The sequence below is a fragment of the Sphingobacterium composti genome (assembly GCF_009829075.1).
GTDB lineage: Bacteria > Bacteroidota > Bacteroidia > Sphingobacteriales > Sphingobacteriaceae > Sphingobacterium > Sphingobacterium composti.
In genome coordinates, this window is sequence record NZ_WUQZ01000020.1 from 1 (window position 1) to 57,671 (window position 57,671).

Sequence of the window (57,671 nt, forward strand, 5' to 3'; positions counted from 1 at the left end):
TTCGCGTTGACCCATTGTCTTTAGGAATTTCGACACGTCTTACTGCACAAGGAGAATAATTCCCCTGCTTGATGGATGTTAAAAGTTTCTCCTTATGCTCTCTAAGATAATCCCCTAAGGATTCGACGCACATCTTATCGATACCGCAAGCACCACGATTACCAACCACTTGTAAATAGGCAGTATTCAAGTTCTGGCGGTCAAGGAGTTGTTCTAAAAGTCCATCTACTTTTGTGTTTGTATCGGTGAGGTTCTTTTCAATCATCCCAATAAAAGTCTGCCCTCCCACATAGCCTTCGGGTTCCGCCCTATTCTTTTGTGACCAGGTTGATAAACCTTATCAATTTTCTGCATTCTTACTCTCATTAGGTAATTTTAATGTATTGCCCACTAACTTAAGGTTCATTCCTTCCTTGCTTTGCCGTAAGCAAGTACTACGAAATCGGCTGACTTCTCACAGCTAGCTTTACTCCTTGCTTCTGAAAAAAAAACTTCCACAAGTCTGTGAGATCTCCCCGGGTAAAAACGATAACTTTCCTCTCATGTGTCTGCTACATTTACCTTGATGCTTCTGTACAGTATAGGACTTTAGTTTGTGTTGCAACCTCATCCAGCATCGTAGGCCTTATATGTAGTTTCTGTCCGTCAGACCGAGAATTTGCCTGAGGCTTCCTTCAGATTCCACCTCACGGTGTGGACACCCTTGCCTTCGGCTAACACTTCCAACTGTAATGGCGTGTTCGGGACTTGCACCCTAGAGTTATCGCCCATGCCGGGCGCACAACAAATAGTCCTTTAGTATTACACTAAAGGACTATCTTATTATGTCCACTTTGACTTTTTGATTACTTTATTCAAAATGTAAAGGACTAGTTTTGCAACTCCCCATCATTGGGTATATCTATGAAGTTGCATTTATACATTTTACTCTGTTTCATAATTCTATTTACCTCGTGTAAAAGAAATTTCCAATATTCTGTTCTCGAAGTTAAACCTATTGCCAAAGACTTAAATGCAAGAGCTATTGCCGAAATTCAACAAAGACAACTAAGTGACTCACTTCATTTCTTGATTATTTCCGATACGCAAGTTTCATATGATGAACTGCAAGATTTTGTAAGTTATTCCAACTCGAAGTACGCATCCAATGAAATAGACTTCATTTTGCATGCAGGTGATATTACGGATTATGGTGCAAATTTCGAGTATAATCTCTATTATGATGAAGTAAAAAAATCTAAGTTTCCAATAATCGCCACAATAGGGAATCACGATATGTTGGGGAATGGACGAACTATATACCAAAAAATGTTCGGCGAAGAAAATTTCGACTTTGAGGTTGGAAATTACAGATTTATAGGGCTTAATACGAATGGTAGGGAAGTAAATTTTAATCAAGAATTACCAAACATTGACTGGCTTCATAATCAATTGATTTTAAATTCTGACAAAAACATAATCTACCTTTCACATGTTTCACCTTTCTCATCTGACTTCGACCCACACTTGTCAGAAATTTTCCAACATATGATTGAAAGTACACCTTACGCATTACTTTCCATTCATGGTCATTCTCACAGTTTTAGCCTTGAAAAATCTGAAAATAATAACTTTCAATATCTTGTTGCTCCTACAATCAACAAAAGACAATATGTAGAGGTTAAAATAGCTGGAGATAAAACAGAAATAAAACAAAAATTCTTCTAATGCGGTACATTTTATTCATTACTTTGATTTTTAATTGCCATATCTTATCTGCGAACAATTCAGATAGCACCTCCATATGGAAAAGAATAATGCCCAATAGTGTCAATATTCAGTTTGCGGGAAATACCGGAATGTTTTCGGCAGGAGTTAATTATATATCACCAAATAAACATTGGGAAGGGAATTTTTCCTATGGGGTTGTGCCGCAAAAATACAGTGACCGAACAATACATTCGACAACAATCAAAGCGCGCTATATTCCGCTAATGAGAACCTATAATCGTTCTGCAGAGGTCAAATGGGTAAATGTAGGAATGTGGTTCAACTACGCATATGGGGAAAAATATTTCTACAAACTTCCCGTATATTATGATGCTGGGTATTATTATTTTCCAACCGCAGCCAATTTGGGACTTACAATAGGAAGCGAATTGAAACGGGGTAAATGGGGAATATATTACGACTTTGGTACTACAGACAAACGTGTAATTAATTTTGTAAAAAGCTCACGTGCAGTAGATTTTCACGAGATCTGGAATATCAGCTTTGGCTTGAGCTATTATATAAAATAAAAGAGTTAAGTAAAGTCTAAAAAAAGACTTTACTTAACTCTTTTTGAATTTGTTTATCGTCCATCCAATCGTACACCGAGCTTTTCAATTTTTGAATAATAGCCTCTTTCGATTCCGGTACAACCTTTTTCTTGTTGGTCAATGTAGAGGATATTACATCATTATTCAGCTCAACCTTCGTCGCAAACATATTCATATTCAATGAAGGAATGGAGACACCAAGGATTGTACCTGGCAAACCTTGGATTAACTCAGGTCCTCCGGGAACTTCCAATTGATTGGTAAAAAAAGCTACCACATAAATAGAGTCTTGAATTAATCCATTAGCACGTCGACAATCATAGCCTGCGATATTTCGGTATTCGTCTGTATATTTCCATTTTACCTTCGGAATAGTATCCGTCAAAATTAATTCTTCATCTCCAAAAACTAATAGTTTGTTAAACGTTCCTTTTTTATAATCCACATATGTTTTTGAATCACTCATTAACGGAATATACCACATCGCATTTCTGTAATTACTTGGATAATCTTCTTTTACAGTCTCAAACAAAGTTTCCATCCCATTAAATTTTAATGTATGATGCGTCACTAATTCTGCAGGACCATTCTTTTGTAAGAATTCCAAAGAGCTCTTGTCCCAAATATCAAGATCAACTTTAGCACCCATGGTTCGTTTCAAAAAGTTTTGTAAATGAAATTTACGTTCATAGGTTACTGTTCCACTATTCGGGAAATAGGTATACTGTGCAAAAGTTATATTTCCGCAAAAAACAAATAGTAATATATAAAATAGTTGCTTCATATTAATTATCTCCTTTCATAGTAGTAAAATTATAAATCAACTTAAACATGCCATATCTTCGCAACACATCGTTTGTAGATTGGGAGAATGTATATCCATATTGATTTCTTCGCACACCAGTATTTTTATTCAATAAATCATTTACAAAAAATTGTGCCTCTAATGATTTATCCTTCAAGAATTTTTTAGAAACATAACCTGTCACATTCACGACATTGAATGCAGGTAGCGTCACAGTAGCTGCTTCATGTGATTGTTCCATACCTATCACAATTTGATAATCTTTAGGGAAAGTGTAGCTGACATTCGTATTAGAGTTAAAAATAAAATTATTGGTATTCAAATCAGGTTGCAATGTAGATTTATTAATTCTATATCCAGGACTCATCCTCAAATGGAAAGACCATTTATTGGCTTTGTATGAGCTAAATCCCAATGAAGGTGAAAGTGAATAGTTTTCGTTATTATTTAACTGAGATTCTAGATTTGTCAATGACAGGTAGTTATAATTATTATTGTAGCTGACATTACCTCCTATATTCATACTTAATGCGATTTTCTTAAACAATGGCCTTCTATAGCCCCCATATGCACTCGCTGAAATATTTGATTTATCAATATTTACAAATTGAATATCTCGTCGTCCACTTGCGGGATCAAAGGTAACCGTACTACCTACTGAATTAATATACTGATTTAAATTCGCTCCAAGGTATACACTTACATCTTTAAGCTGTTTATATGAATTAAAATACAAGTACATGTTATTTGCAAAACCCGACTCTAAATCTTTATTATCCATGTAATTAATCAAAGGATTATCATTCTGCTTAAGTGGCTCTAACTGATTTAAATCTGGCTGTGTAGTACGTCCAGAATAACTTAGATACATACTTTTACTTTTTGTAATTTGGTAATTAACTGACAAAGATGGCGCTATTGATACTTGATCACGTGTAAGCTTATGATTTAGATTATTGTATTTTCGCTCTAAAGATTCAAATGAGAATGAATTACTCACATTAACCGTAATTGCATTCTTTTTATAATTAAACCCAGTATTCACCGAATTTCTTAAGGTCAAATTATTAAAGTCATTTAATAAGCCTTGATCTAGTTGATCATAATTTCCTGTAATCTCATTTTTATTAAAAGACTGATTTAACGTATATGCAGATTCTGTACCCAAAGTATACCCCACAGTTCCGGTCAAGTATTTTGTAAGTGGCTCGGTATAATTTAATGTACTGTTGAAATTGGTATTATCCCAAACATTATTTTTAAACTGATCAATCAGTAGTGAATCAGTAAGCTGACGGAAGTTGGTATTCGAATAATAATTGGAAGTACCGTCAGTTGTGTTGTTCGTCACAGAAGTATTTAATGTTAAGGATCTACGTAACTTTTGGAATCTTTTGGTTAGCATAACACTCGCATTTAAAGTTTCATTAAGATTTTGACCTGTATTGCTGGTTCTTGTGTCATTCAACAATTCTTCTTCCAAACTCTTCTCTGTGGTGGTGCTAAAACTAGAATTATCTCTATTTGTATTATTATAACCTATCCGCACGGTCATATCCGAAGTGGAATCTATTTTCAAATCATAACGTATATTTGCATTATGAGATTTATTTTCATTCAAACTAAAACCTGAAGATTGCTGAATACTCGCTAACTCTGGTAAATTATTCTGAATAAAATTAGTGCTGTTATTTTCCACTTCCATCTGCCCGCGTCGGTAATTCACATTCAACTTGTGTTTATCTCCTTTAAATTTATCTGAAAAGCTAGCGCCCATATTTAATGCTTTTGGCACACCATTCCCCCTATAATTTCCCGACCAAGAATCCATACCATCTCCACTTCCAGAAGAAGTTATCATAATTCCTCCCCCCTCCATCATCTGAATATTCCCATCCGAAGCACCATACTTTTCACCATCTTCAAAGCCAAGACTTACCATACCATCGTTTGCTGCGATTGCGAAAGCAGCAATTTTTTGAGCACCTTTGAATTTATTTACCATCCCCTTCACTCCATAATAGTTGTCAGTTCCATATCCACTTTGAACTTGACCAAAAGTTCCTTTCTTTTTATCCTCTTTTAGTGTAATATTTACAGTCTGTGTTCGTTCTCCATCATCAACGCCTGTTCTATCGTTCAAATCTGATTTTTTCTCGTAGACTTGCACCTTATCCACCATGTCTGCACGTATATTTTTTGTAATCAGCGTAGGATCATTCCCGAAAAACTCCTCACCGTCTAATAAAACTTTCTTTACTTCTTTACCTTGAGCGGTAATTTTCCCATCTGCATCAACCGTTATCCCTGGAAGAACTTTAAGCAAATCATCCACCTTCGCATCTTTATCCACCTTGAAGCTGCCTGCATTATACTCCACAGTATCGCCTTTAATAACAACAGGAATTTTGCCTGTTACAGCCACTTCGTCCAACAAAAGAAAAGCTTTAGATAATTTTACTGTGCTAATATTGTGATCTTCCATGACCTTCAAATCTTGCACATAATCGGCATATTGTGGATAAGATACGATGAGTTTATAGAATCCTGTATCCAATTTTAATATCACAAAATTTCCGCTTTCACCACTTCTAGCGAAATTTACGAGGATGGAATCTTTAGGGTTTAATAAGGCTATTGTTGCTTTATGTAGTTTAACGTTGTCTGACCCATCAGTAATTGTACCCATAAGTTTTACTTGGGAAAATGAATATGAAACATTAAAAAACAGAATAAATGTCAATAACACATAAAATTGATTAGACTTCATTCAAATTGGTTATTAAGTTTAATGATTAAAACTAATTATTTAGTTATTAATTTTTATTAAAAAAAGTTAATTTTTTTATTTTTAACTTCTTTTAACATAAGATAATAATAGATAAGATGAATAATCTTTCAATTTTCCATAAAAAAAGTGTTGCCAAACGACAACACTTCTAGTATTTCTAATTTTTACCCCGGCAATGGCACATAACCATCATCACCTGGCACTTTCGGGAATTCATGATTTCGCCAACGTACTTTTGCTTCTTCTATAGTTTGCTTATCTGTTGCCACAAAATTCCAATAAATAAATCTTTCTTCAGGAAATGGTTCTCCACCGAAAATATATACGGTAGTATTCGCTTTCATTGTGAATGAACACAAATGCGCATCTTTAGTAATCAAGATTTGTTTTGAACCATAATCATGTCCATTGCTCTCGATTTCACCTTCCAAAATATACAAGCCACTTTCCCCGTATAATTCTCCACGAATATCAATCAATGCCTCTACTGAGCTTTTAATTTCTATCATGTATAATTTGCTATATACTGGAACAGGAGATTTCTTTCCAAAAGCCTCACCAGCAATCAACTTATACGCTACGCCATTCTCTTCCCAAGCTGGAATATCTTTAGCTTCGGTATGATGAAATTCGGGCTCCATAAATTCCAAATCCTTTGGCAAAGCCACCCAAATTTGTAGACCATGCAAAAATTTATCACGTTGACGCAAATGTTCGGGAGTACGTTCGGAATGTACAACACCCTTACCTGCTGTCATCCAATTCACGGCACCTGGCATAATTTCCATAGCCGTCCCCAAACTATCTCTGTGAAATATTGAGCCTTCAAACAAATAAGTCAACGTAGAAAGTCCAATATGTGGATGTGGACCGACGTCCAAATTTTCATGGTCCGCCAAACATGCTGGCCCCATATGGTCAATAAAAACAAATGGACCTATTGAACGCTTTTGTCTAAAAGGCAACAATCGCCCAACCAAAAAATTCCCAATATTAGCTGCAGTTTCTTCTCTTATGAAATCAATGTTTGACATAGCACTCGTAATTTTTACCTAAAATTACTAAAATTTCTGTAGGTATTGAAAGATTAAATTGGCAGCTAAACGAGCGGTACGTTCGTCCAAATCATATCTAGGATTTAGCTCTGCTATATCTATACTTTGAAGTTTTGGATGTGCATAAAGGAAAGATAGCAATGCATAAAAACTGTGGTCAGGTACAATACCTTGATAAGAAACTGCACTTACTCCAGGAGCAAATGCTCCTGCAAATACATCCATGTCTATTGTAAGGTAGAGTTCATCCACTTGCTCTGCAAACTCCGCTATTTTGTCTTGAACCACTGAAATATTCGAAGATGATAATTCTGAATTGTAAATTATCTCTACACCTTGGCTTTTTGCATAATCCAACAAACCCGTCGTATTAGATATTTCTTGTATACCAATAGCTAAATATTTCAGTTTTTCACCGTTGTCAAATAATTCTTGGTTTAATTGATAAAAACTCGTTCCCGAATTCCCTTTTTCATCGGACAGAGGTCTCATATCTAAATGCGCATCAAGGTTTATCACACCAATTTTTCGACCAGAACTATACAATCCTTTGTAATGTGCGTAAGTAATTTCGTGTCCCCCGCCAATTAAAAGTGGATAGCCTCCACTACTTCGGATTTTCTGAACAACAATTGCCAATGCCTCTTGTGCAGATTCTAAATCATAACCGTTTGATTCCACATTTCCAGCATCCACTAATTGGAGTTTTTCATTGAAATGCACGGGTAAATTGGCTAGTATCTTGCGCAAATAATCAGGCGCAGATTTTGCACCTTCGCGACCTTGATTTCGACGAACACCTTCATCACAACAAAAACCTAAAAACACAACTGCATTATCTAAATGCAACTGTTCTTCTTGTAAGTCAACACAAGTTACAACCTGATGCCAACGTAGATATTCTCGTTCTTCACCATCTATTCTGCCTTGCCACAATGAAGAATCTGATTTCGTATATAATTTCTTAAATGTGTCCATTATTCGAAAATTTTATCCAACACAGATGATTCAACCAATTGGGCTTTTGTGATTTTCAAGGTATCGCTTCGGTTTAGCTCTGTCTGAATCGCTTCCATCGCTTCCTTATTCCTCGCCCAAGCACGACGTGCTATACCATTATTAACATCGAAGAACAGCATTTGTTTCAATTTTCCATCTGCTTCAGCCGTTCCATCCAAGACCATTCCGAATCCACCATTAATCACTTCTCCCCAACCTACTCCACCGCCATTGTGAATAGAAACCCATGTAGCACCTCTGAAACTATCGCCAATGACATTATGAATTGCCATATCTGCCGTAAAGCGACTTCCATCATATATATTACTAGTTTCGCGATATGGCGAGTCAGTTCCACTTACATCGTGATGGTCACGACCCAAAACTATTGGAGCTTTTAACTTTCCATCCCGCACAGCCTTATTGAATGCTGCCGCAATACGCATACGCCCTAAAGCATCAGCGTACAAAATCCGAGCTTGAGAACCTACAACTAATTTATTTTGCTCTGCTTCACGAATCCATTTGATATTATCATCCATTTGCTGCGCAATATTCACAGAAGCATTGGCTTTCAATTCCAACAAAACTTCTAATGCTAGTTCATCTGTCAAACGCAAATCTTCTGCATCTCCTGAAGTACACACCCAACGGAAAGGTCCAAATCCATAATCAAAACACATCGGTCCCAAAATATCTTGCACATAGGAAGGATATTTGAAATTAATGCCATCATCGGCCATAACATCAGCACCCGCACGACTAGCTTCTAATAAAAAGGCATTCCCATAATCAAAAAAGTAAGTTCCACTAGATGCATGTTTATTAATGATCTCCGCATGTTTTACAAGAGTTTTCTGAACTTCAGCTTTAAACTTTTCGGGTTGATTTGCAATTAAATCGTTGGATTCTGCATAAGAAAATCCCACAGGATAATAGCCTCCAGACCAAGGATTGTGCAAAGAAGTTTGATCAGAACCTACTGCGATTTGAATATTTTGGGTATAAAATTCTTCCCAAACGTCTACTACATTGCCCACATAAGCTAAAGAGACTACTTCTTTATTATTTATGGCTTGTTGAACGCGTGCTGTTAAATCATCCAAGGAATAAAATAACTCATCCACCCAACCTTGCTCATGTCTTTTAACCGCAGCGGATGGGTTTACCTCAGCACACACCGTAATACATCCAGCAATATTTCCTGCTTTCGGTTGCGCTCCACTCATACCTCCTAAACCCGACGTCACAAAAACTTTTCCTTTAATGTCTTCGCCAACTTTTAGGACTTTGCGAAAAGCATTCATCACTGTAATCGTCGTCCCGTGTACAATGCCTTGCGGCCCGATATACATATACGAACCCGCTGTCATTTGACCATATTGCGTCACCCCTAAAGCATTGAAGCGTTCCCAATCATCAGGTTTGGAATAATTTGGAATCATCATGCCATTTGTCACGACTACACGTGGTGCATTTTTGCAAGAAGGAAATAATCCCATCGGATGGCCAGAATACATATGCAATGTTTGTTCTTCTGTCATCTCGGCTAGATATTTCATCGTTAAGAGATATTGTGCCCAATTCTGAAAAACTGCACCATTCCCTCCATACGTAATCAATTCGTGCGGATGTTGTGCCACGGCTGGATCCAAATTATTCTGAATCATCAACATAATTGCCGCTGCTTGTTGGCATTTGGCAGGATATTCTGAAATAGGTCGCGCGTACATTTCGTAGTCTGGACGAAAGCGATACATATAAATTCGTCCATAAGTTCTTAATTCAGCTAAAAACTCAGCGCCTAGCTCATCGTGCCATTCAGCTTTAAAATAGCGTAAAGCATTTTGAATAGCTAATTTTTCCTCTTCCAAAGAAAGAATAGCTTTTCGCTTTGGTGCATGACTTACACTTTCATCACGTTCTTTTTTCGCAGGCAGTATATTTGGAATTCCTTGTAATATCTGTTGTTGAAATGTTGTCATAAGATTTAATTAAGCTTTAATTGAATACACTTCTTGACCATTTTTCCAAACTGAAGTTGGTTGTAAAGCACCTTGCTGATAAGTGATATTTTGATAATTATCTGTCGAGTAAATGGTAAAATCCGCTAATTGACCTGTGACTAAACGTCCTCTATCATCCAAGCGTAAAGCATGAGCAGCTCGATAAGTCAAAGCCGATAAAACTTCAGCATTATTTAACTTTTGCATCGTAGCCAAAATACTCGCCGATGCAACTAAGTGTCCCATCGGAGCAGAACCTGGATTCCAGTCTGTCGCTATAGCCAAAGAAGCACCGGCATCTAATAATCGACGAGCGGGCGTAAAAGCACAACCCAAACCCAACGAAGCAGCAGGTAAAGCCACCGCAACCACATCCGAATCAGCTAATAATTGAATTTCCTTTGCTGTCGATGCTTCCAAATGGTCTGCCGAAACAGCTCCCATTTCTACCGCTAAAGCGGATCCCGAAGTGGTAAACTGATCTGCATGCAGAATAATATCGAAACCTAATTCTTTCGCATTATCTAAATAATTTCGAATTTCATCCTCCGAAAAAGCAGATTGCTCTATAAAAGCATCGATGCGAGTTGTTAAATTCTCGCTTTTTAGAATTGGGAATAATTCCTTTTGGATATATTTTAAATATTCAACTGAAGATCCTTCAAAATCACGTGGCTTCATATGGGCAGCCAAACAAGTCGGGATTAAATCTACAGCCGTGTGTTTATTCGCTTCTTTAATCGCGCGTAGCGTTTTTAACTCTTGCTCAACATTTAATCCATACCCGCTCTTGACTTCAACTGTTGTAACACCTTGCTTTAATAATTCATTTGCCCGTCCAACAATTAAATCAACTAATTCGTCTTCCGAACAAGCTCGAGTATGCTGTACCGTACTCCAAATACCACCACCTGCATTCGCAATTTCTAAATAAGAACTTCCTGCATTCCGCAAAGCGAAATCATTCGCACGATTACCCGCATATGCAATATGTGTATGACAATCTACATAAGAAGGAAGACACACATGTTCGCCTGATAGCACTATCTGTTCAGCATTTGGATACTTTTCTTTCAATTGCTGATAATCGCCAACTTCTACAATATATTCATCCTCAAAATAAAGCCCTGCCTGCGTAATTATTTCCAATTGCGTATCAGACAAAGCACCTTTTAGTGGCAAATCCCGCATTGTCAAAAGTTTTGTAAAAGGACCTATAAGTTTTCTTTTCATACTAATAATTATCAAAATAATCCGTGTAAGTTTCTTTATAACGTACTCTTTCTTGGGTTTCTACTTGATTAGCTATCGCCAACAATTCACCAGATTTCACCATCGCTAAAGCCGAACCTAAAATTTCTTCCATCGGTTGGTCTTCTTCCAAATGTGGAATTTGCGTACGAATATGTTGATGAATTTGCTCAATAATTGGTGTTGAAGTCAATGGATAATGGAAATCTTTTGCCTGAGCAGCACAAAGCAATTCAATACTCAATATTTTATCCACATTGTCGATAACCTGTAATAACTTTCTACCGGAAATCGAACCCATACTCACATGGTCTTCTTGTCCCAATGATGTAGGAATACTGTCAGCGCTTGATGGAAAGCACAAACCCTTATTTTCACTAGCTATAGCGGCAGTTGTATATTGCAAAATCATAAAGCCCGAATTCAAACCCGTCACTTTCATCAACAATTTCGGCACCCCATTGGTTTCTCCTTCCAATGAAAGATACACCCGTCTGTCCGAGATATTTCCAATTTCGGAAATAGCCAATGTCGCATAATCCATTGGCAACGCTATGGGCTGTCCATGAAACGAGCCACCACTAATTGTCAATTCATCATTGATAATAATAGGATTATCCGTCACCGCATTAATTTCAGTTTCGATAATTTCTTTCAGATGCAACCAAGCGTTGCGGGAAGCTCCATGCACTTGTGGAATGCAACGCAAGGAATAAGGGTCTTGAACACGTGAACAGTTTTTATGGGATTCTAAAATAGCTGACCCCGATAAAAGATTAAAAATCTTTGAAGCGACATACGAGTTCCCTTTGTAATCACGCAATTGGTGTAACTCTTTATAAAATGGTTTAATCGAGCCATTCAACCCCTCAATCATCAATGTAACCACTAAATCAGCTGTATCCAATACACGACTCATTTCAACTACCGCTTTGACAGCATGAGCAGCCATAAATTGTGTACCGTTTATTAAAGCTAAGCCTTCTTTTGCACCTAATTCAACTGCTTTTAGATTAAACTCTGCTAATACTTCTGCGGTATTTCGAATTTCATTTTGATAATTTACTTTTCCTAATCCAATCAATGGCAAAAAAAGATGCGACAAGGGAGCTAAATCTCCAGATGCGCCAACCGAACCTTGTTTGGGTACAACAGGAATTACATCATGCTCAATATGCCAAATAATACGATCTACCGTACTTAGTTGAACTCCCGAAAATCCTTTTGCCAGCGCATGGACTTTCAGAATTAGCATCAATTTTGCCAATTCCTTTTCAATCGGTTCTCCCATACCCACGGCATGACTTTTTAGAATATTCTCTTGCAATTTTCTCGTGTCATCCGCATCTATCAATGTAGTACAAAGCGGACCAAAGCCCGTATTGATACCATATACCACATCGCCCTTATCTACAATCTTTTGTACATATGCCGCACTTCGATTGATATTTTCTATAGTTTCTTGTGACAAAATACCTTGAATTTCGCCCCTTGCAATAGAAATTGCAGTTGAGCTTTTCAAGTAATCTTCACCGTATTTAAAAGTTTTCATAGTCTGTTCGCTTACTATATCAAATTTACTCGCTACTTTTGATAACTAATAATACCAATTACATCAATAATTGATAACCATGAATTATGAAATAGAATTACGTCATCTTCATTATTTTCGCGTATTAGCAGAAGAATTGCACTTTAGAAAAGCTGCTGAAAGACTATTTATATCCCAACCTGGTTTGACTCGACAAATCAAACAAATGGAAGAAATCTACAATACCCTGCTGTTTGAGAGAGGAAAACGCTCTGTAAAATTGACTGAGGCAGGCGAATTCCTTAAGCAGGAAGTAGGTTTAATATTCAACCAACTCAACAATATCCAAACTCACATAGAAAAAATCAGCGAAGGCAAAATCACAAACTTGAAGCTTGGATTTATCGGGTCTGCTGTTCAAACCATTCTTCCTGAATTGTTAGCGAAATTAAAAGCAAAACAGCCTTTGATTGATGTTACACTAAATGAACTTAGCAATGAAATTCAAGTGGAAATGTTATTAAAAAATGAGCTTGATTTTGGTTTTGTACGCATAGAGAATTTTCCAACAGCCATTAATACACATCCTATACTGACGGAAAATTTTGCATTGGTTGTTCCCAAAAATCATACACTCAGTACGAAAAAGAAAATCAACTTGCTGGATTTTAAAGACGAATCATTCATCCTATTTTCAAAACAGTACAGCGCTTCCTATTACGATTTGGTCATGAGTATTTTCAGAGACCACCAATTCGAACCTAAAGTAGCCCTTCGAACAGTCAATGCACTATCTATTTTCAATTTAGTATCCCAAGGATTGGGTATTGCGATTGTTCCTTCTTCTCTCAAAAAAGGATATAATGCAGATGTAAATTTTATTGAATTGACACAAATTCCGCAACGAACAACACTTTATCTAGCATGGAATCAACAAAATAGAAACCCTGGAATACAGACTTTTATTGATACACTAAAAGAAATTAAAAAATAATTAATAATTTGTTATGAAATTCTGATGTTTTGTGCATCCCTCGCATATTAGATATTATTTAATAGAGTTTTTATGAAAAAACTATACTGGTTACTAATTTTCCTATTGCCGTTGAGATTATTTGGTCAAGCGCTCGATTCAAATTTTATTGCACAAAAATGGAAAGAAGTTGAAAGCCTTTTGGCTATGAAAAATTATGAGCAAACACTACCGTATCTCGCTGTCATAAAATCTCATGCAAAAAAGCAGAATAATTCGGCAGAATGGATTAGAGCAGTTTTAGCTGAATCACAAGCAAAGACTTTAAATAAAACGGGAGAACAGTCCTTCATCAGCATACGCAAGCATTTTGAAGAAAGTATAGCACAAGGCAATCCGATAGAGAAATCCATTTTAAATAATTATTACGCCATGTATTTGTGGTCAAATTCCAATACTTTTAAAACTAAAAGTACGGATGATTTTCTACAAGCTACAGGTCCTTCAAAACTTCAGATTATTGATTCTATCTTCAGAGAATCTATCAAAAATGAGTCACTACTTATTCAACAAAAATCAGACAACTTCATTGATTTATTTAGCCAAGTTCAGAACCTTACTCTTACCCCAACTATCTATCATTTCTTGTCTTATCAATATTTAGATTTTCTGAAACAAGTATCTAAAACGAAAGAACACGATTCTATTCGTAATTCGTTACTGATTTTAAACAATAAAAATAAGTATGATGATGCTACAGTATATTTACTAACACGTGACTTAGAAATTGGTTACTATTGGAATAAAGATTGGATTTCCAAAGTTGAAGACATCATAAATTCACACACCGCGGATTATAATGCCTTTTTACTTTACCAAATAGCCAACATCTATTTCCAAGAGGATAAAGCAAAAGCTTATCAATACATCCAAACTGCCAAATCAAAATATCCCAAATCCCCTTGGATTGATAATTGTTTGCAATTAGAAAAGAAGCTTAAAAAAGTAGAGTTAAAAATTGAACATAATGTCTTCGAACCCTCAAATACCTACATTCCTGTTAAACTATCTATACGCAATGCTGATAAAGTATTTATTAGGGTCTACAAAACCACAAATACGCCAAAAGATTACAGAGAGTGGAATGCAAAATACGATTCGCTGACTTTTGTGACAAGTATTGACGCGCCATTGATTTATGAGGAGCAAAAGAATTTAAAGTCATTCGAAGATTTCAAAAGTCATAATACGATTTACAAGTTGAACCCTCTAATTTATGGTAATTACACAATTTTTGTCTCAAATAATCCAGAATTCAAAAATGATGGAGAAGAGAAAACGACGAGCATTTCCAAATTAACCGTGTCGGATGTCTTTATATCTGCTTCATTAGACGTAGAAACCGATGATTACTACATATATAAAATCTTGTTAATTAATCGCAAAACAGGCTCGCCATATGCAAAAAAGTCGGTTCATCAATATAAAACATTAAATAAAAACATTGAGCTACTAAAGAAACTAAAAACGGACAATAAAGGTGAATTTATCTATAAATCTTATTCCTCTACAAGATATAATAAATTAGATGATTTAGAATTATACCTTCCCGAAGAAAATCAATTTATTGACTTAATGGATTTGGACGATGTCCCAGAACATTTGGTAGAAGATCATGATAATGAAGGCAACATCAGCTTTCAAACCATGTCTGACAGAGCAATCTATAGACCTGGACAAGATATTTATTTCAAATCAATATTGTACAACAATCACAAAATTAAGGGCAAGGTATTGACCAACCAAGCTGTGAGTGTGTATCTAATCGACGCTAATTATCAAAAGATTGATTCATTAAGCTTAACTACCAATGAATTTGGATCCATAAACGGAAAGTTTAAAATTCCTACCCAGACATTGGCGGGTACTTTTCGTATTGATGTGAGCACAAAAAACCGTGCATCTGCCAATCATTATTTTCGGGTTGAAGAATACAAAAGGCCGACTTTCAAAGTAGAATTTGAGCAAAATAAAGAAACCTATACACACGCAGATACCGCGATATTTGTAGGAAAAGTTGAATCTTTAGCTGGCGCCAAATTAGCTGATGCTTCCGTAAGATATAAGATTGATTTTTATTCTACTAAAAATTACAGAACTATTAATTATGTGGATTCGCTGATTCAAACGGATCAAGAAGGTAAGTTCTTCATTAAAGTTCCTTTATCAGATAGTACATTTAACAAGTTGGATGATTTTACATTGAACTATTCGGTAGAAGTAACCAATCAAACGGGCGAAATGCAACAAGCTGCTGGCTATTATAGATTCACGACGAAGCCTTGGAATATAGGCATCTATACCACGACAAATGTAGAAGAAGGGAAATGGTCACAACTACAAGTGTTTACCAAAAACCAACATGGTCATCCTTTAAAATTCGCTGGGAAAGTAAATATTTATAAACTCGATGTACTTAAAAAGCCGATTTCGAGAAAATATTACAACTATTTTAAAAATGCTAACTACCATTTACTCGATAATCAAGATTATGAAAAGTATTTTCCTCATTATTTCGATGAACAAACAATAAAAAATGAGACAAAAAAATTAGTGACCTCTTATAATTTTGACACAAGAGATACTTCTTTAGTTAAAATTGATTCCACGCTATTTACAAAAGGTAGTTACTTGATTGAAGCAGTGAGTATTCAAAAAAATGACACTATAAGTAGTGCTGCAACTGTAAATATTTATGACGCTATTACACGTAAAGTGTCCAATAACAATTTCCTATCTTATTACTATGACAAGGGTAATTATACTGTTGGAGACCTTGTAAAAATTACTTTCCAGACTGATGTAAAAAATCCAGCAAATCTATTTTTATTTGAAAGCGTAGGAAGTAAGAAACAACCGACAAAGGTCTTAAAATGGAAGAATAATGAAACGACCTATTCATTTATTCTGACAGACAAAATGATTTCCCCAGTTATTAGTTTCACAGCGTTATTTGTTAATAACAATCAAGCGCAAACTTTAGATATTCGTATTCCGATTACGGAGAACAATAAAAATATAGAGATTACAACGCATACATTCAGAGACAAAATAACACCCGGACAAAAAGAGAAATGGCGCTTTACGTTGAAAGCTAAGGAGAGCAACCTTTCAGCCGAATTATTAGCGACTATGTATGATAGCTCATTGGATGCTTTTGCTAGTAATACTTTTCCATCGCAGTTGTCATTATATCAAGATTATTCTAGAATTTCGTATTACCACCTTTTAAGAGAATTCAATCACGTAGATGTAAGCCACACATTATTTAATAAACCTTTTAATTACGCAGAAATAACCAACGCTTTATCCATTCCGCGAAGATATAATTTATGGACTCCGCAAGAATACAATTATTTAAGACGGAATTTCGGTGATGATAGTGGTACCCTTGATGAAGTTGTGGTTACAGCTTTTAGCCCTACTGAAAAAGAATCAATGGTTGCTTCAGTAGCAAAAGTTTCAGGTTCAGCATATGGCTCAACCAATGGAGTAGAAGAAATAACAATTAGAGGAGCTTCAACTACTCAATCTACAGAACCATTATATATCATAGATGGTGAAATTGTAGATAAACAAACTTTTGACACGATAAATAAAAGTAATATAGACAATATAAATGTTTTAAAAAATGAAGCAGAAACTGCTCTCTATGGTTCTCGTGGAGCAAATGGTGTTATAGTTATTACCACAAAAGAAGGCAAACTAAAAGAAGAACAACTTAACAACGTACAAGCTCGAACCAACCTACAAGAAACAGCTTTCTTCTACCCGACGCTTTATACCGATGCGGAGGGCAATGTATCTTTTGAATTTGATTCGCCAAAAGCGTTGACAAAGTGGAAATTGCTTCTATTTGCACATAGCAAGAATTTGCAATCAGGTTCAGCTACCTTCTTCACAAAAACTCAAAAGCAGTTGATGGTTAGACCAAATCTTCCGCGTTACCTTCGTGAAGGTGATAAAATAACGCTGAAAGCTCAAATTCAAAACTTAAGCAAAGAATTGCAAAAAGGTAATGCACGTATTGAAATCATTAATCCCGAAACAAACGAAAATATCACTTCGCAATTTATAAAAGAAAATAGCACCAATTCTTTTGAAGCTGACGCTTCGAAAAACACTATTGTAGAATGGGAAGTAATTGTACCAAAAGATTTCCCTACGATACAAATCAGAATAGTAGCCGCTAGTGATGAGTTTTCGGATGGCGAACAACAAGAATTAGCAATTCTTCCTAATCGAATTTTAGTTTCGGAAACCGAAAAAATCGTATTAAAGTCGAATCAGACGCAAGAATATAAAATTGATGCTTCCAAAAAAGACAATTTGCAAGCACGTATTCAAGTTCAAAGTAACCCGATTTTAGAGATTATTTCGGCTTTGGATTATTTGAAAAACTATCCTTACGAATGCAATGAGCAAATAGTAAGTAAATGGTTTGGATTAAAAATGGTAGAATATATGGGTAAAAATTATCCAGCTATTGCAACCTATTTCAAATCCTTAAATACAGAGGAAGCTAGTGGAAAATTAGAAGAAAATGCGACTTTGTCTCAACTGAAGTTGGAAGAAATACCTTGGCTTCGGGATATTCAGCATGATGAAGCCAAACTAAAATCCATAGCGCAGTTATTTAATTCCAGCATTCGACAAGAATTAAAAAGCATAGAACAAAAAATCAGCAAAAATCAAATGCCTTCGGGTGGCTATGCATGGTTTGATGGTGGTAAAGAAAATACATACATTTCTACTCGTATCTTGGAAATCATGGGTAAAGTTTTATTGCTTGACCATACATTAGTCAATACTAATATCAAAGCCGTTGCACAAAAATTGGTTACGTATTTGGATAATGACACCACGATTTTTAACCCAAAATACACTTACCATAATGCTTTAGATTATTTGTATGCGCGTCATTATTGGAATGGCTTTCATTCTTTGGATAAACAAAAAGTAGAAAAACTTCAAACTATCATACAAAAATCTTCTTTGACTACAGCCAACCAACCAGCTGGCTTAGCCGCAAAAGCTTGGGTATCGAGTCAGTTGTTTGGAACGAGTAAAACGTCCAATGAACTGAAAAACCGCATCACGCAAGAAGCGATTTCGGACGAAGACAGAGGGATGTATTGGGAATCAAACAGCCGCTATTACAACAGTAACAGTTTACAATCCTACATGGTGGAAGCGTACAAATTGCATAATCCTACTAAATTGCATGAAATCACGCAATGGTTATTTTACAGCAAACAAGCTAACCATTGGCAAACCACTTGGATGACTGTAGATGCGGTGTATGCGCTATTATTAGCGAATAATCCTCAAGATTTTTCGGTTGAAAATACAGTCAAGATTTGGATTGATGGCAAAGAATCTGAGCAAAATAAATCCGTTCTTGGTCAATTTACAAAATCTTTAAATAAATCAGAGTTAACGACAGACAAACAAGTCAAGATTCAAAATTATAACGATAGAACAATTTTTGGAAATATTGTGCACCAATATTTTAGTCCATTAGAAGTTATTCAAAAAACATTAAAAGAGATTTCAGTCAACAAGCAGTACTTTGTTGAAAGAAATGGCAAATGGGTAGAAACTTCGGAAGCAAAATTAGGCGAACGCATCAAAGTCAAAATCACAGTGGTGAATGACAATCCGTTGCAATATGTCCATATCAAAGATGCGCGTCCTTCGGGAGTAGAACCAATCTACCAACCGTCAGGTTATAAGTGGTGGCAAGGCTATTATTTCACGATCAAAGATGCTTCAACAAATTATTTCTACGACAATTTGAAGAAAGGCTTGACCGAATTGGAATATGAAGTCAAAGCAAATAATGTCGGTATATTTAATTCAGGAATTACAACTGTGGAATGTATGTACGAACCTTCGGTATATGCTCGTTCGGAAAACAAAGTATTAACGATAGTGCCATGATTTATGATGTTATTTTGACTATAGGAGAAATCTAAACTTACGAGATTTCTCCTATAGTCATAATGACTTGATCACTTTTAAAAAAAGGCACCCTTTTTGCGACATACCTACCGAAGGGAAGTATCCTTTTGAAAGGAAAACTATCAATTGATAATTTAATAACTTTTCAAGAATTCTGCCAATTTCCCAACTGCAATAGCACGATGACTAATAGCGTTTTTCTCCTCAGCTGACATTTCCGCAAAAGTTTTATCATAGCCATTTGGGATAAAAATCGGGTCATATCCAAAACCTTTCTCTCCAAGTCTTTCTTTAATAATTTGACCTTCGATAGCTCCCTCAAAGAAATGTTGTTGTTCGTTGAAATATAAAGAAATTACTGTTTTAAATCTTGCAGTACGGTTTGAATTATCACCCAATTTCTCCAATACCAAGTCAATATTCTTTTCCATATCACGTGAACCGGAATATCGTGCCGAATATACGCCTGGTTCACCATTCAAAGCATCTATTTCCAATCCTGAATCATCTCCAAAACAATACAAACCATATTTATTCACTAAATAGTCCGTTTTTTGTTGGGCATTTTCTTGAAAAGTTACTCCAGTCTCTGGAATATCATCCTGACAATCAATATCATTCAAGGATTTAATCACAAACTTATCTCCTACTATAGCTTGGACTTCTTCAAGCTTATGCGCATTATTTGTTGCAAATACTAGTTCTAACATGATGTAAAAGTAAAAAGTAAAAAAGGAGAAGTCAAAATGAAATAAGAAGATATTAAGAATTATTATTCAGGCTTCAAAAAACAAAACATGCTCAATTAAATTAACAATTGACAATTATCAATTCGAAATAAACGTCTTAAATTCTCCCCAGAAAAGTTTCTTTTTGTTGACATCCGCGAACATTTCTTCGAATGAAAAAGTATTGAACACGGTTGCTATACGACCTTTCATATAGGAGTTATGTGCGATTTCGGGAAGTTTTAAAGAAGCTGGCTCTATACCTAGCAAGGTAATTTTCTTTGGCTCAAAGAAAGCCATAATACGCTTAAAGTCATTTGGATTTTGAGGGTTAGCCAAGTTGACTACAGCTACATTTTCAGGAGTAAGCTGCAAAGCTCCGATAGTTTTGATAAAAGCTTCTTCCGCCGCTGGCGAGAAGTATGGATATGACGGATAACGCAGAATAAATAATACGCCCGTGCTTTTATCTCCTTTGTATACAAAATCTTCAGCAGAGGAATCCCAATTAACAGCAGAATCCACGTCTAGAGATTGTGACTGAACTTCCTCCATAGCAAATCCTGTCGAAAACAAAGTTTCATTCATCAAAGTCTGAAGTGCTATAGGATTATATGTAAGAAGGTTGCTCATATTATTTATGATTAAAAGATAATAGACAATAGATTTTAGATTAGTATATAAAAGTTTAAAAAGATATGAGATACAAGAAAAATCTCATATCTCATATCTAAATACTAATGTCTATAAAACTATTGACCCAAAATATAAGCGAATACCAATGGCGCTACGATAGTAGCATCTGATTCGATCATAAATTTAGGTGTATCAATATCTAATTTGCCCCAAGTAATTTTCTCATTTGGAACAGCACCTGAATACGAACCGTATGAAGTCGTAGAGTCAGAAATCTGACAGAAGTAAGACCAGAAAGGAACATCCGTCCATTCTAAATCTTGATACATCATAGGCACTACACAGATAGGGAAGTCACCAGAAATACCACCGGCGATTTGGAAGAAACCAACACCTTTACCACCTGAGTTAGCACGGTACCATTCCGTTAGGTAAATCATGTATTCGATACCTGATTTTACTGTTGACGCTTTCAAGTTACCTTTGATCACATTTGAAGCGAAGATATTACCAGTAGTAGAATCTTCCCATCCTGGACACACAATTGGTAAGTTTTTCTCTGCTGCAGCAACAATCCATGAATCCTTAGGATCGATTTCGTAGTATTGCTCCAATACACCAGAATTTACAACTTGGTACAAAAATTCGTGTGGTAAGTAACGCTCACCTTTTGCCTCAGCAGCATGCCAAACATCTTCTAAATGTGCTTGAAGACGACGGAAAGCTTCTTCTTCTGGAATACATGTATCCGTTACACGGTTGAAGTGCGTATCTAATAATTCGCGTTCTTGCTCTGGTGTCAAATCTCTCCAGTTTGGAATGCGTTTGTAGTGCGAATGCGCTACCAAATTCATCACATCCTCTTCTAAGTTTGCACCAGTACAAGAGATAATATGTACTTTATCTTGACGGATCATTTCCGCTAAAGAAACACCTAATTCAGCTGTTGACATTGCACCACCTAATGAAATCAACATTTTACCACCTTCTAGTAAATGTTGCTCATATCCTTTTGCTGCATCGACTAACGCAGCAGCATTGAAGTGACGGTAATTGTGCTCAATAAATTGACTAATTGGACCTTTTTGTGTACTCATCTTTTTCTATTTTTAATAAGTAGCACAAAGGTACTGAATTATATTTATTTAAAAATTTCGTAGTGTTTATTCTAGAATCCTAATTCATTTTTTAACAAATGTTAAAAGAATAAATTGTACCCCCTTAAGTAGATATGATAAAACTAAGATGTAGAATCAAAAAATAAATTTAATTTTGCAAGATACATTACTAACCAGATCAATAATGACAGGAAAACAATTAATTGACACTATCCAAATAGGAGATGTAAAGTTTGAAGCTTACATAATAATAGACGAAAATAATTTAGAAGCTTTTGCCATCTATTTTCAACAAAATGAAGATCCGTTGGTATTGTTCCAACAAATTTCAAACGATCATAAAGTGGAAATAAAAATAAATCAACAATTAGTTGAGGAGCTACAATTGCTTAAATCAAAAGATATTGAACAGCGAAAAGAGCATTATAAAATTTTCCAAGAATTTGTGCTTAATGCAGAACAAAAAGCCAAAGAAATTGCTTTCCAAGATGCTAAATTGAAATATTTTACTGACATTCTACTTGTAAAAGGAATCGAACAAGCTTACTTTGTAGACTAATTATTTTCTTTTTAATAGTTTTGAAAAAAAAATATAGAAGAAAACTAAAAATAAGATTAGTACGAGAATAATAATTGTTTCTTGCGTTCCCACGCCCCAAGACATTGTATTCATAGGACTAAGGTATAAAAAATGGGTGATTAATTTTAAAATCACCCATTTTCATTTACAAGCTATTTTTATTTTTTCTCAATTATGGCTTTATAAGCACCTGGAGTAAGATCTAATGTTAAATCATACAAACCAGCTGAGGTAATCTCTATATCGGCTCCACCTTGCGTAATTTCATTTGGAGTACCTCCGAAATTTATTGCCCAATCATCGTTGGCTCTAAATTTTATCTTTCCCACTTTTAAGTTCAGAGACACTTTCCATACATAAGTTCCTTTTCCACCTTCGAAAGTCATATCCGTATCGCTGTCCCATCCACCTGGCGTAGCATCACCGATCACTCCCATATCAAGTTTTAATGCAGAATAAGTTAATGCATCTGAGTCCATGCGAAGACGATAGAATCCGTCTTCAGTTACAGTTATATTCTCGGCATCTTCATCTTGTAGTAAAACACCAGCTGCTGATCCGAGACCATATGCGCCTTCCCAATCTACATTAGTTGGCAAAAACTTGAAACCTCCATCAGCAGTCAAGTATTCAAATGTTTCAAATGTAGTTTTACTATCTTCACCATACAAAGTCATGGCTACAGCATTCGTTGGCTCCCAACCCGCTCCGGTTGACCCACCGACTACAAACATTTGGGGATTGCTTTCCTCAAATGTTATGGGTTGAGTTTTAGTTACCGTCTGTCCACCTGCCTGATACGTAATTTTTAAAGTTGCCTCACCGATATAGCTTTCGTCTAAGGGAATACTGAATTCCCTTTCAATAATATTCTGATTAGATTCTTTTGAAATTTGTTCATTCAGTAATACTGTTCCGTCCTTTTCAATACTAAAATCGAAAGTATTGATATTTAATGCGATGAAACCTACCTTTAGTTTTTTTCCTATCTGTATCGTTGAAACTGTATTTTCATTTATGGAGACAATTTGATCGTCGATAGTATGTTCAACTTTCTTACATGCATTGATTCCAAAGAAAAGCAGACAACATAAACTAATTGCTATAAATTTATATATTGTTTTCATATTCTTCTTATTTAATAACCTGGATTTGGTGTTAGATTACTATTATTAGCCAATGCAGTCGCAGGAATTGGGAATAATCGCTTATGTGTTTCACTAGGATTAGCTGTCTTGAATAGCATAGCATCTTCCCATTTCCCAAAACGAATCATATCCGTACGACGAGTAACTTCAAAAGTAAATTCCAATGCGCGCTCTTTATAGATAGCATCCAAATTCAATGTTGCTACTGTAAAATGCTTCTCTGGATTGACAGGAAATGCTCTTTTACGAACTTGATTTGCTGCTTCCAGAGCATCTGCAGCCGCTCCGTTTGTGGCACCACGGAGAATAGCTTCTGCTTTCATTAATAAAACATCAGCTAATCTAAATACCACCACATCATTACCTGCATCGCTTCCGATATGATTTTTGTCTGGTTGGTATTTCACACATCGTGCACCCGCCAAACGACCTCCATCATCTGCTCCACCAATATCAAAATCAGAACCTGGCAGTAAATTATAACCTTCTGGATTAATAAAAACATTCACCCCATTATTTATCAAAGGTTGACCAGTCGCATTGTACTGTTGACCATATAACCATTGTTGCTTACGATTATCTAAGTCTTCAAATAAATTGAAATAAGCTGGCTGCGCACTCCAACCATTCCAAGGATTACCATTCAATTCAAATGTTTGGCGATGCGCATAATGCAATACTTTATTGAACAAGGCATTACCTTTTGCTCTTGATGCATCAAATGGAATAGAAAAAATTGGTTCTGGACTGTCCGCTCCATTATCTGCTTTGAATTGTGCTAAGAAATCATTTTCTAAGGAATATTTCTCTGAAGCAATTACCGCATTTGCATTTTCAACGACCTTATTCCATTGTGCTGTACCTGTGTAAACTTGCGCATTGAGATAAGCTTTAGCTAATAATGCGTGTGCAAACCACTTTGTTGGTCTTCCGTACGTTGCTAAAGATTTCTCTTCACTCAATAACGGTAAATTTTCTTCCAATTCGGAAACCACAAAATCAAAAATCTGCGCACGAGGTGTTGTACTTGGTAATTCTGTACCTGTATCAAAAGATGTTACTAAAGGAATATTTCCATACGCATCCATCATCAAATAATAGTACCAAGCACGCATGGTTTTAATTTCTGCTAATGTTTGGTTCTTTTGTTCTGAATCCTCAGATTTTTCCAACACGCTCAACACACGATTACATGTACCAATAGCATTGAAGCCCCAATTCCAAGCATTTCTTACTACCTCGTGCGATGGAGACCACGTATGAAAATGCATATCCCGCCATTTACCACCATCAAACCAGTCACCACCACGTGTCGGAATTACCACTTCGTCCGAACCTGCGGTCTGTAAATCGAAATAATCCCCAAAATATCCCCTAGCCGAGGTATAAACAGGTCCTGTTACCGCAACAAACTGTTCGGGCGTTTTTGGGAAAGTATCTTCTGTGTAAGCTGAATAAACTTTATCATCGAATTTGGTACACGAAGCGCCAAAAAAAGTAAGTCCAGTCAACAGAAATATATGTAGTTTATTATTTTTCGCTTTCATATTATTTACGTATTAAAATGTGAAATTGACACCAAGAACGAATGATCGAGTTTTTGGATAATAGCTTCTATTATCAATACCTGGAGATAATGCTGAATTTCCACCTAACTCTAATTCAGGATCAACACCTGTATAATTAGTTAATACAAATAAGTTTTGTGCAGTCAAATACAATCGCGCTTGTTTAAAATATTTAGCTTGACTTGTGTTGAATCGATAACCTAAAGTCATATTATCTAGGCGCAAAAACGAACCATCTTCTAAAAATCTGCTCGACGCGATCAATGGTGTTTCAAAAATTCCTTCTTCTAACGCGTCCTTAGAAATATTCGTCACATTCGCCTGTTGCAATCTTGATAAATCTGCACGTGTAGCATTGAAGATCTGATTGCCGTAAACACCTCTTAAGAAGATATTTAAATCCCAACTTTTGTATCTGAAATTATTATTCCAGCCATAGGTAAACTTAGGAAGCGCATGACCCATAATTTGGTAATCGTCTGGAGCAGAAATTTGGTCTTGTGTTACCAATTCGCCTGATGGTTTTTGATAAATTGTACGCTTTGCAACTTCGTCGTAACCTACATACTTAGCCACATAGAAAGTTCCTAAAGGTTGACCTGGCAATACAATTGATGCAGTTTGCCCAGTCCATCCTTCCAAACCTATACCACCTTCATAACGTTGTGACACACCGATATTCTCAATGTTAGAAGAAAGTGAACCAACTTCGTTTACATTTCTTGCAAAATTCACAGTAGTGGAATAGCGGAAATTTTCATTGGAATATACATTAGCGTTCAACACCACTTCTATTCCTTTATTACTCATACTTGCACCATTTGCCAATAATCTGTTGAATTGATAAGGAGGAGAAGGTACATCGTATTCATACAATAGGTCTTTGGTTTCTTTATTGTAATACTCAATTGTACCACCAATACGACCTCTCCACAATTCGAAATCCAAACCTACATTAAACATGGATGTGCTTTCCCATTTCAAATCTGGGTTTTCATTTTGACTTACACCATATGCATTTACCCATTTACCATTGTAGAAAAATTGTCCATCACGTGGTCCAAACAAAATAATACTACGGTAAGGATCAATATTTTGGTTACCCGATGCACCATAACCTGCTCTTATTTTCAATTCAGAAAATAATTGTTGGTCTTGCATGAAATCTTCACGTGTTAATCGCCAGGCCGCAGAAATGGACGGGAATGTTGCCCATCTGTTATTCACCCCAAATTTGGATGAACCATCACGACGAATAGAAGCACTTAACAGATATTTCTCATCGTAATTATAACCCAAACGACCGTAACCGGATATTAATAAGGATTCTTTGATGTGTGGATAACCTTCTCCTCTAAACTCAGCATAAGGATTATAACCATCAGGTAATGCTCCTAAATTTAGATTATTAGATCCTAAATCATCCGACATAAATCCAACAGTACTCCCGCGAAGACCATCATCATTCTTAGTTTTTTGGTAAGAATAACCTGCCATCGCCTCAAATGTGTGCAAATCAGCAGTGAAGGAATAATTCAAATAAGATTCTAAAATTTTGTCAATATGTTTTAAGGCAGTACGATCTGCAAACCCTCTTCCTAAAGCGAAAGAATCAAAATCAGTACGCGCCATATAATAATTCTTGTCCCAATGCGTACGTTGGTAAGACAAGACATTCGACCAAACTAAGCCATCAACAAGCTTCAAATCTGCTTTGAAGTTTCCAAGCAACGTGTTATTACTTCTGTTTTCATCGCGAAGGTTCAACATCGAAACTGGATTCATATAACCTGTACGGCCTACGACTTGAAAATAGCCACCATATTGCGCATATCCTGGATCATCGGTCATAATCGGCGAAGTCGGCACAAAACGTGCTGCGCCATTAAAAATACCATAATCGATATGCGTAGATGTATTGATGCTATTCGCTAAATTAAATGATAGTTTCAATCGGTCTTCAAAAGCGTTTTGATCAACGCCTACACGCGCAACAATTTTTTCTACACCACTACGCTTCACAATACCTTGATTGTTGAAGTAATTCACAGAAGCATTGTATCGTGTGCCTTCACTTCCACCTGTCAGCGATAAATTGTGGTTGTGCGATACACCATTTCTTGTGATAGCATCTTGCCAATCCGTTTCGTAGCCTGTTTCAGTAGGCGCTACTGCAAGTCCATTTGCTTCGACAAAAGCCTTATGCTCTGCAGCACTTAATACATTCACACGATTAGAAACTGTTTCTGATGCAGCATAACCGCTGTAAGAAAGGACAGGCGCGCCTGCTTTACCTCTTTTGGTCGTCACAAAAATAACTCCATTGGCTGCACGCGAACCGTAAATTGCTGTCGAAGATGCATCTTTCATCACGTCCATCGATACAATATCATCTGGCGCAATCAGTTCAATATTAGCGCCTACAATTCCATCAATGACATATAATGGCGAAGAACTTGCTGTTAGAGAAGAAGGTCCACGCAATTGCATCGTCGCCCCGGCAGTTGGATCACCACCAGACCTGTTCACCGTAAGACCTGCGACTTTACCCGCTAATAATTGATCTGGGGAGCTCACTACACCTCTGTTAAATTCTTCTGGAGTTACGCTAGAAATTGAGCCTGTAACTTGTTTACGTCTAGCTGTACCGTAGCCTATAACTACGACTTCTTCCAGTTCATCAGAAGCTGAAATTAGTGTTATATCCAAGGTATTAGCGCCAGCTATTACATTAGTGTTGGTTTCAGACTTCTCAAAACCAATCATATTCACGACTACAACTTGTCTGCCAGCTGGCACATTATTCAGCAGATACTCCCCATTTGCATTTGTAGACGTAGCAATAGCTGAATTTTGAATACTTACTGTTGCTCCTACAACTGCCCCTCCATTTCCATCTGTAACTTTACCTGCAATAGAATTCGTCTGCATAGCAAACGAAGCATAACTCGACAAAGTGATGAAATTAAGTAGCAAAAACAAATAGAACAGCAACGAATTACGAAATGTAAAATTTTGCATAATTTGAGTTTTTGGTTTATATTAAGATAAGTTGAATGGTTTTTCTATTAAAAGAACAAGCATTCGATAGTTTTTGTTTTCCTTATTTTGGTTACCATAACATTTGGGAACGTTCCCAATGATATTACATAAAGATAATAAAAAATTCTTTTCAGACCAAAATATTTTTCAAAATAAGATTTTTCAAAATATAGGAAGAAGTCTTATCTTTCATTTCTTTAAAGAAAGTTCATGAAACAACAGCCAGCTAAGACCACCTCACAAATCACTTCATTATGTATTGGATTTTTAGGAATACAAATTGGTTTTGCACTACAAGCTGGCAATGTTACACGAATACTTCAAAATTTTGGGGCTGATCTTACCCAAGTATCATTATTTTGGCTCATAGCTCCTTTGTCTGGCGCGATAATTCAGCCACTTATTGGGTATTTGAGCGACAAGAACATAAGAACAGGGAAAACAAGAATTCCTTATCTGTTGACAGGCGGAATTTTATGTACTATATCCTTATTTGCTCTACCGAATTCAAATCTTCTCATCGCGCTATGGTCACCATTATTGATTGGCGCATGGCTTATTATAATAATTGATTTGTCTTTCAATGTAAGTATGCATCCACTTCGGACTGCGATTACTGATTATTTACCTATTTCTCAGCAACCAAAAGGATTTGCAATTCAAACATTTCTAATTAGCCTAGGTGCTATATTAGGTTCTACTTTACCTCATATATTACATGAGTTTCTATCGTTAAGTTCGACATCCACAGGCAATCAAATTCCAGATAATGTAAAGTGGTCGTTTTATATTGGTGCGTCATTATTATTAATAGCGGTTCTTATCACAGCTAGAGCCATCAAAAAATACAACACTAAAATACTATCCGTTCCTCAAGCAAGCTTAACCACAACTTTTTATATACCAAAAATTCCTAAAAAGATGTGGCAATTGGGATTAATACAATTTTTTAGTTGGGCTGCGTTTTTTTTGATTTGGATTTTTATGACACCTGCAATAGCACAACATATATATGGTGAATACGATTATACTTCTGAGTCAGTACTGTATGCCAAAGCAGCTAATTATACTGGAATTTTGTTTGGCTGCTACCACCTCTCCGCAAGTATCTTTTCACTCGTATTACCCTATTTATACAAAAAGACAACCATTATAACTGTGCATCTAATCTCTTTGTTTTGTGGTGCATTAGGATTGTTAGGAATATTCTACAGCACATCTATTCAAGATTTATATCTGCCGATGATAGGTGTAGGAATAGCTTGGGGTAGTATATTAGCATCACCATTCGCGCTTTTAAGCAGGATTATTCCTCAACAAAAAATTGGTTTATATTTTGGCATTTTCAATTTATTCATTACTGTACCACAAGTCGTAATAGGTCTGATTGGTGGTTGGCTTATACAAGATCACTTTGGTGGTAAAGCAATTTTTGCCATTTTAATGGGAAGTACAGCCTTAATATTAGCGGGATTATCAGCTTTACTTTTTAGAAAATCTCTAAAATTGTGAAGAGTTTCGAATGACTAATTCGGATTTAAGCACAATTGTATTAGAATCCAAATGCTGTTCTTCTCCTTTTAATTTTGACAACAACACTTTTGCTGCTTTTTTACCTATTTTTTCAGCTGGTTGAGTGACTGTTGACAATGCTGGCGCCAAAAGTTCAGCAATCTGTAAACTAGAGAAAGCTACAACTTTTAAGTCTTGCGGAATGCTCAACCCAAGTTTATTACACACAAAATAGGTAGAAAAAGCTAATCTCTCTACCGAAGCAAATATTGCATCTGGCTTATGATTTATCAGAAGTTGCTTGATGATATTAAAATTCTCCTCGTATGAATTCGAACAATCTACTATTAGCTCTTCCTGTATTCGGATATTGTATTTTACAAGAGCGTCTTTATAACCAAAAGCTCTTTCTTTACCTATAGAATGATCTTTGTCTACCACTAAATAAGCTATTCTTTTACATCCTCCAAGAATTAAGTGCTCTGTAGCGTCAAAGCTACTCTGGTAATCATCTGTGACAATTTTTGTAATATTAACATCATCGTATACACGATCAAAAAATACTATGGGCATTTTTACTAAATCAATATTATCTAGATAGCTGTGGTTATCCCTCTCGCCAACAACAGACATTAAGACTCCATCAACCTTGCCATTTGAAATACTTGTGATAAACTCTCGCTCCTTATTTATATCATCATCCGTTGCATAAATCAAGATATGATAGCCCTCACGCTTAGCAATCTCTTCTGCACCTTTGATGATTTGCGTAAAATAGTTGTTTTCCAATTCGGGAACCACAATCGCTATGGTTTTACTCTTTTGCTCACGCAAATTACTAGCATAATGATTAGGACGGTAGTTAATTTCGTTAGCATAAGCCAAAATCCGATTCCTAGTATTAGGATTTATATCACTTTTCTCCTGAAATGCACGAGACACAGTAGACTTTGACAAATTCAAAGCTTTAGCTATGGAAATAATATCTACCTTACTCATAATTTTAGAATTATAATATTTTAGGAAAACAAAGTAAGCAAAAAAACGGTTGATAAAATTATTAAATGCATAATTAGATTTAAATAATGTAGCAGAAATACAAAACTTTCGTTTCATTAATAATAACCATTATAAAATTATGAAAAATCAACTTTTATTATACGCGTTTTTATTCCTCATAATAATCAGCTGCAAAAAAGACGAAAATTTAACCCCTGATTTTTTACAAGGGAAATGGAATGAGGAAGTAGAAGAATTCCAAACCCATAGAAATTACTATTCCTATATTTTTCATAAAAACAGTAATGAATGTCACATCTTTATTCTTAGAGATAAATATTATTACACAACAGACACAACAATATTCAAAAAATACGCCTTAGATCCGGATAATAGTATATTAACCATATTTGAAGGAATTTCTATAAATGAAAATAAGAATGTGGAAAAATATAAAGTCTCTCTTAAAAATTCTACCATAATGCATTGGATAGCCGTAGAAGAGAATGGAAGGGTTAGAAAAATGAAAAAACAAAAAATGGGTGATTAAATCACCCATTTTTCACATTTATCTAAGAATTCTTGCTTAATATCTGCTCCAATACCAATATCATCCGAAATATTTATTTCGTAACCACTGTACTGAATCCCACCTATGACTGGATCCTCGAGATGCCCAACCATACAAGTATCCAAATCATAAAATTTTACATTTGGAGATGCATATGCAAAATGCACTTTAGCAGCCAAAGCCAAACGCGACTCTAGCATACCACCTATCATACACGGTATACCGTATTCAGATGCTACTGCTTGTATTTTCAACGCTTCATTTATCCCCGAAGATTTTGAAAATTTGATGTTAATATAGTCACAAGCATCAGATTTGCACAATCTTTCTGCATCATAATGCGAATACACCGATTCATCAGCCATTATCGGCACAATAGTTTGGGTACGCAATTCTGGCAATAGATGATCATTATAGGTACGCATTGGCTGTTCACAAAATTGAATTTTATAAGCCTCTAAACCTTGAAGAGCTTCGATTGCGCCTTCGTAAGACCAACCTTGATTGGCATCAATGCGGATTGGAATATCAAAACCAACAGCTTGACGTATTGCTTTTATTCGAGCAATATCATCTTGCGGCTTTTTACCCAACTTCACTTTTAACGCAAATGCCCCATCTTCTTTTAATTTTAATGCCTTTTGTGCCATTTCTTCAGGAGTAGCAATCCCCAGCGTGATATCTGTGACAATCGATTTTTGTTCACCTCCTAAATACTTATACAGTGGTAAACCCACGGCCTTTGCATTCAAGTCATATAGTGCCATATCAAAAGCTGACTTTATAGTAGCGTTACCAGCAATATATAAATGTAATTCCGCTAAACGTTCTTCCAACGCTAAAGCATTCTTACCTTTCCAAATTTTTGCAAAATCTTGGGCCACAGCAATGCAAGTATTCTGTGTCTCACCCACTATCATCGGAAATGCGGAGCATTCTCCCACACCATAATGTTCTGTATCTGTAATTACCTTAATAAAAGTGTTTTGAGCGTAATCCATGGTACCTGTGGCAATGACAAATGGCTCCATCGGAATACTTAGTCGGTAGATTTGTATTTCAGTGATGTTCATAATTCTTTGTATAGAAGGACAAAAAAACGAATGAAATTCCATATTACCTATCAAACTACGAAATAAATACAATTTGATTCTAAAAAAAGCTACAAGATTAAAAATAAATCAACATATTATATTTTTTATTGAAAATATTTCAATTTTTTTGTGATATAATTTTTATATTAGCAAACTCTTAATCGACTTAACATAATTTATATAAGAATGCAGCAAGAAGGACTTTACAACCCAGAATTTGAACACGACGCTTGTGGTGTTGGTTTTGTAGCACATATAAAGGGAAGAAAATCGCACGATCATGTACGTGATGCCTTGATTATGCTAGAAAACATGGAACATCGCGGAGCATGCGGATGTGATCCTGAAAGTGGTGATGGTGCGGGAATTATGATTCAAGTACCACATGAATTTTTGTGGGAAGAATGTATTGACTTAGGCATACAACTTCAAGAGCCTGGTTATTACGGTGTAGGTATGGTTTTCTTACCAAAAGAAAAACCTTTAAACGAACTATGTCGTCAAGTAATACAAGAAGCCGCAGAAGATAGAAAAATGGATTTTTTAGGCTTCAGAGTAGTTCCAGTAAATAAAGAAGGTATTGGACCTACAGCCTTGAGCGCCGAACCCGAGATCGTTCAGTTTTTTGTAGCAAGACCAGATGGCGTTACAAATACTGAGGATTTCGAACGCAAATTGTATGTCTTAAGAAGACTCATAATCCAAAAAATCAAATCAACCCAAGAATACCCTCTTCCACTCTACATCGCTTCGCTTTCTTGCAAAACAATTATATACAAAGGCCAATTAACGACTTATCAAGTTGGTACTTATTATAAAGATTTAAAAGATTCACGTGTCGTATCTGCTTTCGGTTTGGTACACTCGCGTTTCTCTACTAATACATTTCCATCATGGTCATTGGCGCAGCCTTTCCGCATGATGGCGCACAATGGTGAAATTAACACCTTGACAGGTAACTTGAACTGGTTTTATGCAGGTGTTCGCTCTCTTTCTTCTCCATATTTCACAGAAGAAGAGATGGAAATTTTGCTTCCTGTAGTAGACAAAGGACAATCTGACTCGGCTTGTTTAGATAACGTTGTTGAATTATTATTACATAGCGGACGTAGTTTACCACATGTGATGTTGATGTTGGTACCTGAAGCTTGGGACGGAAACTCGCAGATGGACCCATTGAAAAAAGCATTCTACGAATATCACGCGACTTTAATGGAGCCATGGGATGGTCCTGCTGCATTATGTTTCACGGACGGTAAAATGATTGGTGCTACCTTAGATAGAAATGGTTTACGTCCATTACGTTTTGCGGTGACTTCGGATGACCGTGTAGTAGTTGCTTCTGAAGCAGGTGCATTACCTATCGATGAGTCTATCATCATCAAAAAAGGCCGTCAACAACCTGGGAAAATCTTCGTAGTAGACATGGAAGAAGGTGTAATCCGTACTGACGAAGAGGTAAAAGGCGAATTAGTTCGTCAACAACCTTACGGCGAATGGATTAACAACTATAAAATCAAATTAGAAGAATTAGCAGACCCACGTGTTACGTTTACATACTTGTCAAAAGATTCTGTTTTCAAATATCAACAAGCTTTCGGCTATTCGAGAGAAGATATTGAAACGATTTTGACGCCGATGGCGACAACAGGTTACGAACCTATCGGTTCAATGGGTACGGATGTTCCGTTAGCTGTATTGTCAGACCAACCACAACATATTTCTAGTTACTTCAAACAATTCTTTGCGCAAGTAACAAACCCACCTATCGACCCTATCCGTGAGCGTTTGGTGATGAGTTTGGCTACTTTCATTGGTAACTCAGGAAATATTCTTGTTGAAGATAAAAAATCTTGTCACTGCGTAACGTTAGAACATCCTATCTTGACTTCTAGCGAGTTAGAGAAATTACGTTCTATCGATACTGGTGTATTCCAAGCGAAAACATTACAATCATACTTCCGTGCTGACGGTAAACCAGGTTCATTAGAAGCAGGTATCGAAAGATTATGCCGTTATGCAGATGATGCGGTACGTGATGGTTTTGAGGTAATTATCCTTTCTGACCGTGCTATCGATTCACAACACGCAGCTATACCTTCTATCTTAGCTGTTTCTGCAGTACACCACCACTTAATCAAAACAGGTAACCGTGGTGCTGTAGGTCTAGTGGTTGAAGCTGGTGATGCTTGGGAAGTACACCACTTCGCTTGTTTATTAGCCTTCGGAGCTACGGCAATCAACCCTTATTTGGCTTTAGCAAGTATCCGTACTTTGAAAGCTGAAGGTCAATTAGACACTGAACTAGAATGGGAAGATTTACGTAAAAACTACGTAAAAGCCGTTTGTAACGGGTTGTTGAAAATATTCTCTAAAATGGGAATTTCGACGCTTCAATCTTATCATGGTGCTCAAATCTTCGAAGTATTGGGTATTGACAAATCTGTTGTTGACAAATTTTTCTGTGGTGCAGTATCCCGTATCGGCGGTTTGAACTTAGATGATATCGCTCGTGAAGCATTGACTAAACACTGGCGTTCATTCGAAGCTCCACGCAACGTAAAACCATTATTGCCAGAAGGTGGTATTTACCAATGGAAACGTCGTGGTGAAGTTCACTTGTGGAATCCACAAACAGTACACTTGTTGCAACAAGCGTGTCGTAACAATGACTACGAATCTTTCAAAAAATATTCAGCATTAATCAATAACCAAAAAGAAGCAATGTTTACGCTTCGCGGATTATTAGATTTTGCAAAACATAGAAATGCAATCCCTATCGACGAGGTAGAACCAGCAAGCGAAATCCTAAAACGTTTTGCTACAGGTGCCATGTCATTCGGTTCTATTTCGCACGAGGCGCATAGCACATTAGCTATCGCGATGAACCGCATCGGTGGTAAATCCAACACAGGGGAAGGTGGTGAGGACGAAATCCGCTACCAAAGATTACCTAACGGAGACTCTATGCGTTCGGCTATCAAGCAAGTTGCTTCTGCACGTTTTGGTGTAACATCCAACTTCCTGACACAAGCGGATGAGATTCAAATCAAAATGGCTCAAGGTGCTAAACCAGGAGAAGGTGGTCAATTACCAGGACACAAAGTAGATGACTGGATTGCAAAAACTCGTCACTCTACACCAGGCGTAGGTCTTATCTCTCCTCCTCCACATCACGATATTTATTCTATCGAGGATTTGGCACAGTTGATTTTTGACTTGAAAAATGCCAACCGCGATGCTCGTATCAACGTGAAATTAGTTTCTAAAGCTGGTGTTGGAACGATTGCTGCTGGTGTAGCAAAAGCACATTCCGATGTAATCTTAATCGCAGGTTACGATGGTGGTACAGGTGCTTCGCCTATCAGCTCAATCAAACATGCTGGTCTTCCTTGGGAACTTGGTTTGGCTGAAGCGCACCAAACTTTGGTACAAAACAAACTACGTAGCCGTGTGGTATTACAAGCTGACGGTCAAATGAAAACTGGTCGTGACTTAGTCATCGCTACATTATTAGGTGCTGAAGAATGGGGTGTTGCAACTGCAGCTTTAGTGGCTGGTGGATGTATCATGATGCGTAAATGTCACTTGAATACTTGTCCTGTAGGTGTAGCTACTCAAGACCCTGAATTACGTAAATTATTCTCAGGGAAACCAGAAGATATCGTCAACCTATTCCAATTCTTAGCAGAAGAAATGCGTGAGATTATGGCTCAATTAGGTTTCCGTAGCATCAACGAAATGGTAGGTCGTGCCCAATTCTTGAAAAAACGTGAAGATATCAACCACTGGAAAGCAGCTAAAGTTGATTTCTCAGGCATCTTACACGTAGCACGCAATGAAGTTGGTCAATCACTTTACAATACAGAAGAGCAAGACCACGGCATGAGCATGATTTTAGATTGGGGATTATTAAAACAAGCTAAAGAAGCTTTAGAAAATAAAACGCCTGTATTTGGCACGTTCAAAGTGAAAAATACAGACCGTACAATCGGAACTTTACTTTCTAACGAAATTTCAAAAATCTACGGTTCGGAAGGCTTACCTGACAACACGATTAACTTCAAATTCGAAGGTTCAGCGGGACAATCTTTCGGTGCATTCAACACCAAAGGTATTTCTTTCGAATTAGAAGGCGAAGCGAATGATTATGTTGGTAAAGGTCTTTCAGGTGCTCAATTAGCTATCTATCCAGATAAATCAAGCACATTGACTCCGCACGAAAATATCATCATTGGTAACGTAGCCCTTTATGGTGCGACTTCAGGTCACTTATTTATCAATGGTATGGCGGGCGAGCGTTTTGCTGTACGTAACTCAGGTGCTACGGCTGTAGTCGAAGGTATCGGTGACCACGGTTGTGAATACATGACAGGTGGACGTGCCTTAATCTTGGGTAATACAGGAAGAAACTTTGCGGCTGGTATGAGCGGTGGTATTGCTTGGATTTACGACATCAGTGGTAATTTCAAGGATAACTGCAACCAAGAAATGGTAGACCTTGACCCATTAGATACAGAAGATGAAAACGAAATCATCGCATTATTGAAACGTCATATCAACTTGACGAAGAGTGAGCGCGCTTCATTTATCTTAGAAAATTGGGCTACCGAAAAGAACAAATTCATCAAGGTATTCCCTCGTGAATATAAAAATGTGTTATTGAAGAAAAAAATGGTTGTAGCTTAATTTAAAGAGGAAATAAAATCATGGGAAAAGCAACTGGATTTTTAGAATTTGATAGAGTACTTCCTCAAAAAGAGGCTGTAGAAAATAGAAAACAAAATTACCAAGAATTTGTACACACTTATTCTGACGAGCAACTAAACAACCAAGCTGCACGTTGTATGAACTGTGGTATTCCATTCTGTCACTCAGGATGTCCACTTGGTAATGTCATTCCTGAATTCAACGATGCTGTTTATGACGGCAAATGGGAAGAAGCATATAATATTTTGTCATCGACAAACAATTTCCCTGAATTCACAGGTCGTATTTGTCCAGCACCATGCGAGTCAGCATGTGTGTTGGGTATCAACAAAAACCCTGTAGCTATCGAGGAAATTGAAAAACATATCATTGAGATTGCTTACAAAAAAGGTTATGTTCAACCGAACAAATCTGCAATCAAAACAGGTAAAAAAGTAGCTGTTGTTGGCGGTGGTCCTGCTGGGCTTGCTGCTGCAGCACAATTAAACAAAGCAGGTCACGACGTAGTCGTTTACGAACGCGATGACAAGGTGGGCGGATTATTACGTTATGGTATTCCTGATTTCAAATTAGACAAATCTGTTATCGACAGACGTGTGGAAGTGATGAAAGAATCAGGCATCGAGTTCCGCACGAATGCTGAAGTAGGAAAGAATGTTCCGGCATCAGAATTAGACCAATACGACGCAGTTGTATTGTCTGGCGGTTCTACAATTCCTCGTAATTTGAATATCCCTGGACGTGAACTAAAAGGCGTTTACTTTGCGATGGAGTTTTTGAAACAACAAAACAAGCGTGTGGGCAACTCGCCTATCGAAACAGAAGAAATCCTAGCTACAGGCAAAAATGTATTGGTAATCGGGGGTGGTGACACGGGTTCTGACTGTGTAGGTACGTCAAACAGACATGGTGCAAAATCTGTCACTCAATTTGAATTGATGCCTCAACCGCCTCAAACCCGTACTGGCGCCATGCCTTGGCCTACTTACCCCATGTTATTAAAAACTACGACTTCGCACGAAGAAGGATGTCAAAGACATTGGAGTATCAGTACAAAAGAATTCTTAGGTGACGATAATGGAAATTTACGTGCTGCTTTAGTCGTAGATTTAGAATGGGAAACTGATGCTTTGGGCAGACCAACGAAATTCAAAGAAGTAGAAGGTTCACAACGTGAAATTCCTTGCGAATTGGTAACACTAGCTATGGGTTTCTTACATCCTCAATACGAAGGCCTATTGCAACAATTAGGCATTGCTTTGGATGAAAGAGGAAATGTAAAAGCTGCTGAAGGTTCTTACCAAACAAATGCAAGCAAATATTTCGCTGCTGGTGATATGCGTCGCGGACAATCTCTAGTTGTGTGGGCGATATCTGAAGGTCGTGAATGCGCACGCAAAGTGGATGAATTCTTAATGGGTTCTACCGTATTAGAAAGCAAAGAAGCTGTCTACACACATGCATAGCAACTAATCATCATCTATATTTTTCAATCGAACCTTCTTGTGAATTGCAAGAAGGTTTTTTTTATTAATACCAACATAGATTTAGAAAACTTAATTGTCTTTCATTGCGCAAAAGTGACATATAGAATTCCTATGATTTATTTTATCAAAATATTATTTCACAATAAACACCAACAACAAAATTATTATTAAGAAAATAAATGATATTTAATATCTTTGCGCAAAATATCACTTATAAACAACGTCAGTAATTGAGCAATACAAAAGACATAATTACATTTCTGAAGAAAGAATCAAGTTTTGATGCTTTGTACAACATCTTGATTCTTGTTGTCTCTTGTTGTATTAGCTATATTTTTTTCGAAAAAGAAACGACGATTGCTGTTGGCGTAGGAATACTTCTTTCTTGTTTGACTGATTTACCTGGAAATAGACAAGATAAAGTTAGTACAGCCATTTGGTGCATATCCATATTTATAATTACGAGTTTTTCAGTCGCGATTGCTAATTACCGCCAAAGTGAAATCATCCTATTCATATTAGCTTCTATTGGATTCATTTATACATTTATCACGATTTTTGGAGCTAGAATAGGTATTGTCGGTAATATTGGACTTATCGTAGCAAGTTTTACAATAGGATTAAGACCATCTGACCCAATTATTTACGCTATTGCAGTTAGTAGTGGGTGTCTCATCTATTTTACTTTCTCTTTGATATTCGCACATATTTATCCTTATAGGTCGCTCAAATATGCTGTTGAAGATGGAATTACCAATATGTCGAATCTGATTTCGGTAAAAGTTGATTGCTACGATGAAACAAAAAACTTAAATGCGACTTACAAAAAACTGAGTATTGTTCATATCCAAGTAAGTGATAAACTTGAACAAATAAGGTCATTATTACTACGTGAAAATCAACTTTTAAATTCTGCGAACAAGACCACCCAAGTGTGGTTGTCCAAATTATACTGTCTTGTGGACTTGTATGAGCAATTGATGGCAATTGACCATGACTACGAAACCACAAGAGAGCTTTTAAAACCAACACATACGTTACCACTAATTCGTATTGCCTTAAAAATATTAGCTGATGAAACAGCAAAAATAAATCTCTCGAATACGGCTCCAAGCTTTGAAAGCAACAAGAAGGATGAACTGCTTGCTATTATAGCTCAGCTTAATAGTATCAACACCATTCTAAGCAAAGACCAAAAAAAATTAATTGACTCAATATCCTCACAACTTACGCAGATATTAGACCTTCTTTCAAAAATTAAATCAAATACTATTACACAAACTAATACGTGGATTGACAATTCGACCTACAGAGATTTTATCACACCGAAAGCAACTTTCAAAAGCATATTAAAAAACCTAACATTCAATTCAACTATATTCCTATATGCTGTACGCATGTCGCTCTTATTGGCTTTTGCTGGAGCGATTGGATATATATTACCTGAGTTTAGGTATGCGTCATGGATTATTTTAACAGTAATATTAGTCGCAAGACCGACTTTCAATATCACCCAAAAGAGAAATTATCAAAGAATCGTAGGTTCTGTGATTGGATTATGTATAAGTATTGGATTGTTGTTAGTTTTTAAAAATAATATTGCTCTCCTATTCTTTACAACTATTAGCGTATATCTGTATCTCTTGTTTTCCAGAACAAATTATCTTGTATGTGTCATTTTTATCACCATTGGGATAGTTATCTTTCAAAGTTTATACGAAGGGAATACGCCGATTATTTTGAGCAGTAGATTTGCTTTCACCTTATTAGGAGCAATTTTAGCAGTCTTAGGATGTTTAGCCATTCCGATTAATTATTTCAGAACTATAAAAAATCAAACACAGATTCTTCTCAAAAACTTCAATACTTATTTGAATAAGATTCAAGAAAACATTAATAGTGAAGATGTAAATTATTATGAGCTTCGATTATTAAGAAAATCGACCCAAAACACTTTAGCCCAAAGCTTTGATGCACTCGAACAATTAGAAAAAGATCCAATAATAGGCAAAAAATACAAATCAAACATTCATCATTTTCAATCTTTAGCCTATCGCATTAATGCTTTACTGATTGGGATAGCCATAAATATCAACAAAGTGCAAGATGAGTTTGAGTATTCTAAAATAATGGAGAAAATGGAGCACATCCAAAAGTTCATTACTGATGCACAACAATTATCCGACAATATAACTTATCGGAAGATTTGATTTTTTTCATAAATTAATTCAATATTCCAACCTAAAATCAAATAATCTACCAACTTAGTATATTTTCTTTTTTTATAGGGCAATTCCTATGATTTGCGTATGTTTGTACTTAGTTAAGAATTAATCTAAAGAGTACATTGGGCGATATTCTACTTCATATTCTTGTACCGCTTGTCATTTTTGGCTTTATTGCTTTGTTTACGCTATTTGCGGTATATGCAGAGCGCAAGATTGCGGGTTTTGTACAAGACCGTTTAGGCCCGATGGAAACTGGAAAATACGGTTTACTTCAAACATTCGCCGACATTCTTAAGCTCCTTCAAAAAGAACTCATTAACCCTTCTGCTGCGGATAAAATATTATTTACCGTTGCACCAGTCGTTATTTTTGTAGCTGTATTTATTGGATATTCCGTAGTACCTTGGGCACCTAATTTTATACCTGCAAATACAAATACAGGACTTTTCTTCATCATGGCTGTTGTATCCATAGATGGTTTGGGTATCTTGATGGCAGGATGGGGATCAAATAACAAATACTCTTTACTAGGTTCAATTCGCGCAATTGCGCAGATGGTTTCGTATGAAATTCCGGTTGGATTATCTTTGATCGCTGCGGTGATGATTACACAAACCTTAAATCTGAACGAAATAGCATTTAATCAAGGAATTCTCAGTACAGAAAAAATTCATTTTCTAGGATTTTGGGATGTTTCCGAAATCGGCGGAATATTCGCTTGGAATATATTTCAAGCTCCCCACTTGATTGTTGTTTATGTCATATTTTTTGTGGCAACGCTAGCAGAATGTAACAGAGCTCCATTCGATATTCCAGAGGCTGAATCCGAATTAATTGGTGGTTTTCATACAGAATATGGTGGCATTCGCTTTGCCTTTGTATTCTTAGCAGAATATGCCATGATGTTCTTGGTGGCCATGCTTGGTGTAGTTATCTTTTTAGGGGGATGGAATACACCTTTACCCAATATTGGCGCTTTAAAATTAGCAGATTGGACAACAGGTTTGGTTTGGGGTATTTTTTGGACTTTTGCAAAATCATTGACCATTGTAGGTGTTCAAATGTGGATACGTTGGACTTTGCCACGTTTCAGAGCAGACCAACTAATGAACTTATGTTGGAAAGTCATGATCCCAATTGCTTTTGCCTGCATGGCAATATCAGGATTGTGGCGCATATTAGTAATGAATTAAGTTGATTTTAAAAACAACCATACACGGCTTTGCAACTGCGGTAAAAGGATTACTTTTGACCGTGAGGCATCTATTTGGTGCTAAAAAATCACGTGAAACACGCGACATTCGTCAAGCTGATTATTTTGAGAAACAAGAAGGCGTAACGACGGTACAGTTTCCACACGAGACAATGCCAATTCCTGAAGTAGCACGTTATCAATTAGACGTCGAAATAGATGATTGCATCGTGTGTGATTTGTGCGCAAAAGCCTGTCCTGTGGATTGTATAACTATAGAATCTATCAAATCACCTGAGGCAATAGGAAAAACATCGGACGGCAGTGTAAAACGTCTGTATGCCGCGCAGTTTGATATTGATATGGCCAAATGTATGTATTGTGGCTTATGCACGGTAGTATGTCCAACTGAATGCATCACCATGACCAATCAGTACGACCGCAGCACGACAAAATTAACGGACTTAATCTATGATTTTGGCGAAATGACGGATGAAGAAATAGCCAAACGCTCAGAAGAATGGACACGTTTCCAAGCTGATAAGGAGGCAGCTAAAAAGAAATAATGAATCTAGAAGTATTTCTTTTTTATGCTTTTGCAGTTTTAGCAATAGGTTCTTCGCTTTTAGTGGTGAGTTTGAAAAATACTGCACGCGCTTTATTTTTATTCTTCATCACCTTATTCGCAATGGCTGGCTTATTCTTATTTGCTTTAGCAGATTTTGTGGCAATCACGCAAATCATGGTGTATGTTGGTGGGGTTTTGATTTTAATGATTTTTGCTTTCATGCTTTCAAACAAAGAGCTATTGGCAGATTTACAACATATTTCAGGATCATTTATAAGTATGCCTAGCTGGCAATCCTTATTGCTTGCCATAGGGTTTTTTACCGTTATTTTACTAGGCTTGAAAGAATGGAATAATGATATGCCCGAATGGATAATGAGTAATATCAAATCCGGTGATATCATCTCACCTACTGATAACAATATACACCAACTGGGTATCAAGTTCATGACACAATATGTATTGCCATTTGAGGTCATTTCTATTTTCTTGCTGATGGCGCTTATTGGCGCAGCACATTTATCCAGAAAGGAGGATACCCAATGATTACGTTGACTCATTTTTTGGTGGTAAGTGCTTGTATTTTTTGCATTGGGTTATACACGGTTTTAGCTAAACGCAATGCGATTATGATTCTTGTCGGCATCGAATTGATGATTAACGCAGCAATCTTGAATTTTGTAGCTTTCAGCAAATATGATAAAATCAATTACGGTGGTCAGGTATTTGCCTTGTTCGCTATTGTGTTAGCGGCAGCTTCAGTGGCTGTAGGATTGGCAATTATCTTAAATGTATACAGACATTACAAAACCATTAATCCAGATAATATTACGGACTTAAGAGACTAATGAATTATCTACTGAACATATCGCCTATTGTAGCAAGTATGCTAGTTGTACTTTTGCCTTTTGTTGCCTTTATCATCCAGGCAATATTGGGTAAGAAGTCAACTTCCGGTATATTTTCGTTGGTCGCTATCCTGCTGAGTACAATTCTTTCGGGAGTTTTTGTATTTGCCGAAGTTTGGAATGGCAAGCCACTACACGCCGATTATACATGGTTTACAATTGGTGAGAAAACATTCAATATTGGGATATTACTGAATAATATGACGGTTTTAATGCAGTTTATTGTCTGCATTATAGCATTGCCCGTACATATTTATTCCAAATCCTATTTGAAAGGTGATTCAGGCTTGCATCGCTATTGGATGTATTTAAGTTTATTCTGCTTTGCGATGCTGGGCTTGACGATTTCCAAAAACCTACTTGTCATGTACATTTTCTGGGAATTGGTGGGTTTCGCTTCATACTTATTAATCGGATTTTGGTTTACAAAAGAATCTGCTGTACAAGCGAATAAAAAAGCTTTTTTAATCAATAGAATTGGAGATTTGGGATTTTTAATCGGTCTTGCTATTCTATTCAGCACCTTTGGAACGTTAGATTTAGTGGAGATAGTAGGAAAAGACGGCTTATTCTTCCAAAGTATCATTGATATTAATTCGGGGTTAATCACCGCAGCTGGAATTTGTTTCTTTTTAGGAGCTATGGCAAAATCAGCTCAGTTTCCTTTACATCTATGGTTGCCTGACGCGATGGAAGGTCCAACTTCTGTTTCTTCGTTGATCCACGCAGCGACAATGGTTGCTGCAGGGGTATTTTTACTGAGTTCTATTTTCCCATTATTCAACGGAACGGTTTTACTTATTATCGCAATCATAGGCACTATAACAGCTATAACCTCAGCTTTTTTTGCGGTAGCACAATACGATATTAAAAAAGTATTAGCTTTCTCTACTATTTCGCAATTAGGCTATATGATGGTTGCTGTAGGTATTGGCGCATGGGATGCTGCAATGTTTCACTTAGCAACACACGCCTTTTTCAAATGTCTATTATTCTTGAGTGCAGGTGCGGTTATTCACGAAATGGCACATTTGAAAGCACATACCAATCTAGATTTTGACCCACAAGATTTGCGTAATATGGGCGGACTTCGTCAATATATGCCAAAGACCTTCGTGATGATGGCAATTGCTTCACTGGCTTTGGCAGGCTTTCCATTGACTTCAGGATTTCTGTCGAAAGACGCTATCGTGATTTCTGCTTTCGAATGGGCAATACAACAAGGTGGGTTAACAATTGTGATTCCCATTGTTTTAGTGATTGTCAGCATTTTAACAGCATTCTACATTGGAAGATTAATTTTCAAAGCATTCTTTGGAACCTTACGATTTGATGTTGGTGATAAAGTACATTTGCATGAGGCGCCAAAAACAATGCTGATCCCAATGGCTTTCTTAGCTGTTTGTTCTTTATTTATTGTATTTTCTTGGAATCCCTTTTCGTATGCTAATGCTGCGATTTTAAACGGATTAGTCGTTAATTATACGTTCCCTGAAATTCACGCTTTACATACAATAATTCCAATTGTATTGACCGCTACCGCTTTAATTAGCTGGGTTATTGGCTATAGTTGGTATGTAAAAGGTAAATATCCTTTGAATGCGAATAGCAGTTGGATTGATTTCGCACAAAATCAATTTGATATGAATGAATGGATGATGAGAGCTTTCGTCAATCCTACGTTCAAAATCGGAAAAATCAGCTTTTGGTTTGATAAATACATCGTGGATGGCATCGTGAATGGCTCAGCTTATATTACTCGCCAAGTCAGTGCCTTGATAACTTGGATTGATAAATACATTGTCGACGGTATCGTGAATGGCGTAGCCAGCTTAGCTTATGAACTTGGAAACGCATTACGTACATTTCAGAATGGTCGTTTGCAAAGTTACTTGGGACTCACCATGACTGTGGTTTTGATTGGAATAATTTATTTGATATTAAAATAAAATGGGATTACTCTCACTACTCATATTTTTGCCTTTGCTTGCAACTGCTTTAATTTTATTGTTGCCTGCGACTATGCGCCAAAGCTATAAGTATATTGCTTTGGGAATTACGGTTGTGCAATTTGCGCTATCGGGTTGGTTGTATAGCCAATTTGATAATGCTGCTTCAGGAATTAATCAAATCAATGGCTTTCAATTCGTGGAACAACTTCCTTGGATACGTTTGGATTTGGGCAGTTTAGGGCAATTAGAAATTGATTATTTTCTTGGCGTAGATGGCGTTTCGCTTCCATTATTGGTATTGAGTGCTTTTGTCATGCTAATGGCTATTGGGGCATCTTGGAATGTCACGAAGAGTACAAAAGGCTATTTCTCTCTGCTGATGCTTTTAAATATGGCGGTAATGGGGATTTTCTGTGCATTGGACTTTTTCCTTTTCTACATTTTCTACGAAGTGATGTTACTTCCATTATATTTCTTAATCGGAATTTGGGGAGGTGTAAATCGTGAATATGCAGCCATTAAGTTCTTTATCTATACCCTATTTGGTTCAGTATTCATGCTGCTAATCATCGTAGGTTTATATTTTTCGGTTATTAATCCAGAAACGGGCGCAAATACATTCAACATGTTGCACATGATGAATCCGAACAATTATGTGGATGGTTCATTCTTTGCTTACTTGAATAATTATTACGAAGTATTGGGAATACCAGCACGTATGTTGGGCTTTATCGTTTTATTTATTGCTTTTGCCATCAAAATTCCCATCGTTCCATTGCATACTTGGCTACCTGATGCTCACGTAGAAGCGCCTACTCCTGTTTCCATTATACTTGCGGGTATTTTGTTAAAAATCGGAGGATATGGTATTATCCGTGTCTGCTTAAGTATATTTCCAGATGCCGCGGTTGACGCCAATTGGTGGTTAGGATTAATTGGTGTGATCTCTATTTTATATGGTGCTCTAAATGCCCTAGCACAAAAAGACTTAAAGCGTTTAATAGCTTATTCTTCTGTTTCACATATGGGCTTTGTACTATTGGGTGTTGCTTCCTTAACTGCGGAAGGTATTTCAGGTGCATTATTCCAAATGCTGTCGCATGGATTCTTATCAGCAGCTTTATTCTTTTTAGTGGGAGTCATTTACGATCGTGTACACGACAGAAATATCTATAATTTCCGTGGATTGGCAACTCATATGCCAGCTTATACAGGATTTGTTGCAGTAGCTTTCTTTGCCTCATTAGGCTTACCTGGTTTCTCTGCATTCATCGGTGAAGCGTTTGTGATTATCGGAACATTCAATGCTGAGTCAGTTGGAACTGGTGTTTCTCGCTGGATGGCGATTGCGGGTTCTGTAGGTATTCTATTAAGTGCTTCGTATTTATTATGGACTTTGCAACGTATGTTTTTTGGACAAACACGTTTCAAAGGTGGCGAAGATTGGGCTACATTGTTGACGGATGTCAGTGCACGTGAACGCACCATCTTATTCCCTACTTTGACGTTAGCGTTATTATTAGGAATCATGCCTTCATTGGTTTTTGACAAAATGAATGCAACGGTTCTTAATTTAGTTTCATTGGTTACACAGTATCTATAATGCAAGATATCAACATACAATTACCGAGCATACTTGACCAAGTTATCCAATCTATTCCGGCCTTCAAAGCAGAATTAGCTTTGATATTTGCTTTCTTGGGAAGTATTCTCGCAACATTGTTTTTGGACAAAATTTGGAAACAAAGTTCTTTTGTTATCACAATAATCGGTATTGTAGCCTCATTAATTCTATCTACACAACAATTAGGAGCACCGCAGAATGGATTCTTTGGAATGCTCATAATTGATGATTTCTCGGTGTACGCTAGAGGAATTATTCAAGTTGCATTATTGATTTGTGTCATCTTTATACAACAGCATTTTCACCATAAAAAATTTAGCAAAAACTTAGGTGATGTGTACAGTATATTGCTAGCTGCAGCTTTAGGAATGAATATTTTGACGATGACGAGCAATTGGTTGTTGGCGTTTATTGCTATTGAGACTGTTTCGATAAGTTCCTATATTTTGGTGGGTTATTTTTCGGAAAACAAAAAACAATCCGAAGCTTCGATGAAATATGTGCTTTTCGGATCTGTTTCGGCAGCTGTTATGCTTTACGGTTTATCCTTGATATATGGATTTACTGGAAATTTAGATTTTACCTCGTTCGAACATATTCAAGGATTAATAGAAGCACCGAAAATATTATTATCCATAGCTTTGCTGTTTATGTTTGTGGGAATAGGTTTCAAATTGAGTTTTGTGCCTTTCCACATGTGGGCGCCAGATGTGTATGAAGGTGCGCCTACTCCTATCACAACATTCTTATCTACAGTACCTAAAATTGGTGCTTTAGTTTTATTAGCACGCCTTTTTGAAGAATGGACATCTACATCATTCTTCTTCTCCGAATTGGTATTGGTATTGGTAAGCGTGGCGGCCATTGTCACCATGTTAGCTGGTAATTTAATTGCCTTACGTCAGTCGAATATCAAGCGTATGATGGCGTATTCTTCCATTGGTCATACAGGTTTTCTACTGATGGCATTGGTTGGAAACTTAGCTTCTGAACCTCAAGTATTATTGTTTTACATCGCAGTGTATACGATTATGAACTTGGCAGTTTTTGGCTTAATCGACATATTAGAACAAAAAACAGGATCAGCACAACTGGAGAATTACCAAGGATTAGGTAAACAATTTCCAATATTATTTAGCATTCTTACACTATTGGGTATTTCCTTAGTGGGCTTACCTCCTACCGCAGGTTTTGTCGGTAAACTATTTGTCTTTACTTCTATCTTCGATTTATTCCAATTCAACAATAATCGCTATTATTTAATTTTATTGGTAGTAGGAGCTTTAACCTCGGTAATTTCGTTATTTTATTATTTCAAAATACCTTTGTTTGCCTTCTTGCGAAAAGGCAATGAAATAAAGATTTTGCCTACCACTTCTACACAAATCGTGTATATTACAGCTATTTTGTTAGGTGTTTCCACGTTGGTATTGGGAATATTTCCTTCAATTTTACTATCTCTATTCAGATAGGACGATTTAGGTTGTCTTAATTCGTATATTTGCCATATGATTAGTACTACAGCAAATTCTATTTTTCAACGTGCTATAGCAGATTATCACGTTTATGACGCCATTGACCATCCGATTTCAAATCCTTTTGAGCCTAGCTCATTGGAGCATTTGTTGTATTTGAAATGCTGGATTGATACGGCGCAATGGCATATGGAAGATGTGGTACGTAACCCAGAAATTAATCCTGAAGAAGGGTTATATTGGAAAAGACGTATCGATAAACAGAATCAAGTGCGCACGGATACAGTTGAGTATATTGATAGTTACTATTTACAAAAATTTGCAGACGTACAACCTTTAGCAGATGCTAGAATCAACTCCGAAAGTCCAGCTTGGGCTATTGATAGATTATCAATATTGGCGTTGAAAATCTATCATATGGAGCAAGAAACACACAGAACAGATGTGGAGCAATCACATATTGATGCTTGTCAACAAAAATTAGAGGTGCTTTTGGAACAACGTAATGATTTATCACAAAGCATTGATGAGTTATTGACAGATATCGAATCGGGAAAGAAATATATGAAGGTGTACAAACAGATGAAAATGTACAACGACCCAAACTTGAATCCTGTACTTTACGGCACACAAAAATAAACACTATGAAGCGTATCATCGTAACTCGATTTTCAGCAATGGGAGACGTTGCTATGGTCGCTTCGGTTCTCAAAGAATTTCAGCAACAACATACCGACACGGAAATTATTATGGTGTCGCGGAAGCCGTTTTCTACATTCTTTGAACATATTCCTCGTCTCAAGTTTCACGTATTTGACCCTAAGTATAAGCACAAAGGACTAACTGGAATCTATACGTTATTTACAGAGCTCAAAGCTTATAAAACTGACTTCGTAGCAGATTTACACTACAATATCCGGAGTAGAACATTAAGTCTGTTTTTCAAAATTTCGGGCTACAAAACGCAATCAATAGATAAAGGACGAAAAGAGAAAACTGAACTTACACGTCCTCAAAATAAGGTCAAAAAACAACTAAAACTGACTACCGAAAGGTATGCGGATGTATTAAGAAAACTAGGTTTTTCGTTCAATCTAAGTCACACTTTAGTGAAAGAACACCGTCTTATTCCTACACAATTATTGGCTGTGTTAGCTTCGGATAAGAAGAAAATTGGAATAGCGCCTTTCGCACAACATAGTTATAAAGTATTTCCATTGCACAAAATGGAGGCTGTAATCCAGCGTCTTTCAACAAGTGGCGAATACGAAGTTTTTATCTTTGGCGGAGGAGAATCTGAAAAGACAATTGCTGCTGAATGGAGTAAAAAGTTTCCTAAAGTATATAATACCATAGGAACATCCAACATTTCTCAAGAACTAGATATTATTTCTCACCTTGATTTAATGATTAGTATGGACAGTTCTGGAATGCATATGGCATCTTTGGTAGGTACTCGGTGTCTTTCTGTCTGGGGAGCTACTCATCCATTTGCTGGTTTCTTGGGATTTGGACAGTCCTATGACGATTGTATCCAAATAGAACATCCAAACAGACCTTCCTCTGTATATGGAAACAAACCATGCGATTGCGATGGTGTGGAGGCTATAGATTTAGTATCTTCGGAAATGGTTGTAACTCGAATTGAAGAAATATGCGTATAGGTTTTGATGCTAAAAGATATTTCCTAAATAAATCGGGATTAGGAAACTACAGTCGTGATTTGGTTCGCATTCTAGAAACTTACTATCCTGAAAACGAGTATATCAAATTCACTCCAAAAATTAAGGGACCTAGTTTAGGTGATAAAACAATAAAACTTCCTAAAAGTAGACTTCATAATTTATTTCCAAGCGTATGGAGGAATAACTGGATTGTCAATGACCTGGTAAAAGACAAAATAGATATTTTTCATGGGTTATCCGGAGAAATACCTATAGGGCTATCCAAAAAAGGTATAAAGTCTGTGGTAACTATTCACGATTTAATCTTCTTAAAATTTCCGGAACTCTACAAACGATTAGATAGAGTAATTTACAATCGTAAATTTAAGTATGCGATATTTAATGCAGATAAAGTTGTTGCTATTAGCGAACAAACTAAACGTGATATAGTAGAATTTTACAACTTTCCTGCTGAAAAAATAGATATCATCTATCAAGGATGTCATCCTGCGTTTAAAATTAAGAAATCCGCTATTGAAAAAGCGTATTTGCGAAATAAGTATAATCTTCCTGAAAATTTTGTTCTGAATGTTGGTTCTATTGAACCTCGTAAAAATGCTTTTCAAATAGTTAAGGCTATTGAAACTTTAGATATTCCCTTAGTTATAATAGGAAAAGAAACAAAATATTCCAACGAAATCAAAGCCTACATACATTCGAAAGGACTACAAAATAAAGTTTTTATGCTTCAAGGCTTTACGATGGAGGAATTATCAACTATTTATTCCATGGCTGAGCTTTTTGTGTACCCGTCTAAATATGAAGGATTTGGAATCCCAATTATCGAAGCTTTATATAGTGGCACCCCTGTTATCACGTCCAATTCTGGTGTATTTCCCGAAGCCGGTGGGCCATTTTCTTATTATGTCAATCCAGAAAGCATTGAGGAATTACGTTACGCTATTAATGCTGTACTAAACAATACATCGATGCGACAAGAAATGATTACTAAAGGAATGGAATTTGTTCAAAAATTCAACGATGATAAAATTGCTTCACAGTGGAATAAAGTATATACCGATCTTATTGGGTAAATTTGAAATATTTATCCAAGACCATTAAAGAAATTAATTTCTCGCGCTTATTATCTTTAAACTGTTCCACATATTGATGTGCATTTTGAATGATTGCCAGAGCTTTATCGGTATGAGCAATATAGTATTTTAATTTTTCTTCCAGATCCGAATAATCATCTTTTATACAGATATAATGCACATCAGGAATTAGTTTGCCTTCCATAAACCAAGTCTCAAATTTTGGTTTTGGCATGACCGCAATAGAATTGGAAGACATAATCCATTTGAGGTTAGTGGCTACGTCATTACCTTCTAACGCCAAAATAAATTTATATTCTAAATGCCCCGCGATAGATAGAAAATCATTATCGGATTTTCGAGCCGCCTTTTTCAGATTGCACAGCGCATGATCTTTATACAAATCGTAGAACCTTGCTCTATGTGCCTGTCCAAAACCACTTCTACCAACTAACATATTTTTCTTTTGTACGAAAGAAATATCGTCTTTTATGAAATTAAAATGTCGGGCTTTGTCTAGATTTAAAAGCACAGAATTAGCGTTATCGCCATCAATTGGTCTGCTTTTTACTAGTGCTGGAAAACTGGGAATATGGGTAACATCACCAGGAATGATTTCAAATCTATTATTCCGATTGAAATATCTTAAATATTCTATACTGTCAAAATAATATACTCGAATTTTTTTAGGTATTTTATAATCTTTTATTTGTATGGCAGACGAAGATAGGGATCTTTCTGAACCTAACTTATTATAATAATTGACGCGAGAAAGAAAATAATTATCATTTGGACTATCATTCAAAAATCTATTTCTATAACTTCTGTAAACGCTACCAGGTATAAGACCACGTACCAATGCTTTTATATAATACCAAAGCTTATTATTTTTATTACCAAGAATCCGTTTAAGATTGAGCATAGAGGATGATTTTGCAAGTAAAAGTACGTAAAACGAAAAAAATAACCTATTTTCGCTACACAATTAGACTATTAAACGGATTTTGTTGCCATTTGTGATTTTTCACATTAGGCCAATAAGAATCAAATAATAAAGTAATAGTTTATAGCCCATTTCAATGTTTACATAATAAATAAGTGTTTATCGCAAACTTTACATTAGTAGTCTCCAATAATTATTGATTATCAAATTTATATACTAAAATGATTATATTTAGAAATAAATTTAATCAAAAAGATATATATAACATTTTATAACCATAAGTTATAGCTATAAACTTTTGAAGTGTAACATTGTTGTATTTATCAACGTTATAGTTGCAGTTACGGACGAAAATATTTTGTATGACGGTATCTTTACTTATTTCTACATATAACTGGCCTGAAGCTTTAGAATTAGTTTTAGAAAGTGTAGTACTTCAAACACACATTCCTGATCAAATTATTATAGCGGACGATGGTTCGGATTTACGTACTAAAATTCTAGTAGATTATTATTCACATATACTTCCTGTTGAACATATCTGGCAAGAAGACCAAGGTTTTAGAAAAACCTTAATTCTGAATAAAGCTATTGCAGCTTGTACTTCAGACTATGTAATTGAAGTAGATGGTGACATAATTTTAAATAAACATTTTATCCAAGATCATCTTAATGCTGCTAAAAAAGGATATTTTGTGCAGGGATGTAGAGCTATGTTAGGCGAAGAATTAAGTCAAAAAGCATTGAGCTTACGAAAAACTTATTTTAGTGCATTCACAAAAGGAATGGTTACACGCTTTAATGCAATTCGTTTTCCTGGCTTATCATTTATTTTCAAAACAAATCCTTATTCTTCCCACAATGTGAAAGGCTGTAACCTAGCATTTTGGCGCGAAGATTATGTTCGCATTAATGGATACTTTAATGGCTTTGAAGGTTGGGGTTGGGAAGATTACGAATTTGCAGAGCGCCTTATAAACTCTGGCGTTAAAAAGAAAAGATTGAAATTTGCTGCAGTTGGCTATCACCTATTCCATAAATTGAGTTCACGGGCGAATTTTCGTCCCAATGAATTGATATACGAAGAAACAGTAAAAAATAAAATCTGGCATCGATCTCCTGGTTTTCAAGAAGTGTCAATGTAATCTATGGTAAATTTGAAAAGAGAAATCGGAATATCCATTATTTTATGTTCATATAACGGAGAAAAAAAACTTCTGCCGACATTAAGGGCTATTTATCAACAAAATGTACCCCATACCATCCATTGGGAAGTACTTTTTGTGGATAATAATTCCTCAGATAATACGCTCAAAATTGTTCACGAGCATCAAACCCTTTTTTCTCAATCTGCAATTCCATTACATATCTTAAAAGAAAATAGGGCAGGGAAATTTCACGCTCTTAAGAAAGGTATTTCGGAAGCAAAATATAGCTATTTTATTATTGTAGATGATGACAATTGGTTGGCTGAAGATTACGTCGAGAAAGCTTTCCAACATATACATGCTAATCCAAACATTGGTGCAATAGGCAGTTACAGCGAAGCTGTATTTGAAAATGTACCACAGGAAATTCCTAAATGGTTTACCAAAAATAAAGAACGTTATGCTGTAGGTGAACAAGGAAAGGACGGTAACGTCACTTCTCGGAAACATCTATGGGGAGCTGGTATGGTTTCCAGAACAGATCTTTATGAACAATTATTCGCGCAGCATCCCTCCCTCTTGTTTGACAATGATATTGAGGATATTTACGTTGCCGAGGACACCGAATATTGCCTGCGCTTAATTCTAAAAAAATACGAACTACACTATTACTCTGACTTAAAAATTAAACATTTTGTACCAAATGATCGTTTAAGCTATGAATATTGTCGGAATTTAAATCAAAAGATTGAAAATTCTTTCAAAATAATAGACTTATACCACGGTGTGAGTAAGTTGTTGAGTAAAAAATATCAAAATCCTTTTGAAAAGAAACGATTAAAAATAATGACCCTCCTACGCTATTTTTGTACTTTGAATAAAGCAAAGAAGCAACGTAACAAAGTTTTAATGGGCTTTTTATATCCTTCTTCAAAATTCAGGAATAAATGTATAGCGAGATTGGATGCATTTTTGAAAGATAATTCATTAGTGAATCCCAATGTGGAAGACCATTATTAATACTATGAAAATTGTTAAAATACATGCTGGGCTAGGCAACCAAATGTTTCAATATGCATTGGTACAGGCTTTGCAAAAATTTGGTCACAAGGTAAAAATAGACTTTTCGGAATTTGAAGTATATAATATCCACAATGGATATGAATTAGGACGTGCCTTTAATATTCACATGACGCATATTACGAAAATGGAGCAAAAACTATTTTATGGCCGCCGTCAACGTATTGGTTATCGTTTATTACGTTTTCTTCTTAATACCAATAATGCATTTTATATAGAAAAACCGGAGTTTAGCTTCTCGGAGGATACACTCAAAAATCAAAAACACGCCTATTTAAGTGGATATTGGCAACACCATAGTTATGTAGACCTCGTTGAAGATGAACTTCGTACTAATTTTATATTCTCCCCCACTACCGGACAACGCAACCAAGAATTGGAGGCTATATTACAAAATACACCAAACACAGTATCTATACATGTAAGACGAGGTGATTATTTGCAACATCCGACTTTGAATGGTATTTGCGACAAAGCTTTTTATGAAAGAGCAATTGCACATATAAATTCACATATTGAAGGTCCCATTTATGTGTTTTTCTCGAATGATATTCCGTGGTGCAAAGAAAATTTCAATTTTCCAAATGCGATATTCGTCGATTGGAACACGGGAGAAAACAGTTTTAGAGATATGCAAATGATGTCTCTGTGTCATCACCATATTATCTCTAACAGCAGTTTTAGCTGGTGGGCTGCGTGGCTAAATACAAAATCTGATAAAATGGTAATAGCTCCTACATCTTGGATCAAAGACGAGCAGGCTGATCCAAAGGCATTATTATTACCTGAATTTGTAAAACTATGAGGGAGGAGCCTTTCGATATCGTCCTATGTGTAGGTCCTCAACATGCGGAGATTGCGTATAAGACTGTATTGGGCATACTCACTTATTTTAATTATGCCAACATATGGATAATATCCAATCCAATGACTTTGAATAAACTTAAGCTTACTCTTCCTTTCAACAAACAGCTAATTTATTTGGAAGAAGACAAAATCATTCCTGAAGTTAGTCTGGAAAAGCTTAAAGAATACTTTAAAAGAAGAGACGCTCAACCTTCGCGTGCCGGTTGGTATTATCAGCAATTTCTAAAAATGAGCCTGAGTCTTCACTGCCAGTCTACACATTATTTAATATGGGATGCTGATACTATTCCTCTAAAACGAATAAATTTCTTTAAAGCGGACAAACCACTTATGCACACTTCTTCGGAATATCATAAGCCATACTTTGAAACGCTAAATAATCTGCTCTCACTCGATAAAAAAATAGAAAGTTCGTTTATTACAGAGCATATGCTTGTGGATACTGCTGTAATGAAGATGCTGATTGCTGATATTCAGGCAAATAACTCGCAAAAACCTTGGCCTATAACAGTATTAGATGCAGTCAGCACTGAGGATTTATCCAAATCTGGTTTCTCTGAATACGAGACTTACGGTACATTTGTCTTAGATAGACATCATCTTTCCTTTCTTATACGGGAACAAAGCGATTCACTACAGACATATCGAAATGGTACGCAGCTTTTCTCTCCTAACCCTTCATACGGTGATCTTAAACTTTTAAAAGATATGGGCTATCATTATGTCACCTTTGAAATATGGGATTCCCAACAAGAAAAGAATATCCGTAAAAACCACCAACAAGCTAAATTATATAGTCAATTAATGAATTTAAAATTGAGCCCTTTAGCTAATTGGGTATTAAAGAGATTTAGAAAAAAAATGGGAAAATTAAAAACTTCTAAAACAGACCCACATAATTCCTATAGGAAATAAAAAGATACTTCTGCACACCTTTGTAAACGATGTTTATTAACCACTATAAAAACAAAAAGTTCCAATATTAAGCATAACGGAACTTTTAAGTAGCAGAGAGGAAGGGATTCGAACCCTCGATACAGTCACCCGTATACTACCTTTCCAGGGTAGCTCCTTCAACCACTCGGACACCTCTCTGTGTCTGCTCGCAAAAATAAACAAAAGCTACATATCTCCAAGAGATAATTATTTATTATAGTAAATATGTTATCTTTATTACTATGAAATCAAAAAACCTCTATCTTATTCGACATGGTAAAGCAGAGGATCATTCACTATTAAAAAGAGACTATGAACGTAATCTCGTAGAGAAAGGTCGTTATAAATCATTAACTATAGCAACTAAACTTAAAGATGATTTATCTTCAAATAATCTATTAATCATTAGCTCCACTGCTAATAGAGCTTTACAAACTGCTGAGATATTTTGTCAGAAAATCGCTTATCCAATACAAGATATCCAACTTGAAAAAAGTATTTATGAAGCTTACCATACCGAAATATTGAAGGTTATTAATCTTGTAAATAATGATATAGACAATATAATAGTTGTTGGTCACAATCCTGGTTTATCTGACTTAGCGAACTATTTGTGCGAATCCTGTATTAATCTTAATACCTCTCACGTAGCTAAAATTATATTGCCAGAAGGTTTTAATTTCAGTGAAGTTTCAGGCGGCACTTGTCATTTAGAAACTGTTATCACAGGATAAATTTCTGTACCTTCGTAGGATATGGCAAACAAACTTCAGAATGAACATTCTCCCTATCTAAAACAACATGCAAACAATCCTGTGCATTGGTTTCCTTGGGGTCAAGAAGCATTGGATATAGCAAAAAATGAAAACAAGCTAATCATTATTAGTATTGGATATTCGGCATGTCATTGGTGTCATGTGATGGAACGTGAAAGTTTCGAGAATGAGGCGATAGCACAAACTATGAATCAATTTTATGTTTCCATCAAAATTGATCGCGAAGAAAGACCAGATATCGATCAGATTTATATGATAGCCGTTCAATTGATGACAAATGCTGGAGGA

42 protein-coding genes, 1 tRNA gene and 1 pseudogene (1 of these 44 running past the window's edge) are annotated in these 57,671 nt (G+C 36.2%); 26 read left to right on the top strand and 18 right to left on the bottom strand.

The genetic code is table 11. From position 1 onward, the window contains the following. A pseudogene (locus GOQ17_RS12430) lies at positions 1-289 on the bottom strand (hypothetical protein); the annotation flags it as partial. 614 nt (positions 290-903) lie between these two features. Between GOQ17_RS12430 and GOQ17_RS12435 the strand changes: the two are divergent. Then, a complete protein-coding gene (locus GOQ17_RS12435) occupies positions 904-1,707 on the top strand; it encodes a metallophosphoesterase family protein (RefSeq protein ID WP_159637782.1) in 804 nt (267 codons plus the stop codon). After that, positions 1,707-2,279 (top strand): hypothetical protein, encoded by a 573-nt coding sequence (locus tag GOQ17_RS12440; protein ID WP_159637784.1) that lies wholly within the window; start codon positions 1,707-1,709, stop codon positions 2,277-2,279. Before GOQ17_RS12435 ends, GOQ17_RS12440 begins: the two co-directional genes overlap by 1 nt. A gap of 16 nt (positions 2,280-2,295) precedes the next feature. On the opposite strand, the gene GOQ17_RS12445 is transcribed toward GOQ17_RS12440, so the two are convergent. From GOQ17_RS12445 to hutH, 7 genes are all read right to left on the bottom strand, one after another. After that, a complete protein-coding gene (locus tag GOQ17_RS12445) occupies positions 2,296-3,084 on the bottom strand; it encodes a GLPGLI family protein (protein WP_159637786.1) in 789 nt (262 codons plus the stop codon). Position 3,085: 1 nt separating this feature from the next. Beyond that, positions 3,086-5,794 carry a TonB-dependent receptor gene (locus GOQ17_RS12450; RefSeq protein ID WP_159637788.1) on the bottom strand — a complete coding sequence of 903 codons (2,709 nt, stop codon included), beginning with the start codon at positions 5,792-5,794 and terminating at the stop codon, positions 3,086-3,088. A 266-nt stretch (positions 5,795-6,060) separates the two neighbouring features. Further along, positions 6,061-6,930, bottom strand: a complete 870-nt coding sequence (locus tag GOQ17_RS12455; protein WP_159637790.1) for a pirin family protein — start codon at positions 6,928-6,930, stop codon at positions 6,061-6,063. 27 nt (positions 6,931-6,957) lie between these two features. Continuing rightward, positions 6,958-7,929, bottom strand: a complete 972-nt coding sequence (gene hutG, locus GOQ17_RS12460; RefSeq protein WP_159637792.1) for a formimidoylglutamase — start codon at positions 7,927-7,929, stop codon at positions 6,958-6,960. After that, entirely contained in the window at positions 7,929-9,935 is a 2,007-nt protein-coding gene (gene hutU, locus GOQ17_RS12465) for a urocanate hydratase (RefSeq protein ID WP_159637794.1), read from the bottom strand. Before hutU ends, hutG begins: the two co-directional genes overlap by 1 nt. 9 nt (positions 9,936-9,944) lie before the next feature. Further along, positions 9,945-11,189, bottom strand: a complete 1,245-nt coding sequence (hutI, locus tag GOQ17_RS12470) for an imidazolonepropionase (protein ID WP_159637796.1) — start codon at positions 11,187-11,189, stop codon at positions 9,945-9,947. 1 nt (position 11,190) lies between these two features. Further along, positions 11,191-12,759, bottom strand: coding sequence for a histidine ammonia-lyase (hutH, locus tag GOQ17_RS12475; protein ID WP_159637798.1), 1,569 nt, complete (start codon positions 12,757-12,759; stop codon positions 11,191-11,193). 79 nt (positions 12,760-12,838) lie between these two features. Between hutH and GOQ17_RS12480 the strand changes: the two genes are divergently transcribed. After that, the gene (locus tag GOQ17_RS12480) at positions 12,839-13,732 is read left to right on the top strand and encodes a LysR family transcriptional regulator (protein ID WP_159637800.1); all 894 of its coding nucleotides are present in this window, start codon (positions 12,839-12,841) and stop codon (positions 13,730-13,732) included. Positions 13,733-13,804: 72 nt separating this feature from the next. Beyond that, positions 13,805-19,714, top strand: coding sequence for an alpha-2-macroglobulin family protein (locus GOQ17_RS12485; RefSeq protein ID WP_159637801.1), 5,910 nt, complete (start codon positions 13,805-13,807; stop codon positions 19,712-19,714). Positions 19,715-19,869: 155 nt separating this feature from the next. Here GOQ17_RS12485 and GOQ17_RS12490 read toward each other — a convergent pair whose 3' ends face one another. From GOQ17_RS12490 to GOQ17_RS12500, 3 genes are all read right to left on the bottom strand, one after another. Further along, positions 19,870-20,445: a non-canonical purine NTP diphosphatase gene (locus GOQ17_RS12490; protein ID WP_159637803.1), complete on the bottom strand. Its 576-nt coding sequence runs from the start codon at positions 20,443-20,445 to the stop codon at positions 19,870-19,872. A 117-nt stretch (positions 20,446-20,562) separates the two neighbouring features. Beyond that, positions 20,563-21,096, bottom strand: a complete 534-nt coding sequence (locus GOQ17_RS12495) for a hypothetical protein (protein ID WP_159637805.1) — start codon at positions 21,094-21,096, stop codon at positions 20,563-20,565. 119 nt (positions 21,097-21,215) lie between these two features. Continuing rightward, positions 21,216-22,196 (bottom strand): deoxyhypusine synthase family protein, encoded by a 981-nt coding sequence (locus tag GOQ17_RS12500; protein ID WP_159637807.1) that lies wholly within the window; start codon positions 22,194-22,196, stop codon positions 21,216-21,218. Between the two features lie 205 nt (positions 22,197-22,401). Here GOQ17_RS12500 and GOQ17_RS12505 point away from each other — a divergent pair, with 205 nt between their 5' ends. Next, positions 22,402-22,776 (top strand): hypothetical protein, encoded by a 375-nt coding sequence (locus GOQ17_RS12505; RefSeq protein WP_159637809.1) that lies wholly within the window; start codon positions 22,402-22,404, stop codon positions 22,774-22,776. A 179-nt stretch (positions 22,777-22,955) separates the two neighbouring features. On the opposite strand, the gene GOQ17_RS12510 is transcribed toward GOQ17_RS12505, so the two are convergent. The 3 genes from GOQ17_RS12510 to GOQ17_RS12520 are packed head-to-tail and all read right to left on the bottom strand — an operon-like array spanning position 22,956 to position 28,534. After that, positions 22,956-23,924, bottom strand: a complete 969-nt coding sequence (locus GOQ17_RS12510; RefSeq protein ID WP_159637811.1) for a cadherin repeat domain-containing protein — start codon at positions 23,922-23,924, stop codon at positions 22,956-22,958. An 11-nt stretch (positions 23,925-23,935) separates the two neighbouring features. Next, positions 23,936-25,492, bottom strand: coding sequence for a RagB/SusD family nutrient uptake outer membrane protein (locus tag GOQ17_RS12515; RefSeq protein WP_159637813.1), 1,557 nt, complete (start codon positions 25,490-25,492; stop codon positions 23,936-23,938). A gap of 12 nt (positions 25,493-25,504) precedes the next feature. Beyond that, on the bottom strand, positions 25,505-28,534 hold the full coding sequence (locus GOQ17_RS12520; protein ID WP_159637815.1) for a SusC/RagA family TonB-linked outer membrane protein: 3,030 nt from the start codon (positions 28,532-28,534) through the stop codon (positions 25,505-25,507). Positions 28,535-28,765: 231 nt separating this feature from the next. Between GOQ17_RS12520 and GOQ17_RS12525 the strand changes: the two genes are divergently transcribed. After that, positions 28,766-30,067 (top strand): MFS transporter, encoded by a 1,302-nt coding sequence (locus GOQ17_RS12525; RefSeq protein WP_159637833.1) that lies wholly within the window; start codon positions 28,766-28,768, stop codon positions 30,065-30,067. On the opposite strand, the gene GOQ17_RS12530 is transcribed toward GOQ17_RS12525, so the two are convergent. Beyond that, positions 30,056-31,066 carry a LacI family DNA-binding transcriptional regulator gene (locus tag GOQ17_RS12530; protein WP_159637835.1) on the bottom strand — a complete coding sequence of 337 codons (1,011 nt, stop codon included), beginning with the start codon at positions 31,064-31,066 and terminating at the stop codon, positions 30,056-30,058. The genes GOQ17_RS12525 and GOQ17_RS12530 overlap by 12 nt on opposite strands. A gap of 139 nt (positions 31,067-31,205) precedes the next feature. Between GOQ17_RS12530 and GOQ17_RS12535 the strand changes: the two genes are divergently transcribed. Next, positions 31,206-31,616: a hypothetical protein gene (locus GOQ17_RS12535; protein ID WP_159637837.1), complete on the top strand. Its 411-nt coding sequence runs from the start codon at positions 31,206-31,208 to the stop codon at positions 31,614-31,616. Here GOQ17_RS12535 and GOQ17_RS12540 read toward each other — a convergent pair. Continuing rightward, positions 31,613-32,710, bottom strand: a complete 1,098-nt coding sequence (locus tag GOQ17_RS12540; RefSeq protein WP_159637839.1) for a mandelate racemase/muconate lactonizing enzyme family protein — start codon at positions 32,708-32,710, stop codon at positions 31,613-31,615. The two genes, GOQ17_RS12535 and GOQ17_RS12540, sit on opposite strands and share 4 nt — an antisense overlap. Before the next feature lie 207 nt (positions 32,711-32,917). On the opposite strand from GOQ17_RS12540, the gene gltB reads away from it, so the two are divergent. The 13 genes from gltB (at position 32,918) to GOQ17_RS12605 (ending at position 51,633) form a co-directional block, all read left to right on the top strand. Next, the gene (gltB, locus tag GOQ17_RS12545) at positions 32,918-37,420 is read left to right on the top strand and encodes a glutamate synthase large subunit (protein ID WP_201288613.1); all 4,503 of its coding nucleotides are present in this window, start codon (positions 32,918-32,920) and stop codon (positions 37,418-37,420) included. A 20-nt stretch (positions 37,421-37,440) separates the two neighbouring features. Then, positions 37,441-38,907: a glutamate synthase subunit beta gene (locus GOQ17_RS12550; protein WP_159637841.1), complete on the top strand. Its 1,467-nt coding sequence runs from the start codon at positions 37,441-37,443 to the stop codon at positions 38,905-38,907. 251 nt (positions 38,908-39,158) lie between these two features. Beyond that, positions 39,159-41,138: an FUSC family protein gene (locus tag GOQ17_RS12555; RefSeq protein WP_159637843.1), complete on the top strand. Its 1,980-nt coding sequence runs from the start codon at positions 39,159-39,161 to the stop codon at positions 41,136-41,138. A gap of 137 nt (positions 41,139-41,275) precedes the next feature. Beyond that, positions 41,276-42,349, top strand: coding sequence for an NADH-quinone oxidoreductase subunit NuoH (gene nuoH / locus GOQ17_RS12560; protein WP_159637845.1), 1,074 nt, complete (start codon positions 41,276-41,278; stop codon positions 42,347-42,349). Between the two features lie 4 nt (positions 42,350-42,353). Then, a complete protein-coding gene (locus GOQ17_RS12565; RefSeq protein WP_159637892.1) occupies positions 42,354-42,914 on the top strand; it encodes a 4Fe-4S binding protein in 561 nt (186 codons plus the stop codon). Beyond that, complete coding sequence (locus GOQ17_RS12570) at positions 42,914-43,462, top strand: NADH-quinone oxidoreductase subunit J family protein (protein WP_159637847.1); 549 nt, start codon at positions 42,914-42,916, stop codon at positions 43,460-43,462. The genes GOQ17_RS12565 and GOQ17_RS12570 overlap by 1 nt, the downstream gene beginning before the upstream one ends. Continuing rightward, on the top strand, positions 43,459-43,764 hold the full coding sequence (gene nuoK / locus GOQ17_RS12575; protein ID WP_149913193.1) for an NADH-quinone oxidoreductase subunit NuoK: 306 nt from the start codon (positions 43,459-43,461) through the stop codon (positions 43,762-43,764). The genes GOQ17_RS12570 and nuoK overlap by 4 nt, the downstream gene beginning before the upstream one ends. Beyond that, positions 43,764-45,773 (top strand): NADH-quinone oxidoreductase subunit 5 family protein, encoded by a 2,010-nt coding sequence (locus GOQ17_RS12580; RefSeq protein ID WP_159637849.1) that lies wholly within the window; start codon positions 43,764-43,766, stop codon positions 45,771-45,773. The genes nuoK and GOQ17_RS12580 overlap by 1 nt, the downstream gene beginning before the upstream one ends. A 1-nt stretch (position 45,774) precedes the next feature. Next, entirely contained in the window at positions 45,775-47,379 is a 1,605-nt protein-coding gene (locus tag GOQ17_RS12585) for a complex I subunit 4 family protein (protein WP_159637851.1), read from the top strand. Further along, positions 47,379-48,872: an NADH-quinone oxidoreductase subunit N gene (locus GOQ17_RS12590; protein WP_159637853.1), complete on the top strand. Its 1,494-nt coding sequence runs from the start codon at positions 47,379-47,381 to the stop codon at positions 48,870-48,872. Before GOQ17_RS12585 ends, GOQ17_RS12590 begins: the two co-directional genes overlap by 1 nt. Positions 48,873-48,908: 36 nt before the next feature. Then, positions 48,909-49,514, top strand: a complete 606-nt coding sequence (locus GOQ17_RS12595; protein ID WP_159637855.1) for a DUF4254 domain-containing protein — start codon at positions 48,909-48,911, stop codon at positions 49,512-49,514. A gap of 5 nt (positions 49,515-49,519) precedes the next feature. Continuing rightward, entirely contained in the window at positions 49,520-50,539 is a 1,020-nt protein-coding gene (locus GOQ17_RS12600; RefSeq protein WP_159637857.1) for a glycosyltransferase family 9 protein, read from the top strand. Next, complete coding sequence (locus tag GOQ17_RS12605; protein ID WP_159637859.1) at positions 50,530-51,633, top strand: glycosyltransferase family 4 protein; 1,104 nt, start codon at positions 50,530-50,532, stop codon at positions 51,631-51,633. Before GOQ17_RS12600 ends, GOQ17_RS12605 begins: the two co-directional genes overlap by 10 nt. On the opposite strand, the gene GOQ17_RS12610 is transcribed toward GOQ17_RS12605, so the two are convergent. Continuing rightward, a complete protein-coding gene (locus GOQ17_RS12610; RefSeq protein ID WP_159637861.1) occupies positions 51,623-52,555 on the bottom strand; it encodes a glycosyl transferase family 90 in 933 nt (310 codons plus the stop codon). The two genes, GOQ17_RS12605 and GOQ17_RS12610, sit on opposite strands and share 11 nt — an antisense overlap. Before the next feature lie 383 nt (positions 52,556-52,938). On the opposite strand from GOQ17_RS12610, the gene GOQ17_RS12615 reads away from it, so the two are divergent. The 4 genes from GOQ17_RS12615 to GOQ17_RS12630 are packed head-to-tail and all read left to right on the top strand — an operon-like array spanning position 52,939 to position 56,586. Then, positions 52,939-53,721: a glycosyltransferase family 2 protein gene (locus tag GOQ17_RS12615; RefSeq protein WP_159637863.1), complete on the top strand. Its 783-nt coding sequence runs from the start codon at positions 52,939-52,941 to the stop codon at positions 53,719-53,721. Positions 53,722-53,724: 3 nt separating this feature from the next. After that, positions 53,725-54,744, top strand: coding sequence for a glycosyltransferase (locus tag GOQ17_RS12620; RefSeq protein WP_159637865.1), 1,020 nt, complete (start codon positions 53,725-53,727; stop codon positions 54,742-54,744). A 4-nt stretch (positions 54,745-54,748) separates the two neighbouring features. Then, the gene (locus tag GOQ17_RS12625; protein ID WP_159637867.1) at positions 54,749-55,609 is read left to right on the top strand and encodes an alpha-1,2-fucosyltransferase; all 861 of its coding nucleotides are present in this window, start codon (positions 54,749-54,751) and stop codon (positions 55,607-55,609) included. Further along, entirely contained in the window at positions 55,606-56,586 is a 981-nt protein-coding gene (locus GOQ17_RS12630) for a DUF6492 family protein (RefSeq protein ID WP_159637868.1), read from the top strand. The genes GOQ17_RS12625 and GOQ17_RS12630 overlap by 4 nt, the downstream gene beginning before the upstream one ends. Positions 56,587-56,679: 93 nt before the next feature. Here GOQ17_RS12630 and GOQ17_RS12635 read toward each other — a convergent pair. Further along, positions 56,680-56,766: transfer RNA gene (locus GOQ17_RS12635), tRNA-Ser, on the bottom strand. An 83-nt stretch (positions 56,767-56,849) separates the two neighbouring features. On the opposite strand from GOQ17_RS12635, the gene GOQ17_RS12640 reads away from it, so the two are divergent. Both GOQ17_RS12640 and GOQ17_RS12645 read left to right on the top strand, forming a co-directional pair. Then, complete coding sequence (locus GOQ17_RS12640) at positions 56,850-57,341, top strand: SixA phosphatase family protein (protein ID WP_159637870.1); 492 nt, start codon at positions 56,850-56,852, stop codon at positions 57,339-57,341. A 21-nt stretch (positions 57,342-57,362) separates the two neighbouring features. Further along, positions 57,363-57,671, top strand: partial view of a thioredoxin domain-containing protein gene (locus GOQ17_RS12645; RefSeq protein WP_159637872.1) — the beginning only. Its footprint extends 1,692 nt past the window's final position; 309 of the gene's 2,001 nt are visible here — the first part of the coding sequence; its start codon is at positions 57,363-57,365; its stop codon lies beyond the right edge, outside the window.

Coding starts and splice junctions, on each gene's coding strand:
- GOQ17_RS12435 (WP_159637782.1), top strand. CDS start 904: ATGAAGTTGCATTTATACATTTTACTCTGTTTCATAATTCTATTTACC.
- GOQ17_RS12440 (WP_159637784.1), top strand. CDS start 1,707: ATGCGGTACATTTTATTCATTACTTTGATTTTTAATTGCCATATCTTA.
- GOQ17_RS12445 (WP_159637786.1), bottom strand. CDS start 3,084: ATGAAGCAACTATTTTATATATTACTATTTGTTTTTTGCGGAAATATA.
- GOQ17_RS12450 (WP_159637788.1), bottom strand. CDS start 5,794: ATGGGTACAATTACTGATGGGTCAGACAACGTTAAACTACATAAAGCA.
- GOQ17_RS12455 (WP_159637790.1), bottom strand. CDS start 6,930: ATGTCAAACATTGATTTCATAAGAGAAGAAACTGCAGCTAATATTGGG.
- hutG (WP_159637792.1), bottom strand. CDS start 7,929: ATGGACACATTTAAGAAATTATATACGAAATCAGATTCTTCATTGTGG.
- hutU (WP_159637794.1), bottom strand. CDS start 9,935: ATGACAACATTTCAACAACAGATATTACAAGGAATTCCAAATATACTG.
- hutI (WP_159637796.1), bottom strand. CDS start 11,189: ATGAAAAGAAAACTTATAGGTCCTTTTACAAAACTTTTGACAATGCGG.
- hutH (WP_159637798.1), bottom strand. CDS start 12,759: ATGAAAACTTTTAAATACGGTGAAGATTACTTGAAAAGCTCAACTGCA.
- GOQ17_RS12480 (WP_159637800.1), top strand. CDS start 12,839: ATGAATTATGAAATAGAATTACGTCATCTTCATTATTTTCGCGTATTA.
- GOQ17_RS12485 (WP_159637801.1), top strand. CDS start 13,805: ATGAAAAAACTATACTGGTTACTAATTTTCCTATTGCCGTTGAGATTA.
- GOQ17_RS12490 (WP_159637803.1), bottom strand. CDS start 20,445: ATGTTAGAACTAGTATTTGCAACAAATAATGCGCATAAGCTTGAAGAA.
- GOQ17_RS12495 (WP_159637805.1), bottom strand. CDS start 21,096: ATGAGCAACCTTCTTACATATAATCCTATAGCACTTCAGACTTTGATG.
- GOQ17_RS12500 (WP_159637807.1), bottom strand. CDS start 22,196: ATGAGTACACAAAAAGGTCCAATTAGTCAATTTATTGAGCACAATTAC.
- GOQ17_RS12505 (WP_159637809.1), top strand. CDS start 22,402: ATGACAGGAAAACAATTAATTGACACTATCCAAATAGGAGATGTAAAG.
- GOQ17_RS12510 (WP_159637811.1), bottom strand. CDS start 23,924: ATGAAAACAATATATAAATTTATAGCAATTAGTTTATGTTGTCTGCTT.
- GOQ17_RS12515 (WP_159637813.1), bottom strand. CDS start 25,492: ATGAAAGCGAAAAATAATAAACTACATATATTTCTGTTGACTGGACTT.
- GOQ17_RS12520 (WP_159637815.1), bottom strand. CDS start 28,534: ATGCAAAATTTTACATTTCGTAATTCGTTGCTGTTCTATTTGTTTTTG.
- GOQ17_RS12525 (WP_159637833.1), top strand. CDS start 28,766: ATGAAACAACAGCCAGCTAAGACCACCTCACAAATCACTTCATTATGT.
- GOQ17_RS12530 (WP_159637835.1), bottom strand. CDS start 31,066: ATGAGTAAGGTAGATATTATTTCCATAGCTAAAGCTTTGAATTTGTCA.
- GOQ17_RS12535 (WP_159637837.1), top strand. CDS start 31,206: ATGAAAAATCAACTTTTATTATACGCGTTTTTATTCCTCATAATAATC.
- GOQ17_RS12540 (WP_159637839.1), bottom strand. CDS start 32,710: ATGAACATCACTGAAATACAAATCTACCGACTAAGTATTCCGATGGAG.
- gltB (WP_201288613.1), top strand. CDS start 32,918: ATGCAGCAAGAAGGACTTTACAACCCAGAATTTGAACACGACGCTTGT.
- GOQ17_RS12550 (WP_159637841.1), top strand. CDS start 37,441: ATGGGAAAAGCAACTGGATTTTTAGAATTTGATAGAGTACTTCCTCAA.
- GOQ17_RS12570 (WP_159637847.1), top strand. CDS start 42,914: ATGAATCTAGAAGTATTTCTTTTTTATGCTTTTGCAGTTTTAGCAATA.
- nuoK (WP_149913193.1), top strand. CDS start 43,459: ATGATTACGTTGACTCATTTTTTGGTGGTAAGTGCTTGTATTTTTTGC.
- GOQ17_RS12580 (WP_159637849.1), top strand. CDS start 43,764: ATGAATTATCTACTGAACATATCGCCTATTGTAGCAAGTATGCTAGTT.
- GOQ17_RS12585 (WP_159637851.1), top strand. CDS start 45,775: ATGGGATTACTCTCACTACTCATATTTTTGCCTTTGCTTGCAACTGCT.
- GOQ17_RS12590 (WP_159637853.1), top strand. CDS start 47,379: ATGCAAGATATCAACATACAATTACCGAGCATACTTGACCAAGTTATC.
- GOQ17_RS12595 (WP_159637855.1), top strand. CDS start 48,909: ATGATTAGTACTACAGCAAATTCTATTTTTCAACGTGCTATAGCAGAT.
- GOQ17_RS12600 (WP_159637857.1), top strand. CDS start 49,520: ATGAAGCGTATCATCGTAACTCGATTTTCAGCAATGGGAGACGTTGCT.
- GOQ17_RS12605 (WP_159637859.1), top strand. CDS start 50,530: ATGCGTATAGGTTTTGATGCTAAAAGATATTTCCTAAATAAATCGGGA.
- GOQ17_RS12610 (WP_159637861.1), bottom strand. CDS start 52,555: ATGCTCAATCTTAAACGGATTCTTGGTAATAAAAATAATAAGCTTTGG.
- GOQ17_RS12615 (WP_159637863.1), top strand. CDS start 52,939: ATGACGGTATCTTTACTTATTTCTACATATAACTGGCCTGAAGCTTTA.
- GOQ17_RS12620 (WP_159637865.1), top strand. CDS start 53,725: ATGGTAAATTTGAAAAGAGAAATCGGAATATCCATTATTTTATGTTCA.
- GOQ17_RS12625 (WP_159637867.1), top strand. CDS start 54,749: ATGAAAATTGTTAAAATACATGCTGGGCTAGGCAACCAAATGTTTCAA.
- GOQ17_RS12630 (WP_159637868.1), top strand. CDS start 55,606: ATGAGGGAGGAGCCTTTCGATATCGTCCTATGTGTAGGTCCTCAACAT.
- GOQ17_RS12640 (WP_159637870.1), top strand. CDS start 56,850: ATGAAATCAAAAAACCTCTATCTTATTCGACATGGTAAAGCAGAGGAT.